Annotated in this window: 34 protein-coding genes and 1 pseudogene; 11 read left to right on the top strand and 24 right to left on the bottom strand. The window is 49.1% G+C overall.

Features of this window, described 5'->3' with window-relative positions; translation table 11 throughout:
• Positions 1-38: 38 nt before the first annotated feature.
• The 5 genes from ACYVGO_RS36205 to ACYVGO_RS36225 all read right to left on the bottom strand — a co-directional run bounded on the left by ACYVGO_RS36205 (position 39) and on the right by ACYVGO_RS36225 (position 10,480).
• A complete protein-coding gene (locus tag ACYVGO_RS36205; RefSeq protein WP_460973565.1) occupies positions 39-551 on the bottom strand; it encodes a hypothetical protein in 513 nt (170 codons plus the stop codon).
• Between the two features lie 126 nt (positions 552-677).
• A complete protein-coding gene (locus ACYVGO_RS36210; RefSeq protein ID WP_460973567.1) occupies positions 678-3,032 on the bottom strand; it encodes an ABC transporter permease in 2,355 nt (784 codons plus the stop codon).
• 321 nt (positions 3,033-3,353) lie between these two features.
• A complete protein-coding gene (locus ACYVGO_RS36215; protein WP_460973569.1) occupies positions 3,354-5,135 on the bottom strand; it encodes a purple acid phosphatase family protein in 1,782 nt (593 codons plus the stop codon).
• A 396-nt stretch (positions 5,136-5,531) separates the two neighbouring features.
• Entirely contained in the window at positions 5,532-7,955 is a 2,424-nt protein-coding gene (locus tag ACYVGO_RS36220) for an ABC transporter permease (RefSeq protein ID WP_460973571.1), read from the bottom strand.
• A gap of 98 nt (positions 7,956-8,053) precedes the next feature.
• Entirely contained in the window at positions 8,054-10,480 is a 2,427-nt protein-coding gene (locus ACYVGO_RS36225) for an ABC transporter permease (protein WP_460973573.1), read from the bottom strand.
• Positions 10,481-11,722: 1,242 nt separating this feature from the next.
• Between ACYVGO_RS36225 and ACYVGO_RS36230 the strand changes: the two genes are divergently transcribed.
• Positions 11,723-12,034 carry a hypothetical protein gene (locus tag ACYVGO_RS36230; RefSeq protein ID WP_460973575.1) on the top strand — a complete coding sequence of 104 codons (312 nt, stop codon included), beginning with the start codon at positions 11,723-11,725 and terminating at the stop codon, positions 12,032-12,034.
• A gap of 675 nt (positions 12,035-12,709) precedes the next feature.
• Here the strand turns inward: ACYVGO_RS36230 and ACYVGO_RS36235 are convergent.
• From ACYVGO_RS36235 to add, 5 genes are all read right to left on the bottom strand, one after another.
• Complete coding sequence (locus tag ACYVGO_RS36235) at positions 12,710-13,543, bottom strand: lysophospholipase (protein WP_460973577.1); 834 nt, start codon at positions 13,541-13,543, stop codon at positions 12,710-12,712.
• Positions 13,544-13,964: 421 nt separating this feature from the next.
• The gene (locus ACYVGO_RS36240; protein ID WP_460973579.1) at positions 13,965-16,616 is read right to left on the bottom strand and encodes an ABC transporter permease; all 2,652 of its coding nucleotides are present in this window, start codon (positions 16,614-16,616) and stop codon (positions 13,965-13,967) included.
• A gap of 3 nt (positions 16,617-16,619) precedes the next feature.
• Positions 16,620-16,946 carry a PadR family transcriptional regulator gene (locus ACYVGO_RS36245; RefSeq protein ID WP_460973581.1) on the bottom strand — a complete coding sequence of 109 codons (327 nt, stop codon included), beginning with the start codon at positions 16,944-16,946 and terminating at the stop codon, positions 16,620-16,622.
• A 463-nt stretch (positions 16,947-17,409) separates the two neighbouring features.
• Positions 17,410-18,120, bottom strand: a complete 711-nt coding sequence (locus ACYVGO_RS36250) for an HAD family hydrolase (protein ID WP_460973583.1) — start codon at positions 18,118-18,120, stop codon at positions 17,410-17,412.
• Between the two features lie 9 nt (positions 18,121-18,129).
• Complete coding sequence (gene add, locus ACYVGO_RS36255) at positions 18,130-19,146, bottom strand: adenosine deaminase (protein WP_460973585.1); 1,017 nt, start codon at positions 19,144-19,146, stop codon at positions 18,130-18,132.
• 180 nt (positions 19,147-19,326) lie between these two features.
• On the opposite strand from add, the gene ACYVGO_RS36260 reads away from it, so the two are divergent.
• Together ACYVGO_RS36260 and ACYVGO_RS36265 are read left to right on the top strand one after the other, a co-directional pair.
• Entirely contained in the window at positions 19,327-19,977 is a 651-nt protein-coding gene (locus tag ACYVGO_RS36260) for a Crp/Fnr family transcriptional regulator (protein WP_460973587.1), read from the top strand.
• Positions 19,978-20,121: 144 nt separating this feature from the next.
• Positions 20,122-21,150: a glycoside hydrolase family 43 protein gene (locus ACYVGO_RS36265; RefSeq protein ID WP_460973589.1), complete on the top strand. Its 1,029-nt coding sequence runs from the start codon at positions 20,122-20,124 to the stop codon at positions 21,148-21,150.
• A 142-nt stretch (positions 21,151-21,292) separates the two neighbouring features.
• Here ACYVGO_RS36265 and ACYVGO_RS36270 read toward each other — a convergent pair.
• From ACYVGO_RS36270 to ACYVGO_RS36290, 5 genes and pseudogenes are all read right to left on the bottom strand, one after another.
• Positions 21,293-21,589: pseudogene (locus ACYVGO_RS36270) on the bottom strand (ABC transporter permease); the annotation flags it as partial.
• 25 nt (positions 21,590-21,614) lie between these two features.
• Complete coding sequence (locus tag ACYVGO_RS36275; RefSeq protein ID WP_460973591.1) at positions 21,615-23,984, bottom strand: ABC transporter permease; 2,370 nt, start codon at positions 23,982-23,984, stop codon at positions 21,615-21,617.
• Positions 23,985-24,111: 127 nt separating this feature from the next.
• Positions 24,112-26,514 carry an ABC transporter permease gene (locus tag ACYVGO_RS36280; protein ID WP_460973593.1) on the bottom strand — a complete coding sequence of 801 codons (2,403 nt, stop codon included), beginning with the start codon at positions 26,512-26,514 and terminating at the stop codon, positions 24,112-24,114.
• 106 nt (positions 26,515-26,620) lie between these two features.
• Positions 26,621-29,041, bottom strand: coding sequence for an ABC transporter permease (locus tag ACYVGO_RS36285; protein WP_460973595.1), 2,421 nt, complete (start codon positions 29,039-29,041; stop codon positions 26,621-26,623).
• A 123-nt stretch (positions 29,042-29,164) separates the two neighbouring features.
• The gene (locus ACYVGO_RS36290; RefSeq protein WP_460973597.1) at positions 29,165-31,603 is read right to left on the bottom strand and encodes an ABC transporter permease; all 2,439 of its coding nucleotides are present in this window, start codon (positions 31,601-31,603) and stop codon (positions 29,165-29,167) included.
• Positions 31,604-31,697: 94 nt separating this feature from the next.
• On the opposite strand from ACYVGO_RS36290, the gene ACYVGO_RS36295 reads away from it, so the two are divergent.
• A complete protein-coding gene (locus ACYVGO_RS36295) occupies positions 31,698-31,895 on the top strand; it encodes a hypothetical protein (protein WP_460973599.1) in 198 nt (65 codons plus the stop codon).
• The gene (locus tag ACYVGO_RS36300; RefSeq protein ID WP_460973601.1) at positions 31,888-32,316 is read left to right on the top strand and encodes a putative toxin-antitoxin system toxin component, PIN family; all 429 of its coding nucleotides are present in this window, start codon (positions 31,888-31,890) and stop codon (positions 32,314-32,316) included. The genes ACYVGO_RS36295 and ACYVGO_RS36300 overlap by 8 nt, the downstream gene beginning before the upstream one ends.
• Here the strand turns inward: ACYVGO_RS36300 and ACYVGO_RS36305 are convergent.
• On the bottom strand, positions 32,302-34,719 hold the full coding sequence (locus tag ACYVGO_RS36305) for an ABC transporter permease (RefSeq protein WP_460973603.1): 2,418 nt from the start codon (positions 34,717-34,719) through the stop codon (positions 32,302-32,304). The two genes, ACYVGO_RS36300 and ACYVGO_RS36305, sit on opposite strands and share 15 nt — an antisense overlap.
• A gap of 42 nt (positions 34,720-34,761) precedes the next feature.
• Here ACYVGO_RS36305 and ACYVGO_RS36310 point away from each other — a divergent pair, with 42 nt between their 5' ends.
• Positions 34,762-35,208: a hypothetical protein gene (locus ACYVGO_RS36310; protein ID WP_460973605.1), complete on the top strand. Its 447-nt coding sequence runs from the start codon at positions 34,762-34,764 to the stop codon at positions 35,206-35,208.
• 320 nt (positions 35,209-35,528) lie between these two features.
• On the opposite strand, the gene ACYVGO_RS36315 is transcribed toward ACYVGO_RS36310, so the two are convergent.
• The 4 genes from ACYVGO_RS36315 to ACYVGO_RS36330 form a co-directional block, all read right to left on the bottom strand.
• A complete protein-coding gene (locus tag ACYVGO_RS36315; RefSeq protein ID WP_460973607.1) occupies positions 35,529-37,904 on the bottom strand; it encodes an ABC transporter permease in 2,376 nt (791 codons plus the stop codon).
• A 94-nt stretch (positions 37,905-37,998) separates the two neighbouring features.
• Positions 37,999-40,386, bottom strand: coding sequence for an ABC transporter permease (locus ACYVGO_RS36320; protein WP_460973609.1), 2,388 nt, complete (start codon positions 40,384-40,386; stop codon positions 37,999-38,001).
• Positions 40,387-40,505: 119 nt separating this feature from the next.
• On the bottom strand, positions 40,506-42,890 hold the full coding sequence (locus ACYVGO_RS36325) for an ABC transporter permease (RefSeq protein WP_460973611.1): 2,385 nt from the start codon (positions 42,888-42,890) through the stop codon (positions 40,506-40,508).
• 113 nt (positions 42,891-43,003) lie between these two features.
• Positions 43,004-43,681 (bottom strand): ABC transporter ATP-binding protein, encoded by a 678-nt coding sequence (locus ACYVGO_RS36330; RefSeq protein WP_111343606.1) that lies wholly within the window; start codon positions 43,679-43,681, stop codon positions 43,004-43,006.
• Positions 43,682-43,778: 97 nt separating this feature from the next.
• Here ACYVGO_RS36330 and ACYVGO_RS36335 point away from each other — a divergent pair, with 97 nt between their 5' ends.
• Positions 43,779-44,141 (top strand): four helix bundle protein, encoded by a 363-nt coding sequence (locus tag ACYVGO_RS36335; RefSeq protein ID WP_460973613.1) that lies wholly within the window; start codon positions 43,779-43,781, stop codon positions 44,139-44,141.
• A 98-nt stretch (positions 44,142-44,239) separates the two neighbouring features.
• Here ACYVGO_RS36335 and ACYVGO_RS36340 read toward each other — a convergent pair whose 3' ends face one another.
• Positions 44,240-45,487 carry an efflux RND transporter periplasmic adaptor subunit gene (locus ACYVGO_RS36340; RefSeq protein WP_142770994.1) on the bottom strand — a complete coding sequence of 416 codons (1,248 nt, stop codon included), beginning with the start codon at positions 45,485-45,487 and terminating at the stop codon, positions 44,240-44,242.
• A gap of 311 nt (positions 45,488-45,798) precedes the next feature.
• Positions 45,799-47,535 carry an ArnT family glycosyltransferase gene (locus tag ACYVGO_RS36345; RefSeq protein WP_460973616.1) on the bottom strand — a complete coding sequence of 579 codons (1,737 nt, stop codon included), beginning with the start codon at positions 47,533-47,535 and terminating at the stop codon, positions 45,799-45,801.
• Between the two features lie 221 nt (positions 47,536-47,756).
• Between ACYVGO_RS36345 and ACYVGO_RS36350 the strand changes: the two genes are divergently transcribed.
• Positions 47,757-49,145, top strand: a complete 1,389-nt coding sequence (locus tag ACYVGO_RS36350) for a sigma-54-dependent transcriptional regulator (RefSeq protein WP_460973618.1) — start codon at positions 47,757-47,759, stop codon at positions 49,143-49,145.
• Between the two features lie 9 nt (positions 49,146-49,154).
• Here the strand turns inward: ACYVGO_RS36350 and ACYVGO_RS36355 are convergent, their stop codons facing one another.
• Entirely contained in the window at positions 49,155-49,634 is a 480-nt protein-coding gene (locus ACYVGO_RS36355) for a hypothetical protein (protein ID WP_460973620.1), read from the bottom strand.
• A gap of 73 nt (positions 49,635-49,707) precedes the next feature.
• Positions 49,708-50,451: a lysophospholipid acyltransferase family protein gene (locus tag ACYVGO_RS36360; RefSeq protein WP_142770997.1), complete on the bottom strand. Its 744-nt coding sequence runs from the start codon at positions 50,449-50,451 to the stop codon at positions 49,708-49,710.
• Between the two features lie 190 nt (positions 50,452-50,641).
• Between ACYVGO_RS36360 and ACYVGO_RS36365 the strand changes: the two genes are divergently transcribed.
• The 3 genes from ACYVGO_RS36365 to ACYVGO_RS36375 all read left to right on the top strand — a co-directional run bounded on the left by ACYVGO_RS36365 (position 50,642) and on the right by ACYVGO_RS36375 (position 54,446).
• A complete protein-coding gene (locus ACYVGO_RS36365; protein WP_142770998.1) occupies positions 50,642-51,589 on the top strand; it encodes an acyl-ACP desaturase in 948 nt (315 codons plus the stop codon).
• Position 51,590: 1 nt separating this feature from the next.
• Positions 51,591-52,952, top strand: a complete 1,362-nt coding sequence (locus tag ACYVGO_RS36370) for a sensor histidine kinase (RefSeq protein ID WP_460973622.1) — start codon at positions 51,591-51,593, stop codon at positions 52,950-52,952.
• 264 nt (positions 52,953-53,216) lie between these two features.
• Positions 53,217-54,446: a hypothetical protein gene (locus ACYVGO_RS36375; RefSeq protein WP_460973624.1), complete on the top strand. Its 1,230-nt coding sequence runs from the start codon at positions 53,217-53,219 to the stop codon at positions 54,444-54,446.
• The last annotated feature ends 52 nt before the right edge of the window (positions 54,447-54,498 follow it).

The raw sequence follows: 54,498 nt of genomic DNA on the forward strand, positions 1-54,498 counted from the left end.
GTTCATGTCACAAAGATCTGAACTAGGACAAAATGCCACTATTTTAATGCGTTTAACCTGCCGCCAAAAAACAGAAATGGAAATTTACTAGTTAGGGGCTTTTCTTTAGTTAAGTTGGCACTGAATGGTAGAATCGATTTTAGGCGATCATAGTCCCAGCACAATAAAAACAAATTAGCCAATAGCATAAATGTTGCTGCACGAGTTCCTTCAAACCGGACTGAATAGGTGAGCACACAAATATTTAGGATAATGGGGAAGCTGCTGATCGCGCCAATAAGTGCAGTCCTGGGAATGAGTAACAGGAGGGCAACGATTACCTGGCCAACCCCAATAAATGTATAATAGTAGCCTGTATTCAGTAAAGCATCAAAATATTGGCCTAGGGGATGATTATGGGATAAGCCAGCCGCAAAGCGTTCCCCCGAAATTTTCACATAGCCTGAAATTACCCATGCAACAGCCAAAGCCAAACGACAAAAAATGGCAAAGTAGTGATACCATTTGTTGTCCTTTGCCTCATAGTAGTAATACTCGAGTTTATTCGGCATACTGAATTGTATCTGTTTTTTTATAGTTTGGGTATACTTTTGCCGCTAACTTCCAAATATGCAAAACTGTGCGGAGTTCTTTTCACATATTCGCGAAGCTTAGGAGGTATTTGCGTAAGTTTTAGCTTACTCACTTCGCAAACTCCTCACCGGGTTCATCAACGCGGCTCTTACACTCTGGAAACTTACCGTCAGCAACGCGATACCTATCGCTACGAAACCCGCTACGGCAAACATCCACCAGGCAATGTCAATTTTATAGGCGAAGTCGGCGAGCCATTGGGTCATGGCGTACCAGGCGAGGGGAGCGGCAATGACGATGGCGATCAGTACTAGTTTCAACACGTCTTTCGAGAGGAGTGTTACGATGCTGACGACACTCGCGCCCAGTACTTTGCGGACGCCGATTTCTTTGGTGCGTTGCTCGGCAGAGTAGGTCGCCAAACCGAATAAGCCGAGGCAGGAAACCAGTAGGGTGAGTAACGAAAACCCGTTGAACAGGGTGATCATGAGTTTATCTTTTCGGTATTGGGCATCAAAAGCCTCGTCCAGAAACGTGTACTCGAAAGGGAAGTTTGGGTAATGTTTTTGCCAGGCCGTCTGTATCAGTGGCAACTGTTCCGGCTTCATTTTCAGCGTCAGGTTGGCAGGGGGAGTGGTATTGAATACCAATACGACCGGCTCGATGGCTGTATGCAGGGAGTGATAGTTGAAGTTTCGGATTACGCCAATAACCTTGCCCTTGTGCATAAATCCTTCCATCGGTTGGCCAACGGCCTGTTTCCAGCCCGCCTGTTTAACAAAGGCTTCGTTCACCAGAAAAGCCCCGTTCTTATCGGATTCGGAACCCGCCGATAGGTTCCGGCCACTCGCCAGTTTCAGGTTCAGCAACGGCAAAAAGCGGTCATCAATGGACAGGTAATTGCTCATCACTTCCCGTTTTTTGCCCGCCGATTGAAAAATAGTCGTTGCTTTGGTTAGTATGGCATCGGGCTTAATTCCCGACCCTAGCGATGCGTCCCTGATTTCGGTCCGTTGCCGTAACTCATTGGCGAGGGCATAGCCGTAGGTTCTGGACAGTGAATCGTCGGGAAGGTGAACGGTGAGCACCTGCTCTTTCGTGAACCCCAGATCAACGTGTTGCATGTAATTCATCTGATTATGCGCCACCAATACACCAATAATCATACCCACCGCCAGCACAAACTGAAACACGGTTATCGCTTGCCGGAGTCCGAAACCCCGCCCCAAACCTCCCGATTGTTTCCGTAATACAGTTGCCGTGTTAAAGCCGGACAAGACAACCGCCGGGTAAAGTCCACCCAGCAAGGCGGTACTCCCTAAAGCGATACTTGCCATCAGCAAACCATCGGTCCAGGCTATAGCAAGCTGAATTTGCAGTAAGTCGTTGAAAAAAGGAATGGTGATTGCCAACAGGATGATCGCCAGAACGACCGCCAGTACACTCAACAGAAATGACTCAAACAAAAACTGACCAACCAACTGTTGCCGTAACGCCCCGCTGGCTTTTCGGATGCCCACTTCCTTCGCTCGCCCGGTGGCGCGGGCCGTCAACAGGTTGATATAATTGAGTAACGCAATGACCAGCACAAAACCAGCCAGAAACAGGAAGAGATAGCCGTATTGTTTATTGCCCTTCGGCATATCGGCCATTTTCCCCTGACTAAAATGTACATCTTTCAGAAATTCGGTCTGGAATACAACGGCGTAGCCCACGGCACCCACTTTTTTCAGTTCCGGCTGGATATAAGTTTTGCTGAGCACGGCCAGCTTCTTGTCAAAGGCGTTTAGGTTGGGGGATTGGCGAAACAGAAGGAACGTATACACCGGAAAATCATCGACTAGCCAGTCGGTGTAGGTCGAATAATCCTTAGCCAGCAACGCGCTGATCTTCATGTCGGCGTTGGACGGCAAATCGGCCATGACGCCCGTAATGCGATACAGTTTTTTGTTGCACAAAAATGTCTTACCCAGCACACTCGTGCGTCCGGCGTATTTCCGGGCAAAACTTTCGGTAACAACGGCGGTGTTGGGTTCGGTTAATGCCCGTGCCGGATTTCCCTCGATGAAGGGATAACTAAACACCGAGAAAACGGCCTGCTCTGCGTAATACACGTTGGGTTCATTCTGCAACTTCGTCCCATACCGAATGGGGGCCGACACCGGCTCGAATCGGGCGGCTGTTTCCACTTCCGGGTAATCCCGTTTCAATGCGCTGGCCAGCAGGATTGAGCAGGAGGCTACCGATATCGGCGCATCGGGTGTCGTAATCGTTGTCGTAACGCGAACAATGCGGTCGGCATTTTTATGAAAACTGTCGTAGGTGAATTCATGCTTCACGTACAGCACCATGAGTAAGCAGGCCGTCAGCCCAACGGCCAGGCCTCCGGCATTCAGGCCAGTATAGAGTTTATTCGTCCAGAGATGGCGACGAGCGATTTTGAGGTAGTTAGCGAGCATAGTTCACGTTTCTTACGTAGAGTGGTAAGGCGCGTGAAGGGTTGTTTTTCAGGTTGTTAAAAATAGTTAAGGCTGTTACTCCACAGATGCTATTGACTGGCAACAAAGCCAACCGTCAACGGGCTAAGGCTGTGATGTCGGCGGGGCCGCCCGCGCGGTACTAATAACCGACAGTTTAGGTTTTGAGAAACCTATAGATATGAACAGTAGGTTTTGAGAAACCTAAACTGTCAGATTTAAGAATCTGACACCACATCAATAGACCTCATTGAGCATAGTTTTCAACAGTCTCAACGAGAACACCACGTCAAAGCGGGGTTTTTACTTCGTAATTACCAGTTCGTCCCTAACCTTCCCGTCTTTATCGTAGACCGTATACGTAAGTTTTTTGCCTTGAATGTCCATCAATTGGTAGAAAGGGCCGTTTTTATACCGGAGTGCGGCATAAGGTTCGTCCGGCCAGATGGCATGTTCGCTGGGTATGCCGATGGAGATGGTATAAATCGTTCCCTGCGCGGGAGTAGCTACGTCTTTGCCGTTATAGGTAGGCTTGGAGCGCATGTAATAATGCACGTGCCCACTCATGACCATATCCACGTGATATTGATCGATCAGTGGCCCCCAGGCTTTCCGAATATCGGCGTAATCTTCTTCAAACGTGTAGGGCGGAAAATGGAAGAACATGAATTTCCAATCGGCTTTCGATTGCGAAAGTTGCTGCTTGATCCACGCGGTTTGTGCCTCAATAGGAGCCGTTGCATCGATCATCAAAAACAGCGCGTTTTTATACGTAAACGTGTAGGTCTGTTCATCGGGTACTTCGGGGTGCTTTGGTCCATTGTGCGGCAGGCTGAACATTTGCTGATACATCCAGGCCCCCAGGCCATCCTGACTGTCGTGATTACCGGGAATAGGCAGCAGCGGTTTGGATTGGAAGACGTTTCCCGAATACTGCCATAATTCGTCCCATTCATCCCGATGCAACCCCGTACTGACTAAATCTCCGGCTATCGAATAAAAGGCAATGTTGGGATGCCGGGTAAGCGTTTGTTGCGCCATCTCTCCCCATACGGGCGATTTATGCGTATCACCGAACCAGATGAACGAGAAGCCTTCCTTCGTGTTGGATTGCGTTTGGAAGGAAGCCACGGAAGACCAGCGGCCTTGGGTTGATCCTACCTGATAATCATAGGTTTTGCCGGGTTGTAGCCCCGTTAACTGCGTCGTAAACCGATGCGCGTACCGATCATTTTGCAGGAGCCGATCTTCCATTTTATACAGAACAGCCGCTTTGGTCAGGGTGTCATGGCTGCCCTTCAGCCAATATTTGGTAACGCCAGTCGGTACGGACGCGGAGGTTCGCCATTGAATGTCCTGGGTGGTGGCGGGGGTGCCACTCCAGGTGAGCAGGAGGTGATCGGGTTGGGTTGTGGCCGGAAATTTGGTTCGGCGGAAAGCGCCTATTAAATGGGCTTCCCGCGCTCTGCCGCGAATTGTCTGAAACAGGGTCTGGCCGCGTAGGGATTCAGGTACTTCGTTGAGTTTCAGGTCGCTCCAGTCGTGGTAGGTAAATGCCCCTTTTTGGAATTTGGTGAATGTTTGATGAGTGGGGAAAATAGGCGTGATGTGTAACGGATCACCGGCGTGCTGCGCCTTCACGCTGATGAAATAGACCGGCCGGTGTTTGTCAAATCCATTAATGCCTAACGAGACCACGCCTGCATCGAACGTCTTTTGCCAGACCTCATAGGTATATTCTTCATTTTTGACGACCAGTTCCGTCTTACGAAATCCACTGTCTTTCAGCCAAAACGGAAGAACTTTCTGCCCCTGATCCCGCATCAGCGAAACAACGACCGGAACATTGGCCCGGAACGTCCAGTATTGAGTTGCCAGTACCTTTTTCTCCTGATCTGTCAGGACAGAGAGCACAAAATTCTGCTGAATCGTATCGAGTTGTTGAGGTTGGTAGGTTTTATACAAACGGGTGACAACGCCATCCATCACCGCCTTGACACCCGGCTTGGGTTGGCGGCTATCATCAATCACAAACGCCGTTAGTAGTACGAGGAGCAGGAAAAGAAAAGAACCAGAAAATTTCATGTAGACAGCTAGTGGGGAGACTCGAACATGAGCTGTTTAAACTTTCTTAATTTCGTTAAAACTGAATCGGTTTTTTGTCATTCCGACGCAGGAGGAATCTCAAGCTTCCATCTTAGTCAAGCTTGAGATTCCTCCTGCGTCGGAATGACAAAAAAAACACGCTAATTCTAGCTAGAAAATGAAAGTTTAAATACGCTCCTGAATAGTACGCCCAGCCTCACCGCAAAGGCTATCTACCGGCTGTTAATTTTTTGTGATGCGATGGCGCGGATGGCGCAAGGCTCTGGCCTTGTGTCTACTATTCCCCGGCCTCTGGCCGGTGTGAAAGCTATTAATAATAAAGCGGCCAGAGGCCGGAGAATAATAGACACAAGACCAGAGCCTTGCGCCATCGCGCTACTCACTCCTTAAACTCTTCACTGGGTTCATCAAAGCCGCTTTTATGCTCTGGAAACTCACGGTTAACAGCGCGATGCCAACGGCCAGCAAACCTGCCAGGGCGAACATCCACCATTCGATGTCGATTTTGTAGGCGAAGTCGGCGAGCCATTTGTTCATGGCCCACCAGGCCATCGGGGATGCCAGAACGATGGCAACGAACACCAGTTTCAGGAAGTCTTTGGAGAGAAGCGCCACGATACTGGCGACCGACGCGCCCAGTACTTTACGCACACCGATTTCTTTGGTACGCTGCTCAGCCGAAAAGGTGGCTAAACCGAATAAACCCAAACAGGCAATGAAAATGGCGAGGCCCGAAAAAATGCTGAACAGGAGGCCATATTGCTTGTCGGCTTGATATTGCTTTCCATAGAATTCATCCAGAAAGAAATAATCCAGCGACGATTCCGGAAACAACGATCCCCAGATACTCTCCACCTGTCCCAGCAGATGCTGAGGATTATCTGCCCGGAATTTGATGGAATAAAAATTCGTTGGAATCCAGCTAAAGGCGGGGTCCATAAAGAGCATGATGGGCGTAAACGGCTGATGTAATGACTGTTGGTGATAATCTTTCACCACGCCGATAATTTCGCTGGCTTGATTCGGCGTTGTTTCTAAAGCTATTTTTTGCCCAATAGCCTGTTCAATAGACGTAAACCCAAAGTACTTAACCGCCGACTCGTTGAGCACCAGGGCCGTTGAATCGGCCGGGCGGGTCTTGTCGAAACCACGACCGGCTAATAGGCGTAACCCATAAGTCGGGATGAAGTCGAAATCGACTTTCAGCATTTCTACGAGCCGGTTGTCGGCGGGACTGGCTTCGAACCGGCGATTGGCCAGAAACTGCCCGACCTCTTTGCCCGGAACTGAGCCTGAACCTGTCACATTCGATACGCCCGCCAGTGCATTGATGCGTTTTTTTAACAGCTCAATTTTACCCGCATAATCAGGCGTGTTGACCGGCGATTTAATTACGACGACCTGATCGGTGAGCACGCCCGGCCGCTGGTTCATCATGTAAGCCGTCTGCCGATAAACAACCAATGTGCTGACGAGTAAAATCACCGAAATAACAAACTGAACCACAACCAGCGATTGCCGGAACGACCGCTCCCTGCCCGAGAATCGGAAGCGCCCTTTCAATACCGAAGCTGGCGATGCCCGTAACAATACCGTTACCGGATAAGCGCCTGTCAGGACGATTCCCAACAGCCACAGCGTCAGAAATCCGACAATCACCAATGGGTCGGCCCACACGCTCTGTGCCGGATGCAGGTGCAGTGAATCGGGGAGTAACTGTGCCGCAATAATCACCGTTGGCACGGCCAGTACCAGCGCAATGGTGTGAACCAGCATCGATTCGATCACAAACTGGAACAACAGCATTCGTCGCGATGAACCGATCATCCGCCGAACACCCGCTTCTTTGGCCCGATGCATTACCCGTGCCGTGGTCAGATTGCTGTAATTGACCCAGCTAATCAGCAGAATGACGAGCGCAATCACCGACAGAAAATCGACGGCGGTCCGGTTTCCTTTGATTTCAATTTCGTTCGGCGTAGCCGGGTTGAGGTGCAGATCGTGAAGGGGAACTAACTGGATGCCCCAGGTCACGTCCCGCATCGTCGACTCGGTTTTATAGTGCTCGGCGAGCGCCGGGAATTTGGCTTCTACCCGGCTGGGATCGGAGTGAGGTTTGAGTTGAACGAACGTATAACTGGAATGCTGATACCAAAAATGCCAGGTACGGGGCGGAGCCGTTTTGCCGGAAATCAGCATGCTAAACTGTATGGTCGAGTTGACGGGCAAATCCGCGAAAACGCCGGTAACCCGACAAGTCAGTTGCTGAGATCGGGTACTAATTTCCAGCGTTTTTCCCAGTGGATTCTGCGCGCCGAAATACTTGTGTGCCGCCGATTCGGACAGAACTACGGAATTGGGTTCGTTCAGAAACGTCCGGCGGTCGCCCTGCACCACGGGATAGTCGAAAAAGGTAAAGAAATTCGAATCGGCCAGGCAGACGTGCGATTCGCGAAACTTCTGATTTTCATAACGGACAACCCGTTCTGAATTTCGCCAGACGATGCGCGTAAAGCTTTCCACCTCCGGAAAATTCGCTTTCATGGCCGGCGCAAACCCGGTCGTGCTTGTTGCCCAGTGTTCGGATTTATGTCCCGCTCCATAAAACAGGGTTTCCACCCGATAAATGGATTTATCCTCGGCCACTACATCCTGGTCGTAACTCTGTTCGAATCGAACGTACTGAATCAACAGGCCGCAGGTGGCCAGGCCGAGTGCCAGACCTGTGATGTTAAGCAGGCTGTATAACCGCTGTTGACGAATTGATCGCCAGGCAATTTTGACGTAGTTTGATAGCATAGGGCGTTTGGCGTGGAGCAGGGTGCATGGAGCGGACCGTCGTTACGGCAGGGGCACCGGTCGATGTTGCCCCGCTCCATGCACCCTGCTCCACGCATCTACTCAGATCTTAAACTTTTCACCGGATTCATCAACGCGGCTTTGATGCTCTGAAAGCTCACGGTCAGCAAGGCAATTCCTACAGCTAAGATACCCGCTAGCGCGAACATCCACCACTCGATGTCAATTTTATAGGCAAAATCGCTGAGCCACTGGCTCATGGCGTACCAGGCAATAGGCGAGGCAATGATAATGGAGATGAAGACCAGTTTCAAAAAGTCTTTCGAGAGCAAGCCAATGATACTACCCACCGACGCACCTAATACTTTGCGCACCCCAATCTCTTTAGTGCGTTGCTCGGCCATGAACGCTGCCAACCCAAACAGGCCCAGGCAGGCAATGAGGATGGCGAGTGCGGCAAAGGTCAGGGCAATGGTGCCTACCCGTTGTTCGGCCCGGTACATTTCATCGAAACTGTCGTCCATGAACTGGTAGCTAAATGGCTGGCCTGGGGTGATCTGCTTCCATTTTGCTTCGATTTGTGATACCAGTGCTGGAAGATTTGTACTACTTACCCGAAAAGAAGCGGCTCCAGAATTTGAATCGAGCACCAGGGATAAGGCCCCGATATTTCGCCGAAGCGATTCGAAATGGAAGTTTTTGACAACGCCGATGATCGTGTACGTTTTCTGGGTTTTTCCCTGTGCATCGTCAAATCGCCACACACGCTTGCCAATAGGATCTTTGAAGCCTAATACCTTCACGGCGGCTTCATTCAGAATAATGCCCGACGAATCGGAGCCGAATGACCGGGCAAAGTCGCGCCCCTGAACAAGTTGCATGCCGAGGGTTTTTACGTAGTCGTAGTCAACTCCCCAGTTCTGCATATTAACACCTTTGTTCCTATTCGACTCCCCTTCGGCAAAGAAGGCGTTATCGTTTCGATTCGAGGGCGTTGGCAGGTATCCTGAAATACTACCACTGACCACGCCTGGCAAACGAAGCACTTCCTGCTTAAAGGTTTCGGCCTGCTTACCCATCGCATAAACGCCGTTGACGGTGAGGACTTGATCGCGTTTGAAACCTACATTCTTGGTCTGAATGTAGGTAATTTGCCGGTACACGATAATTGTCCCGACAATAAGTACCACGGACATCATGAACTGAAACACCACCAGCCCACTCCGTAAGCCAGCGCTTTTGAAACTCACGTTTATTTTGCCCTTAAGCACCGTTATCGGCTGAAAAGATGACAGGAAGAAGGCTGGATAGCTACCCGCCAGTAGCCCAACTACAATGGGTAAGGCCACTAACAGCGGCAGGTAATAAGGTGATACGAGCTGAACGATGCTCATCTCTTTCCCCGCAATTGTATTGAAGCCCGGTAAAGCTATGGCTACGATACTGATGGCGAGTACCATAGCCAGTACTGTAGTTAGTATTGATTCGGTCATGAACTGGCCAATGAGTTGCTGCCGTTCTGAGCCCATCACTTTTCGAACCCCCACTTCTTTTGCCCGATTTGCCGACCGTGCCGTGGCCAGATTCATGAAGTTGATGCAGGCAATCAGCAGGATGAACAAAGCCACCGCCGAGAAGATATAGACATACTGGATGTCGCCGTTGGGAGCCAGTTCGACTTGTTGTTTAGAATGCAGGTGAATATCCGTAAGCGGAATCAGCCAGTAACCTACGCTATTCCCCGCTTTGCGAAACTGATCCATGCTCGTGCCAATGAGTTGCATCGCTTGTGGGCCAACATACTTTTCGATAACGGTAGTAAAGTTTTTACTAAACACCTGGGCATCACTACCTGGTTTGAGTAAAATATAGGTGTGGTGATTATTGCTGAGCCACTGCCCCCAGGGATAATCATCGTTGAGCATGCTGAGGAAAAAATCACTTCGGAAATGCGAATTTTTGGGCATATCGCGCATAACCGCCGATACCTTGAAGGTTTTATTGTTGTCGAACACCATCGGCTGGCCCATCGGATTCTGATTGCCGAAGTGCCGTTTCGCTGCCGACTCGCTAATGACTACCGTATTGGGTTCGGACAATGCCCGTTTGGGATCACCCGAAATGAGAGGTAGGGTAAACACATCGAACAGGGTGGAATCGGCAAAGGTGATATTGTCTTCCCGCAGACTCGTTGGCTCACCCGTCCGCTTCACTAACCACGTTCCCCGCTGGTGCAGCCTGACAAACTGCTCGACCTGCGGATAATCTTTCTTGAGGGTTGGCCCCATTGGGTCAGGAGAAACGGCAAAGTGCATGTCGTTACCTCCGAACTTAATGTCGGACTGAACGCGGTAGATGCGGTCGGCTTTTTCGTTGTAGCGGTCAAAGCTCAGCTCGTCCAGCACGTAGAGCATGATGAGCAGGCAACAGGCCAGTCCAACGGCCAACCCAAAAATATTGATGAACGTAAAGCCCTGCTGTTTGCGGAGCGTCCGCCAGGCGATTTTAAGATAGTTCGTTAGCATAGTAGTAACACGTAATACTAGCATACCCCAAATGTTGTACCGGAAAGATAAAGCGCTTATTGCTAGGTGATTAGTTGGGGTATTTTATTGATACATGTCCGAAACTGGACAGGAAGCGGACAGCTACGGACAGGTTCTTTATGGATCAATGGCCTTGCTTGTTTTTCGGTGAAATCCACTCCCGGAACGTATGTTCTCGCTTGGCTACGCTGACCGGGCTGGCGTACCACCGGGCTGGCGTACCAGTGAGCTATTGTTTTAACGGCCTCTGGCCGGAGACTAGCAAATTGGGCGCAAATAAAAAAAGGTATATAAATCGTAACGACATCACTTTCGCTATATAATTTCAATCCTATTGACGTACAGTCGATTATGAGTGATGATAGTAGGATGCTCAAGTAGGTATGGCAACTGCGCCATCTCACATACTTGAGTCATTTGTCAATCTGAGACGTTGATTTGTGAGATGACAATTTGCAACTCCTATTGTCGAGCTTTAGGGGCGATAGAGAAATGGGATGTCTATCTCGTAAAAGCGGGTGTGGCTGCGACATAGCCTCCCTTTCGTACTATTCTAGGAGGTACGAAAATAAATCCATTGCACAACGGCCAAATAGTAGGTTTCAAGGCGATTCGGAGTCCTAAAAGCAGGTCGATTTTTCGTACTTTTCTTCTTAAAGTACGAAACGAGATAATAATGGTATGAGAACAAATAGACGTTCGTTTATAGAGTAACGTTATTAGATCTTTACTTCATGTCAGTATGAGCTTCCATCCATGCCAAAGCAAGATGCTGCTTTATAGTGATTTCCCCCGTTTTATATACATTCATATACATATATTATATAAATAAATATTAATGATTAATTATTGTAGTGTTATTGTCAGTTTCTAGTAAGCTGATGTTCACGTACTTCCTTGGGTATACACCAAATTCTGCATTTAATTTTATGCGGTAGACAATGATGAAGGCTATAGACTTCTCGTTGAGACAGCGCCAGCTCATTAACAGGGTAGAAGAGAAGTAATAAGAAGCACCATTGTATTTGGTTTCATTTGCATGCCTTTTTACTCAAGGCCGACTATACAAACTACTAAAGAGAGATCAGCTTTCTTTGGTGAAAAGGTATCATAACGGTTTAGTACAGTTCCAATATGTGTTTATCAGCTCTATCAGCCAAATAGTGTTTTTCCTTACGCTAAGGGGATTATTTCCACACAATTATGCACAAATACCTTTGTATGAATAATGAACAGAGTATACTAGTCATGGAATGGGTTCAGACTATTCAACAGTATGATGCTAACTATAGAAATATAGCCAGCCAAATTGAAGCGAATCAACTAATCTCACAACTTTCTAGTCATCACGTTGACGAGTTAAAGCCTAAAAATGATGAACTACTTGGTTTGTTGAAAGCTATGCACCAGACTCTCGTAAAGTTAGAGGATGAATTAAGCCGCCCAGATTCTGACCTAGATGACAAATACGAAAGGTTAAAAACACACATTAAAATTATCAACAATCTCAACGGCTATGTTGCTTGCTATTAAATCAGAGAGTTACAGGCTGAACCTATGATTCTGCCATTTGTCATGAAAACACCAATTTAAGGCTATTACTTTCGCTTGTAGCTTAGTTTTTTGACCAAAGAATCTCGGCAATAAGAGCCGTCATACTTAGCAACTTAAGCCGTAACCACGTCTAATTGATAAAATCATTTTACGCTCTTGATATATTCAGGTAGTTTCCTTGTTGTCCTACTGATCTTATTGCTCCTGTATCGAACATTTCGATTCAGCAAACGCTGTCCCGCTTGTGGTTATTCAGAACCGGATCGTATGCGCTGGAAAGGGATTATGAAACGTCTCCCTGTCAAAGCCTATCACTGTCCAGGTTGCCGACACAACTTCTATCTTATCGAAGATTTTACGAAAGCAACAGTAAGCCAACCTGACAATTCTATAAGTCCGAAGCTTGAATAAAAATCGAGTACATTTCGTACGTTGGGAAGTAAAGTACGAAAAATAGTAAGCTTACATCTCAGATAACCCTCCCGACTGAGACGAAGAGAGATTTGAGTGCTAGTAATTCGGGCATATTGTAAGATAGCCTGCTACTTATACTGTACAAGTCGTACTTTTTTACGAGATAGACAAACAACTATTATCTTGACTATCCTTACGTCAATGCCGATTTTTGTCGTTATCCAGCTATCGTCTTTTTTATCAGCTCACTTTTTCAGTTAACCAATCCAGTATATCGCCCATGACAATTTCTTTGTCAAGGTCATTAAGCAAGTCATGGAAGTGTCCTTCATAAAACTTTAATGTTTTGTCGGCCGATGACGCATGGTCATAGAAATACTGGCTTCCACTAGGTTTGGTTGCTTTGTCAGCCGTACCATGAAGAATCAGCAAGGGGAGTTGGATAGCAGCCATTTCTGTCTTGAGCCGCTCGTCCGCTAGCGATAACTGCTGCACGGTTTTGGTCGGCTGCACTTCATTGGCAATCAGTGGATCAGCGTTCATGAACTCAACGACAGCCTGATCGCGGGAAAAATCTTCATTGTTCAACCGCAGCACGTGGGCATGAGGAAACAGGTGGCTTAGTCCTCTCAGGACCGCAACGGCAAAATCAGGAGCCGGTACTTGGAAAGCGAAGCTTTCACAAATGAAACCCCTGAGCTTATGCTGATGCTCCAAGACATAGATGGAGGATAAAACGCCCCCTGCGCTATGACCCAGTAGGAAAGTTGGCAAGCCTGGATGGGTGGATTGGGCAATATCAACTAGCTTATCGAGTTCTTTGACAAACTGTTCATAGTCGGCAATGTAGTACCGTTCTCCATCGGAGTGGCCCCGGCCCGGAAAATCAATGGCATACACCTCAAAATCCTGAGCCGTCAACTGTTGGGCAGGCCATAGAAAATACCCACTATGCGAATTAAATCCGTGCGCAAAAACGAGGATCGCCTTAGGCGAATTGACGGCCTTCCAATGCTTGTAGGCCACGTTCAATCCCTCTTCTGAGAGAAAGGACTCTTGAGTAAGTGTTTGCATGGTTTTCTATCCTGATAAAAAGTAGATTGCCAAGAAGGCATATGGTCCTTCGATTCAGCCCGATAAAATTGGCAAGTAGTAGCTTACTCTTCTCAGTATAAATCGACTGAAAAACGGTACAATCAATGGTTTTTTTATCTAGAATTTTACTGAAATGAATATTCTCGTACTCAGTTGTCAGTGAGTTACGAGGACTTTCCCATACCATCTATTTAAAGTATAAACTGAAGTCTATGTTCATTACTCTGAGTGATTCTAATGAGTATGAGACAAAAGGTTATTCTTATAGAACGCTCCTTCTTGAGACGACAAGAATGGTGTAGGTCGGCTTCGAAAAGCGAGCGTTTGATGATACAGATAAAAACCTCACAAGCATCGATATATGATTGATGCTTGTGAGGTTTTAAGTAGATCCGTTGATTTACTCGCTACGTAAACTTTTTACTGGGTTCAGCAAGGCAGCCCGAATACTTTGAAAACTAATAGTCAGAAAGGCAATCGTAACCGATAGGACGGCAGCCGAGGCAAACACCCACCAACGAATTGGCGTCTGGTAAGCAAAATTCTCCAGCCACCGATGCATACCATACCAAGCTAGGGGAGAGGCTACCAGAAAAGCCAATACAACCAGTTTCAGGAAGTCTTTCGACAAGAGACTGACAATACTACCTGTCGAGGCCCCCAGCACTTTGCGTACTCCAATCTCCTTCGTTCTCTGGACTGTGGCATAGGAGGCCAGACCGAGTAAACCCAGACAAGAGATAAAAATGGCCAAGAGCGCGAAAGTCAGAAAAAGGGTTTGGAATCGTTCGTCGCTTCGGTACTGGCGGTCGAAAAACTCATCCATGAAGTAATAATCGAACGGACGATCAGGATTGTGTTGCCGCCATTGGGCTTTGATGGCTTCGACTACCCCGCGCATATTTCGCCCATCCAGTTTGACTGACAGTAAATCGCCATTCCACCAGTCGGTCACGCGGAACGTCAGAGGTTTAATGGTTTCCTGTAACGATTTGAAATGAAAATCTTTCAATACACCCACAATCCTCCCTGTCCGTCCCCATTGTTCGACTCGTTTGCCGATGGCAGCCTGCGCGGTGCTGTAGCCCAACACCTTTACCATTGCTTCGTTAATCATAAATGACTGCGAACTGTCCGCCGGGAAATCTCGGGAAAAGGCTCTTCCGGCCACCACTTTAAGGTCATATTGTGGAATGAAGTCAAAATCGATCCGGTACACATCCAGATTACCCCCCTGCATATCACCCGCATTATTCTCCATGAAGGAGGCCGCCTGCGAATTCTTTCCCCCCGGTACGCTAGAGGAAGCCGCCGTTGATTTAACGCCACTCAGCCCGCTTATAGACGCAGCGAAGGCATTCCGTTTCGAACCGTTTTGCGCTCTGATCACCAGCATCTGGTCCTTGGAAAAACCCAGCTCACGGGTACGCATAAAATCCACCTGCGAATAGATGACCATTGTGGCAATGATCAACACAGTAGCAATCGTGAATTGGCCGGTTACCAATCCCTTTCGTACCAAAACGCCTTTTGCATTGGCGATAAAACGACCTTTCAGTACAATCACTGGCTCAAAGGACGATAGAACCAGTGCAGGATACGTACCAGCCAGACATCCAATCGCCAAGGCAGCGATAGCCATCCCGCCCACAAACGGCAGATTGCTCAGGATGCCCGGACTAATCAGTTTGCCGGCAAGCGAATTGAACCCAGGAATCAGCAGAGTAGAAAGGATAAGGGCAACCAAGAAAGCAAGCATACATAATAGCACCGATTCGCCAATAAACTGCCGCGCCAGTAGCCCTTTAGCGGCACCTATCGCTTTTCGGACCCCGACCTCTTTTGCACGGTCGATCGATCGGGCTGTGGTCAGATTAATAAAATTGATACAGGCAATCAATAAAATAAACAGGCCAATTACCGAAAAGACCGTTACGTTGGCCCTACTCCCTGACTCCTCGGCACCTCGCTTGGAGTAGAGATACACGTCCCGTAACGGTTCCATAACCATCGTAATCCCCATCTTGTGTTCACGCATCATCTTGCCCGCATGACTTTCCAGAAACCGGGGAAATTTGTCGGCTAGTGCATCGGGGGTAGCGCCGGGTTTGAGCAACAGGAAGGAAAGCGTACCAAAATCACCCCATTCTTGCTCAATTCCTTTATTGAAATGCTGGGTGTAGGAAATCATGGATACAAACAAATCGCCCTTTATCTGGGAATTTGCGGGAATATCCTGCATAACTCCCGTAATTTTAACGGGAGTCCCCTCGTCGCCCAGGAGCAGTGTCTGGCCCATCGGATCCGAATCCCCGAAATATTTCCGGACTGTCTTTTCCGGAAGAACCACGCTCATCGGCTCGCTCAGCGCTGTTTTGGGATCACCTTCGAGCAGTTTGAAATCGAAGAGGCTAAAGAACGACGCATCGGCAAACACCGTTTTGTTTTCCTGAAATTTCAGATCGCCTTTTCGGACCAGTCGTTCCTTGACACTAAGGCGTGCGAAATTTTCGACTTCTGGAAATTCTCGTTTAAGATTAGGGGCAAACGCCCACGAACTGATGTCGTAATGAATGGTTTCGGATTCGGTTTTGAGATCCGTCGCCAGTCGATAAATACGGTCAGCCTTTGTGTGGAAAGCGTCGTAGGTTAGTTCAAAATGAACGTAGAGGGCAATCAGAAAGCAGGCCGTCATGGCTACACTGAGGCCCATTACGTTGATAAATGAAAACAGCTTATATTTCCACAGGTTGCGAAAAGCTATTTTGAGATGGCTATGTAGCATAGTAGTGCTTAGAAAGGATGGCGAGTAGGTAGTAGATGTCGTTGTTTGGATGCTGAACCGGCGCCTAATAAAGTAAGGACGACAAAAGCGAATCACTTCCCAGGCGTATAGCCGCCGAGCAGTAACTTCACCTCGTTCAGCCACTTGCTGGTCAAATTGTTCATGCAGATCGCCCAAGAGCTCTTCCCGTAAGTCGTCAGGACAGACGAGTCGTAGTAATCTGTCGGCCCAGGCAGGTGGCGAAGGTATAGGTTTGGGTTGCTGCATGGTTTACGATAAGGATAGGTTTGGTATAGAACCCCATAGATCGTTTCGCACCTGTCGCATCTCATCGAGCGTCCGTTTACCATAGGCTGTAATCGAAAACAGCCGCTTTCGACGCCCGCCCCGAGCGGTGGTGGCTCCGCCCAATTCTGATTGCACAAAGCCTTTTTCTTCCAGGCGGTACAAGGCCACATGGACCCCGCTGAGATTAATGGAACGGAGGGTCCGTTTCTTTAACTCCTCAGCGATATTGAGGCCATAAGCAGCCCCATTGAGGATGGCCACCGTTAATAGGACGAGTTCTTCAAATTCTCCCAGGTATGTTCTTCCCACAGTACGTTGTTCATAAATTTATTTTCTTATCATTTGCTAAACAAATCAGATGCCATAAATTTACACCTTTGATTATCAAAAGGTTGGCTTCTATTTCATTCGATTAGTTGTCCGAAAGCGTACAAGCCATGTCCGTTCCTGAACAGAATCAAGAGTGGCTAAGTAGCGGTAAGCCAAAAAAGCAGGAGAACGATCCGGTCGATTATCAGCAATTGAAGCAATAAACGGACTTACTTAGAAGAAATGAGTGATTAGGCAGAATCTGGTTTCACTTCGTGATTAGGATATGATGGATCAAGTTGGCTAGCTGCCTCTATATTGCCGATAGTAAATTATTTTCCAATAACGCTCCTCCCTGAAACGAAGAGACATTCATTTAGCTTCTTCGCAGGCTAGAGCGTTTTTAATAGACGCATTTTCTTTATTATCCAGCCAACACTAGCTGAAGTATATCCCCACAGATTTACAGCAGTTGCCTACCGTTGAGCAGAGCGATTAATTCGCTCATGTGTTCGATCTGTCCATAGCCATTACCGGCCACAGCGACCTGCTCGTGCAATGCTGTCGTATAAAAGGGTACGTAAATGGCGTGCGCACCGATATTCACGACCGGCAGCACGTCGGACTTAAGTGAGTTGCCGATCATTAGAAACTCGGCTGGCTGCAATCTGTAGCGTTTGAGTAGCTGCTGGTAAGTCAGCTCATTTTTTTCGCTAACAATCTCGACATGGTCGAAATAATGCCCGATACCCGAACGGGCCAGCTTGCTTTCCTGATCCAGCAGATCACCTTTGGTCAGTACCATCAATGGATAGGCTCCGCTGAGTTGGCGCAGGGTTTCCTCGACCCCATCGAGTAGATCAATTCGGTACCGGAGTAAATACTTGCCCTGGTCAATGAGTTGCTGAATTTCCCGGCCCAGCACCTGTCCCTCCGTTAGCAGAATGGCTACTTCGATCATCGATAAGATGAATCCTTTGGCTCCGTAGCCCATCAGGGCAATGTTTTGGCTCTGTACGGCAATTAGGGCTGCATCGAGCTGATCGGGGGTGCCGTATTGCGCTAAAAACGTTCGCAGGTCACGCTCAACGTCGTCGAACAGAGGCTGATTGGCCCACAGTGTATCGTCAGCATCGAAGGCAATCAGTTTAAGGTTTTCTTTAGCTATGTTCATAGTTTGGGCTTATTGGGCCGGTATCTGTTGGGGCGCCAACGCGTGGTATCGCTTTTGCAGTTGAAACAGCAGGTCCTGCTTTAATTGATTGGGGATAAAGGCCGCTAGCAGGGCCTGGCGATTGGTCGCGTAAAAATCAGCAATGTCCCAGCCAAACGTTTGTTGCATCTTTTGATACTCTTCACTCAAGCTAACGTTGACGATGGTTCGAGCATCGGTATTGAGGTTAAGTGCCACACCCGCCCGGTAGAGTTTGTCCACCGGATGCTGGGCATACGTATCGTACAGGTCGATCTGCACATTACAGGTTGGACAAACTTCGAGGTGAATCTGGTGCTTCTTCAGGTGCGCCACTAACTGGGGATCTTCAATGCTACGGACGCCATGGCCGATCCGACTGGGGCCAAAATATGCCAACGTTTCCCAGACACTCGATGGACCTTTCGCTTCCCCCGCGTGAGCCGTGCAGAAAAGACCGTGCTGTCTGGCATACTCAAATGCGTTCACATGCGCGGCAATGGGGAAGCCCGCTTCGTCGGCGGCAATGTCGAAGCCTGTTACGTGCGTGTCCTTAAACTGCTCGACCAGTCGCACCGTTTCCATACTTTGGGCTTCGGTATAGTGACGCAGGGTACAGAGTATCAGTCGGGCTTCGATGCCCGTTTCCCGCACGGCCTGCGCCGTAGCCGCTTCCGTATAATGAACCACCTCTTCCGGAGAAAGGCCTTTCTCCAGATGTTGAAGGGGGGCAAAGCGCAGTTCAGCATAGAGCACATGATCGGCCGCTAATTGCGTAAATAAATCCCGCACCACCAATTTCAGTTGCTCGGGTGTTTGCATCAACTCAATGCCCTTGGGAGCCCGTGTTAGAAAATCGGCCAAATTGTGGCACTTAGCCGGGGCAATGAACTCCTCCTGATATTGGGCTTCGGTAATGGTTGGGTCAATAGCGTTGACCACGTTGTAGCTTAGGGAGCAATCCAGATGCAGGTGCAGTTCAACTTTAGGTAAGGATTTAATGTCCATTTAAATTAAGAGATAAGTAGTGGCATATACTTCGTTACGGTATCAATCAAAAAATAGCGCATTGGGTCAGCCGGTAAAGCGATGATTCGGTTTAGAGGATCTAGTCCCCAAGGATTATCTTTACCTTTGTTGCCCACAATATAAGGGCCTGTCAAGGACATTTGACCCGTTGTAACTGGCGTGATAATTAAATACAATCCAGATTTATTGACTTACCTCAATCGGCTAGTTGCCGCCGACACGCATTCGTCATCAATTAGTCGGCGAACATTTACCAAGGGCCAGTTGCTGATTAGTCAGGGCGATTGTCCGCAGTGGGTTTACCTGCTCACCGGAGGGATCGTTAAGTGTTTCATCACCGAAGAAAACGGCCGAAGCTATGTGCTGGAATTTTTAGGCGAAGGTGAAATGCTGGGTGAACTGGAGCTTTTGACTGGGACGAATAATCTGTCTACCGTTGAAGCACTGACGGATGTTACGGCCTACCAGATTAGTCAGGACTTGTTTCACTCGTATCTGCTGGAGGAACCCCATTTTAATCGGCTCCTGCTCCAGGAACTGGCCCTGCGGCTAAGCCGTACAGCCCAACGAGCGTCCTACCAGCAAATTTTTCCAGTAGAGTATGCTATCCTGAAAGTACTTTTTCTGTTTACTGAGAGTCAGCCTTCCGTATCCAAACAAAATCTGGCAGACTACTTAGCGATTCCGGTCCGGAGCCTAAACCGAATACTAGCCCGCCTGAGTGCACAGAACCTGTTTACTGCTACGACCAAAACTGCCTTGACCGTCTCCAGGGAGAGGCTGACTGAACTTATCATAGCGTATCATTGAAACCGTATACGACAGATTGAATCAGACAGATCATAAAAATGACTGTCTCTTTTAACGCTCCTTTTCATAAGGATGGCAATAGTCCTTACTGGTGCGCCAGCCCGGTGGCAAAGTCAGGCGCGAACGTGAGTATCTTTACAACCTATGGAAACCTTACCCATTTTTCGTTTTTTACTAGTTCTATCTCTAGTCCTAAACAGTGGACTACTCCTGGCGCAGCCCAGAAAACAACCGGTGAAAAACTCCGCAGAACAAGCCGGTTTGTGGAAAGACACCGATGGGCATTTCATCAATGCGCATGGTGGCGGGATGCTTCAGCATAAGGGAACATACTACTGGTTTGGGGAAATCAAAAAAGGGAAACCATGGCTCGTTCCCGGCCAGAGTTGGGAATGTTATCGGGTTCCGGCGGGGGGGATTTCCTGCTATTCATCAAAAGACCTGAAAGCCTGGAAATACGAAGGAGTGGTTCTGCCAGCCACAACGAAAAACCGGCAAAGTGATTTAGATACCAGCAACGTCATCGAGCGTCCGAAGGTGATTTATAACCCAAAAACAGGCCAGTTCGTCATGTGGATGCACATCGACCACAAAGACTACAGCTATGCGCACGCGGGCGTAGCCGTAAGCGACAAACCGACCGGCCCATTTCGCTATGTGGGTAGCCTGAAACCCAATGGACACGATTCACGGGATATGACGGTCTTTCAGGATGATGATGGAAAAGCCTACCTGATTCACTCGTCCGAAAATAACAATACGCTGCACATCAATCTGTTATCGGACGATTACCTGAAACCAACCAATCGGTACATCCGCATTTTGGAAGGCAAACGACGTGAAGCCCCCGCGCTGGTTAAACAGGCCGGGAAGTACTACTTAATCACGTCAGACTGCACGGGCTGGAGCCCCAATCCGGCCTCGGTTGCCGTTGCCGATTCGCCGTTGGGGAAGTGGACAACTCAGGCGAATCCCTGCGTAGGCCCGAATGCTGAAACGACCTTCCAATCGCAAAGCACCTACATCGTTCCACTCGACCCGAAGCAAGGCAAGTTCCTGTTCATGGCCGATCGCTGGAACAAAACGAATCTTGAGGATTCTCGATATGTATGGTTACCGCTGGACATTAAGGCTGGAAAAGTAACAATACCCTGGCAAGCCAATAGGCTGTAGGTTAGCAAGTGGCTGGCGCGGGTATTTACCCCTGCCTTTTCATATAGCCAGCATTCGCTGGCACCTGAAAATCTAACTGTGCGTCAGTGAATACTGACGAAATTAAGAGGCACGAGTAAATACCCGCGCCAGCAGACCAATCCTACCCACTTCGCAAACTCTTCACCAGATTCATCAGCGCGGCTTTGATACTCTGGAAACTCACCGTCAATAGGGCAATCAGCACGGTTAGCACACCCGCCAGTGCGAACACCCACCAGCTAATCTTAATTTTGTACGCAAAGCCTGCCAGCCATTTAGTCATCACCCACCATGCCAGGGGCGAGGCAATGACCAGCGCCACCAACACCAGGATAACGAAGTCTTTCGATAATAAACCAACCAGGCTGGATACTGATGCGCCCAGCACTTTCCGAATGCCGATTTCCTTGGTTTTCTGTAATGACTAGTAATGACAGCTATACTTAGTCGTTGTTTTTAAGGACGTTTGATAGCTGGACATTTGCCATTTTCCAGCTCTGCGTGCCAACGGCGATGGCTGCCGTGATGAAAACGACCGTATTGGCCAGAAAGAACCACCCGATACCCGGCTGGAATGAACCCGTAAATTCCTGGGTGTTCTGGAGCAATAACTTGATGCCCAAAAAGCAAATTACGTTAGCGACGAGTCCGGCGATGGACAGTAAAAGCAGGAATTCGCGGTTGACCAGCAACACGATCTGGGCAATTGTTGCCCCCAGCATTTTTCGTACGCCCACCTCTTTCATCCGTCTGGAAAAATGCTGAGCCGCTAATCCATACAGCCCCATGCAGGCAATCAGCAATGCCAGTCCGGCCAGATAGCCAAAACCGTTGGACAGGTTTTGAAACGTGGTGTTAAAGCCATCGAACACATCTTTCTGGTAAAAATGAGAAGCGGTTGTATTCGGGAATTTAGCCTGCCAGATTTGTTCCAGATTCGCTACTACTTTGGGGCCGCTGCCTGGATCGAATCGAGCAACCAGGTAGCTAAACATAGGCGGCTGGGCAGCGAAAAAAATGACTGGGCGTGCCGCGCCAGAACCCATTAATTTGAAATCCTTGACGACTCCGGCAATCGTAACTAATTTTTTATCTACTCGTATCGACTTACCAACAGCGGCATCTTTCCAGTTGTGCTTCTGTACAAACGACTCATTGACAATGACCGATTCGGTGTTTTCGGCGACACGGTTGTTTTCGAAAAAATGGCCCGACGCCAGGTTGAGCCCCATTGCGTCAAAATAATCGGGGCCAACGTTGTACTGAAGCACGTTTTCCTGCACATCGCCCAGGTAGATTGTTGCCCGGCCTACTGATTCGCCAACGTGGTTTTCGGCACCGGCAATCGTCCTGATCGATGGGTTTCTGGCTAACTCATTTTTGACGATGGTAAACTGGGTGCTATCGGTCAGGCGAAGAACCAGGGTTTGATCGGGATTGTAGCCCCAGTCGAGGTTTTTCCACTGCACACCGGCACTCGTCAGGACAACCCCCAGAATAACCGACATAAATGCCAGCACGAACTGGGCGACAAGCAACGCCCGGCTGAACGTGTTTTTGGTGCCAAACTTCAGCTTCCCGGCCAGGACAGCAATGGGCCTGAAGGCGGAAACATACAAGGCTGGATACGCCCCCGACGCAATGGCCGTAAACGCTAACAGGCCAGCCAGAAAACCCCACAAAGGCAAGTTTTGACCAAAGGAGAGCGATATGCTCATGACCATCAGGTCATTAAACAGGGGAACCAGAAATGCGGTGGTGATAACCAATGCCAGCAACAGAGCCACAAAACAGAGCAGCAGGTTTTCGGTCATGAACTGGGCGATCAATTGCTGGCGTGTACCACCCATCACCTTGCGTACACCAATTTCTTTTAATCGCTGAGTTGCCGCTCCCAGCGAAATATTGACATAATTAAAACACGACAAGCCCATCATGATCAGGGCGATAGCCGAAAACAGGATCGTCGTGATTGGGTGGTTGGCTTCGGCCGGACGGCGGTTCACCTCGTAGGCATTCGGACCCGGATCGCGGAGGTTATCGAAGATGAACGATTTGATGGGATTCTCCCGGTTTCGGGAATTATACAACGCCACATATCGACCCATTTGCCCAGCCAGCGACTTTACATCGGTTTTTTCCTTAAGCTCAATGAACACGCCATAGATGTGAGAGGACCAATCCTGATTCTTCAGCGACGCGTGAACGGGGTGATAGCCGGTCAGCAGGTCGAAGGCAAAGCCGGTATTGTTCGGGAATTTCTCGGCTACGCCTTGAACGATGAACTGGTTGTGTTCCCGCTCAGCCGTAACGATGGACAGGGGTTGCCCGATTGGAATCTGGTTCGGGAAGTACTTCTCTGCCATTTCGCTGCTGAGAATAAGCGCATTCGGATCGGCCAGCGCTGCCGGGTTTCCGTACTTCAGCGGGAACGTGAACAGTTGGAAAAAGTTGGCATCCGCATAGGTAATCGTTTCATCGAACAGGTTTTCCTTACGAACAACCTGAACACCCTCACGCTGGACGCGAACTGCCTGTTTCACCTGAGGGAAATCAGTAGCCAAACCGGCAGCAATGGGAGCCGGGGCGTTACCGTATACCTGCGTTTCCTTGTTGACTTCCATCGTGTATTCCACCATGAAAATCCGATCGCCGTTAACGTGGAAATTATCCAGCGTCCAGAAGTTTTTCAGAATCAAAAAAACGGCGATACTACACGCAACGGCAATGGACAGTCCAACAATATTGATAAACGACGTTACCCGGTTAGTAACCAGATTCCGCCAGGCGAGAATGATGTAGTTTTTTAGCATAGTAAGGGGGAGAAAAGGGAGGAAGGAGGAGGGGAGGAAAGGCGGGCCGCCATCGCGGAAGAGTAGGATAAAAAGTGAACGTTCTAGTTCCTTCCTCCCTCTCCTCCTTCCTCCCTTTTCTCCCTCTTTATTCCGATTTTAAACTCTTCACCGGATTCATCAACGCGGCTTTGATACTCTGGAAACTCACCGTTAACAACGCTACACCGACAGCCAGCAGGCCCGCCAGGGCGAACATCCACCATTCAATGTCGATTTTATAGGCGAAGTCCTGCAACCACTGATTCATGCCGTACCAGGCGAGGGGTGAGGCAATCAGGATTGCAACGAATACAAGTTTCAGGAAGTCTTTGGAGAGCAGACCCACAATGCTGAATACCGAAGCCCCCAGCACTTTTCGAACGCCGATTTCTTTGGTACGTTGTTCGGCCGTGAAGGCGGCTAAGCCAAACAAGCCAAGACAGGCAATCAGGATGGCCAGGGCCGAGAACACGAATACGACCTGGGCGGTACGCTGTTCGGATCGGTATAACGTGTTCAGGAAATCATCCAGAAAGGTGAACTCAAAGGCCGAATCGGACATGTCTTTCTGGAAAACGCCTTCCAGTTGCCGCATGGTTTCGGGCAAATGAGCCGTCTTGGTTTTGACAAGCAGATACGGCCGCGACTCCGTATCGGCATTGTGAAACGCATACGCACCAATGGGCATGTGGAGCGATTCGAAATGGAAATCCTCAACAACGCCCACGATCTCGGCCCGGTCCCACCCGAACAGGTTATGCGCTTTCTGCCCAATCGCTTTTTGAGGTGTGTAGCCTAAATACTGAACCGACGTTTTATTCAGTACCACCTGTACCGTTGTGTCTTTGGGATCTTTTACGTCAGAAAAAGCGCGGCCTGCCAGCAGTTTTAAGCCCAGCACATTAATAAAGTCACTCCCGACCCGGTTCGTCCGAATGGCCATGCCATCGCTGGCGTTGCTGCTGTTCTTGTCTGATTTAGTGATCGTTCGGCCACTGCCACCATAGCCGGGGAAAGCCTGCGCCCGGCAAACATCGACAACATTACTCAGGCTTCGGTAGTCGTTCATCAGCGCGTCGATCTGCGTTTTGTCTTTTGCCGCCGAGGTCATGATGGCCAGCACCTGCGTGGGTTCATAGCCCAATTTCTGCGACTGAATAAACTGCAACTGCTGGTAGAAAATGAACGTACTCACCATCAGCACGACCGAGGCCGTGAACTGGATAACCACCAGCGACCGCCGGAATAAACCCGCCCCCGACTGGTTTCGGAAGGTGGTGCTGAGCAGGTATTTAGGCGAAAATGACGATAGGTAAAAGGCTGGATAAGAGCCTGCAATAAGGGTAATGAGCAACCCAATGAGCAGCAGGCCACCCACTACTTCGGGCGATACCAGGGACTGAAAGGGTAACTGCTTGCCCGTTAGCTGGTTGAATAAGGGTAAACTAAGCGATACTAAGACGATGGCCAGTACCAGCGCGATCGACATCATTAACCCTGTTTCGAGATAGAAACGGGTGATTAGTTGCCGCATCGTTGCGCCGACGGTTTTGATAACGCCCACCTCACGAAAACGAATCTGCGCCTTGGCCGTGGCTAGATTCATGTAGTTGATCGACGCAATCAGCAGGATGACAATGGCCAGAATCAGAAGAATTTTAACCTGCTGAAAATCGCCGATGCGGGTGGTATTGGCATTGGTAATATCCGCCGAATGCAGGTGAATGTCGGTGAGGGGTTGGAGGCCGAGCGTGAAATATTGATTGTCTTTGGGTACGTTTTTATTCAGAACAACCGCCATTTGCTGTTCCACCTGAGCGGGGTTAGCCTGCGGAGTGAGCAGTAGATAAGTTTCAAAACTGGCGTTGTCCCAGGTGGGATTCTTTGCCCAGCGCACACTGCTGAACGACCCGATCATGTCGGCATCCAGCGTCGATGTGCCGGGAAAGTTTGCGTAAACACCCGTCACTTCCAGCGTATCCTTGTTGTCGACATTCAGGATTTTACCGATTGGGTTTTCGGTGCCAAAATAGCGGTCGGCGGTTGCCTGACTGAGCACAACCTTACGTGGTCCATCGAGCGCTGTTTTGGGGTTTCCTTTCAATAAACCAATATCGAACACATCGAACAGGCTATTGTCGGCCCAGTAGAAGTTCTTCTCAGCAAATTTCTTCTCGCCTGAGTTCACGAAAGCGGTCTGCCCGTAATTATGGCGGAGTAGCCGTACCTGCTGCGCTACAGTCGGGATGTCGGCTTTCAGCGCCGGTCCAACGGCATTGGGCGAGTTGGCCCATTTCATTGTTTTTCCATCGAAGGAAACCGTTGCTTTGACCCGGTAAATCCGGTCGGCATTCGTATGGTATTTGTCGAACTGAAGTTCGTCTTTTACATACAACATCAGCAGCAGGGCCACGGCCAGGCCCGTTGCCAGGCCAACTAAATTCAGGAACGTAAACAGGCGGTTTTTCAAAAGCCCCCGCCAGGCGATTTTGAGGTAGTTTGTTAACATAAGAATTGGGGGAAGAAGGAGGAGAGGGAAGAAGGGGAGGAGGGGGACGAGAGGGAAAATAGGTTTTTGTTGTTTTCCTTTCCTCCCTTTCTTCCCCCTCATCCCTTTACTCCATTTTTAAACTTTTAACTGGATTCATCAAAGCTGCTTTTACGGACTGGAATGAGACGGTTAGGAGTGTGATCAGGGCGGCCAGGACAATTGTTAGCCCGAACATCCAGACTTGAATCTGGATGCGGTAGACATAATCCCGTAGCCAGGCATTCATGAGCCACCACCCGAGGGGAGCAGCGAGCAGAAAACCCAGCAGAACCAATCGACCAAATTCCCGGCCAAACAGCCAGACAACCTGAAAGGCACTAGCGCCCAGCACTTTGCGTACACCAATTTCTTTGCTCTTGGTCTCGACCATAAACGAGACTAAGCCATACATGCCCAGGCAACCAATCAGAATGGCGATTAGCGAAAATACCTGCGTTAGGGCGAGCATGATCCGGTCACCCCGGTAAAATTCGTCCAGAATAGTGTCAACAAACTGGTAGCTAAAGACCTTTTCCGGGAAGAAATCGCTGTACGTGGCTTCGACTGTTTTCAGCGTTTTAGGTAAGTCGGTGACGCTTACTTTCACCGCAACCATATGGCTTTGGGCCAGGTCGTTGACGATGACAACGGGTTTTACACTGTTTCGCAACGAATTGGTGTAAAAGTCATTGACCACGCCCACAATCGTTTTGTCGGTATCCCAGATTCGAAACCGCTTGCCCAGCACATCGCCGGGCGACAGTTTGCCCAATCGCTTAACGACCGTTTCGTTCACGATCACCTCCTGAGAAGTGCTATCGGTTGGACGGAAATTGCGACCGGCCAACAGTTTCATGCCAAATAGGGGCAGGTAATTAGGATCGCCGATTTTCGACTGGACATCAAATCCTTCGGGCTTTGTTCGGGTGTCATACACGAATGGAAACTGATTGATGTTGCCCGATGCTGGCGGTTGATTGCCCAGGGCCACATCCTGAACGCCCGAAATCTGAAGCAGTTGTTGCCGGAACGTTTCCTGTTTCAGCGGGTCGTTCTGAGCTGATTTGGCGTTCGGTAAATCGACAAGCACAATGCCGTCGCTCACGAAACCAAGATCGGCCTGCCGGACGTGGCGCAGTTGGGTCATCACCACAACAACGCCAATAGTGAACAGTTGCGTCATGAAAAACTGAACCACCACCAGGCCCCTGCGTACCGAAAAGCCACCAACGGCCTGCGTCGTTAGTCGACCCCGCAGGGCGGTGATTGGATTGAAGCCCGCCATCATCAGCGCCGGATAAAAACCAGCCAGCAGAATAACGAACACCACGCCCAGAATCATCATGGCCAGCGGTTTCGGATTCAACAAATCCGTCAGTACCATCGTGGCGTTGAATACTGACATGGCCTTGTTCATGGCCGGAAGGCCCAGATTGGAAAAAAACAGCGCGACGACCACAGCGACCAGCGTAATGATAGCCGTTTCGGTCATAAACTGACTAAACAACTGCCAGCGGGAACTGCCCATCACTTTCCGGACACCCACTTCTTTGGATCGTTTCAGCGCATGGGCCGTGGCCATATTGATGAAGTTGATACAGGCTGATATTACCAGAAACAACCCAACCAGCGTCATGGCGAACAAAATCGTTTTGTTCATCCGACCACCATATTGTGTGTTGAAATGAACATCGCTGAGTGGTTGAAGGGTAAAGTCGTAAACCTTCTGATCATCGGCCTGATAATACTTTTTTCGGATAGCCGGGAACGCGCTGGCTAATCGGTCGGCGGGCATATCGGGTGGTAAAACGACGTAACACATCGCTTCACTGTTCACGTCGTTCCAGGCCTGTAATGACTCCTTCGCGTTGGCCAGACTGGCAATGGTGCTGTAGGAAATAAAAGCTTCATAGGTGAGGTTCGTATTGCCAGGATGATCTTTCAAGACACCCGTTACCGTCAGATCTGCCTGGTTATCGAAGCGCAGCGTTTTGCCAATTGGGTTGGCTGTGCCGAAATATTTATGCGCGTATTTCTTCGTCAGCACTACCGAATTTGGGGCCGATAAGGTCGACTGTGGATCACCGATCAGCCAGTCGTAATCGAACACGCTGAACAGTTGCGGCTCGGCGAAACAGAAGGTCTTGCTTTCATCGAATTTTTCCAGAAAACCACCTTTGGGATTGGGGACGCTAACAATCCGCCCATGCAGGCGTTCCACTCGGGCCACCTGTTCCAGAAACGGATAATCCCGTCGTAAAACTTCTCCCAGCGGTTTTGGCGTTCCGCGCGAGAACCGCACATCGTCGTGCCTGATCTGGGTGACAACGCGGTAAATACGGTCGGCTTTCGCGTGATAGTCATCGAAACTGAGGTGAAACTGTGTGGTCAGGTAAATAAGAATCCCACAAGTCAGCCCAACCGATAACCCCAGGATGTTGAGCAGGCTATAGGTTCGATACCGAACCAGATTCCGCCAGGCGATTTTAACGTAGTTTGTTAGCATAGAAGAAAGGGAGGAGGGGGAGAAAAGGGAGGAAGGGGAGTAAAGGGAAGAGAGGGCGGTATACAAGGAGTTGCTATCGTTTTCCCTTTACTCCCTCTCCTCCTTCCTCCCTTTTCTCCCTCTTTACTCCGATTTTAAACTTTTCACCGGATTCATCAACGCGGCTTTGATACTTTGAAAACTCACGGTCAATAGCGCAATGCTCACTGCCAGCAGACCGGCTACGGCGAACATCCACCATTCCATGTCAATCTTGTAGGCAAAATCCTGTAACCATTGGCTCATGATGTACCAGGCTACGGGAGCGGCAATGACAATAGCGATTAAGACCAGTTTCAGGAAGTCTTTCGAGAGCAGCGCAACCAGACTTGGAATGGATGCGCCCAGCACTTTTCGAACGCCGATCTCCTTGGTACGCAGCCGGATGACATATATGGCCAATCCCAGCAAACCCATGCAGGCAATGAAAATGGCCAGCATCGCAAACAGACCAAAGATTCGCTGGGCTACCTGTTCCGATTTGTATAAATCACTCCAGTCGGTGGCGAGGTAGGAATAGTGAAAGGGTTGATCGGGGAGGTAACGTTTCCAGAGGCTCTCCATCTGACCGACTATGGCTTCCGGTTCATCGGTACGTACCCGCACTACGAGTTGATTGTCTAGTTTTTTGAATAGACGGTCGTTCAGAACAAATAGGGGGCTAATGCGCTGGTGTAATGAGCCAAAGTGAAAATTGCGAACGATGCCCACTACCGTGTATGTAACGGGTTTTCCATTCGGCTGCACAAGGTTGTCGGGACTGGTTATCTGCTTCCCGATGGGATCTGTCAGGCCAATCTGCCGGGCGGCTTCCTCGTTTAAAATAACCGACAGCGAATCATCGAACTGGCGACTAAACGGACGTCCGGCCAGCATGCTCATTTGCATCGTTTGCAGGTATTGCTCATCCACCACACAGCCTTTTCCCGTAACGGTTTCGTTCTCGCCATTTTTACGGAACGTAATGCCGAAAAAGCCATCTTCGCCGGGCGTATTTGTGGTGCCCCCCACGCCGGTTACGCCCGATAATTTAGCCACTTCCGCCTTAAAGGCTTCGGTGTTGTTGCCCAGAAAAAAAGCACCTTTGAGCTTCACAACCGATTCTTTCGTGAAGCCCAGTTCTTTTTGCTGGATGAAATTCAACTGGCTGAATACGACGATGGTACTGACAATCAGGAGCACCGATATGGCAAACTGGAACACCACCAGGCCGTTTCGTAACAGATGCCCCTGGCGAGTCGAACTGAATTTGCCTTTCAGGACTTTGATCGGCTCGAAGGCCGATAACACCCCCGCCGGATAACTGCCTGCCAGCAAACCTACCGCAATAGCTCCGCCCACCAATAGCGGCAGCGTTTCCCATCGAACCAGCGAGGTTAACGTAAGCGATTTGCTGGCTAATGTATTGAACGGGGTGAGTAAACTAGCTACCAAAAAAGCAGCCACGCCTAAACTGAACAGGCTCAGCAGGACCGATTCGGTCAGGAATTGAGCGGCCAGCTGCTGCGTCGTCGAGCCGAGCGATTTTCGGATACCCACTTCACGCGCTCGCTCCGACGACCGGGCGGTGGCTAAGTTCATGAAGTTGATGCAGGCAATCAGCAATACGAAACCTGCGATGATGGAAAAAATAGAGACCAGCGACCGACTCCCATTGGGTTGAAGTTCGGCTTCGAGATGTGAGTCGAGGTGAATGCTGGGAAGGGGCTGGAGAAAATAGAAATACCCATTTCCGGCTTTAAGATAATCGCGATAAGAAACACCGAACGTGCGCTCGACCTCACCGGCTGCGTACTTTTCGACTACGGCCGGGAGCTTGGCTTCGACCGTTTCGGGCTGTGTGTTCGGGCGTAAAAGCAGGTATGTATAAGCCGAAAACCCAATGTGATTGACTTGCTCGGCTTGCGGAAACCCTCGCGTAGATGACAGGAAGTTATAGGTAAAATGAGCATTGTGCGACGGATCGGCGCAGATGCCCGTTACTTCCAGTTTCGGCCCCTGCACAATCTCCAGCATCTTGCCAATGGGATTTGTCTGGCCGAACAACCGTTTAGCCGTGCTTTCGGTCAGGACAACCGTATTCGGTCGACTCAGCACCTGATTGGGATTGCCGTGCAGAAGGGGTGTCTGAAACACTTGAAAAAAGGTTGAGTCGACCACCATAAAGTCCTTCTCTTCAACCGTTCGGCCATTCAGTTTAACGAGTACTGGCGCATTGGTGCCCGCCGAAAAAATGCGGGTTACCTGCTCTATCTCCGGTATTTCCTTCTTAACCGATTGGGCATACGACGGCGGAATGAGCGCGTACTTAGTGCTACGGCCGGGGTATTTCCGCTCGAGCGCCATCCGATAAACACGCGCTCCGTTTGGCCAGTGCTGGTCATAACTCAACTCATCGGAAACGTACATCACAATGAGCAGGCAGCACGCCATACCAATGGCTAACCCGGCCACGTTAATGCCCGTATTAACCTTGTGCTTCGCCAGATTCCGCAGGGCGATTTTGAGATAGTTTCGTAGCATGGAGCGTTTGGTTTAATGAGAAGGCTAGGACGGCCTGTCTCAAATTTCTTATATTTGTTAAGTACATTACAGCGATGTCATTAACAGCGCATTCATGGAAACTCAAAAACTTAATTTGCTCCAACTGGAGTTATTAAAAGTGTACTCATTTGAGCCTAGTGAGGAAGATTTGCTGGCCATTCGTAAAATGCTTGCTCAATACTTTTCCGATAAGCTAATTACTAAAGTACAGCAGGCTGTTGAACAGCAGAGTCTTACAGAAAAAGACCTCGAAAGTTGGTTAAATGAATAAACTTCGTCTCGTGCTTGATACCAATATTTTCATGGTATCGCTTGCTCCTAATTATAAATTCCACTGGATATACCTGGCTATTTTACAAGACAAATTCGAGCTGGCTTTATCCAATGAAATTCTACCGGAATATCACGAACAAATAGTTCGACGATACGGCGTTGAACGCACCGAAGCCTCTCTTGATTTTTTGTTGCTGCTCCCAAATGTTATTCGACAAGACCCCTCATTTCTCTGGCAATTAGTCGAAAATGATAAAGACGATAACAAGTTTGTCGACTGCTACCTCGCTAGCCAATCGGATCATATTATTAGCAACGACAAACATTTACACCAACTGAAAGGACTTGATTTCCCTCCTGTCTCTATTCTTCGTTATGAAGAGTTTGAAGAACAATATAAGGCTTTATTCGCTTCGTAAACTCTTCACCGGATTCATCAACGCGGCTCGCACACTCTGAAAGCTCACCGTTACCAGCGCAATGAGAATGGCCAATGAGCCCGCTAACGCGAATACCCACCATTCGATGTCAATTTTGTAGGCGAAATCGGATAGCCATTTATCCATAGCGTACCAGGCAATGGGCGAGGCAATGACAATGGCGGCTACAACCAATTTCAGGAAGTCTTTGGAAAGTAAGGCCACAATGCTCGGAACGCTGGCCCCCAACACCTTCCGAACGCCGATTTCCTTCGTCCGCTGCTGAATCGCGATCAGAGCAATGGAAAACAGACCCATGCACGATAGTAAAATGGCAATGCCAGCCGCCGACGAGAATATAGTAGCCAATCGCTGTTCCTTTCTGTACCAGCGTTCGGTGTTTGCATCCAGAAACGACCCAATGAATTCCTGCTTCGGCGCAATCGTTTTCCAGACGCTTTTAACCGTTTCCATAGCACCCGTCAGGTTTTGCGGATTCACCCGAACCAGAATGTAGCTTATTGGCCAATTCGACTGCATTTGCAGCGTAATGGGTTTGGCTTCCTGATGCAATGAATACAGGTTAAAATCCGATACAACGCCCACGATCTGGTATTCTTTGTTGTCGGGTTTGATGAACTTACCTACCGGATTGGCTTCGCCCAGTGCTTTGGCCATGCTTTGCGTAATGAGTACCGATGAACTTGAATCCGTACTGAACGCTGGGCTGAAGTCGCGGCCTTGCAGGAGTTTGATGCCCATCGTTTTCAGATAGTCCGTATCTATTCGCAGCCAATCGCAGGTAATGTCGCGTTTGTCATATTGGAAGCCGAACATCATCCGCGACGAACTGCCGTCTAACCCAGCGCCGATGTTAACGCCCGAACCCGATACGGCTGTGATGTTAGGTTGGTTTGCCAGTCGGTCGCGCATTGCTTTCAGCGTTTCCGCTCCATTCAACTCATTACCGACCGGGATACTGATTACCTGTTCCTTGTCCAGTCCCATCGGTTTCTGTTGCAGGTAACTAATCTGCTGGCGCACAATTAGCGTGCACACAATGAGCAGGCAGGCAATGGTAAACTGCGTGACGATGAGTGAATTGCGTAATAAACCTGGACGACTCATCTTCACTTTTCCTTTCAGCACTTCCACGGCGTTGAAGCGCGTCACGAACCAGGATGGATAACCACCCGCTACCAGTGTAATGAGCAGAAAGCCCAGTGCTGTCACCAGGAGAACAACAGGCTTCATGAAGTCCGATAAGGCCAGATAACTTCGGAACAGGCGATTGAATGTAGGCAACGTTACGTAGGCGAGGCCCAGGCCGATGAGCAGTGCAACAAAACACAGTAGCAGTGTTTCGCCCCAGATTTGACCGAATAGTTGGGCCCGTTTCGCGCCCAGCGATTTCCGGACACCTACTTCCCGCGCCCGCGAGAGCGACTGCGCAATGGTCAGGTTGATGAAATTGATGCAGGCAATCGCCAGAATAAACAAACCAACGAGTAACAGCGTGTACACGTAGGCCCGACTGATACCTCCGCCATGCGTGGTAACCGTATCGAAATGCACATCGCGCAGGGGCTCCAGAAGCAGGCTTCGCTGGAAGCCCAGTTCATTTTTAGGATAGCCCTGTTTCTGCCGTTCTTTGATGTCCTTCGCGAAATATTTATTCATGAACGCCTGCGTCCGCCGTTGTAGCGTTTGCGGGTCCGTACCAGCTTTCACCTTTACATATACATCGTGGTTGCCATGATCCCAGCGGGTTTTAAACTCCTGATAGTCCCTGGCATTTTCACTACGGATCAGCGCATCAAAATCAATGGATGAGTTTTTAGGCGCATTACTCACCACGCCCGTCACGGTAAATGCCTGCCAGGCATCGCCCATGCGGAGTTGGAGTGGCTTTCCAATTGGGTCTTCCTTCCCAAAAATATCCTTGGCCATGTTCTCGCTGATGACAATATCGCTCAGGCTGTTCATGGCCGTGTTTGCGTTGCCTTTTTGGAGCGGGAAGCTGAACATGTTCAGAAAGTCAGCATCGGCCATGCGGACATCCTTGTTGTAGGTCTGGTTATTCCGACGGACACTAGCGCTCCGGTCAAACCAGCGCGTAACGCCTTCGATCTCCGGGAACTCGGCTTTGAGCGAAGGTGAAATTGGGTAAGGCATGGTGGCGCCTTTATCAACGGTGCCATCGCGGTTTGTCGACAGGAAGTTGAGCCGGAAAATACGGTCGGCGTTGGTGTGGAAGTTATCGTACGATAATTCGAACGTAGCTGTCAGGAATAACAGCACACAGGTACCGAAGGCGACCGACAATCCCACGATGTTAATCAGCGTGTGTGTACGGTTTTTCCAGAGCGTTCGGAAGGCGATTTTCAGGTAGTTGCGAAGCATGATATTTTAGTTACTTTTGGTCAAAATCAGAGTTTTAAAAGCATGAGTTACACAAATCCAGTTTCACTTAAAAACCTTGTTCTGGAAGATGAGATGGGAGTTAACGCCCCCATTATTCATCAAAGCGTTATTGCTCGGCTGACGGCAGGGTTGTATCCACTCTACCGGTCAGGACAGATTTCATTTGAGCCTCTTCCGGAGACCATGCTTACGGAAGGTTATAGTACACCCGTTCTTGATTTACTCCTCTATGATCATTCATCTGAGCAGGCAAAAGTTATTGTTGAAGTTTGCCAAAATACGGGTCTGAAACACGACATTGGTAAAATCATTCGGCTGATTGACAGTGCTGAGTTCGGCATCCAGGAAGGATTCGTCTTCAACTATAAAACCCAACAATGGTACAGGTATCGCTTTGGCGATGGTGGCCTGACGACCGAATCCTCCTTTTCTGACATTCTACAACTGGATTTAAATACATTTTTATGATTTTACGTACATACGGGCTTATTGATTTGAACTAATTAACCGCCGTTTTGCTAGTCTTCAGAACCCCCACCCCCTGAAGGGGGCTTAGTTCGCTGGGGAGAAAAGCCCCCTTCAGGGGGTGGGGGGGGTGAAAGCCCAAAAAGGATAAGTTTTATTTATGCGGTTATTTAATGCAAATCAAATTAGCCCGTGTTTTATTTCAAATTTCAAAGCAAAACAGGCTAAAGCCCGTAGATACATAAAATGGCTTGCTCGCTGAAGGCGCTAGGCCACCAGCGAGCAGAGAAAAGCAAAAGCTACTTCATCCCGTTTAAGATCATTTATTCACTTTTTAAGCTCGTTACCGGATTCACCATGGCCGCTTTAATGCTCTGATAACTAACGGTTAAAAAGGCAATGGTGATGGCTAGTACTCCTGCCACAGCAAAAATCCACCACGCCAAATCTGTTTGATAGGCGAACGTGCCGAGCCATTCACTGACCGCCCACCAGGCCAACGGAGAGGCCAGGACAATGGCAATCAGGACTAGCTTCAAAAAGTCAGTCGAGAGCAGGCCAATGATGTTTGGTATGCTGGCACCCAATACTTTCCGCACCCCGATTTCCTTGGTACGCTGCTCGGCGGTGAACGCGGCCAGCGCAAACAGGCCCAGGCACGAAATCAGAATAGCGAGTATCCCGAAGTAATTGACGAGCGTATTCACCTGCTGCTCACTGCGGTACATTTTCTCATATTCTTCATCCATGAAATGGTACGTAAAGGGGTAGTTCGGGTTGAACTCCTTCGATAACTGCTCCAGATCGGCAATAGCCTGCTGGGTTTGTCCAGGGCGGGTTTTTACCAGTAAGTAACTCGTATTGGCTGAGTTGAAAACCAGAATGAGTGGGCTAATTGCCTGATGGAGTGAGTTCAAATGGAAATCTTTCATCAGCCCGATAATCTGACCTTTACCCATCCAGAATTCCACTTCTTTACCAACCGGATCTTTCATGCCCATCAGTTTAGCCGCGCTTTCATTGATAAGATACCGGGCCGAATCCGCCGGGCTATCCATCCGAAAATCACGTCCTGCCACCAGCTTGATATTCATGGTTCGGGTGAAGTCGCTCCCAACGGCCATCACCGAAACACTCGTACCCAGATTAGGATCTTTTCCCGGCCATTTCAAATCGCCGGATGTGCTCTGAATATTGACCGGTAACGACATGGTTGTTGTGGCCGACGCAATGGAGGGTTTCCGCATCACTTCCTGCCGAAAAACGTCTACTTTTTTGGGTTGGGCAATTTCACCTTCCAGCGGTACATACACCACATCCTCCCGGTCGAGGCCGAGATTTTTGGTGCGCAGGTAGTTCATCTGCTTGCCTACCACCAGCATGCCGACAATCAGGAAAATCGAGAGCGAAAACTGGAACACCACCAGCGTCCGCCGAAACAGCGCCGGGCCCGAACCGAATTGCAGGCGACCTTTCAGGATTTTAATCGGTTGAAGTGAGGACAGGAACAAGGCCGGATAGCTGCCCGACAAAAAGCCGGTAACCAGCACCAAAACCAGAATGATAGCCCACAGCATTGGCTCGGCGAGGTTGAGCGTTAATTGCTTCCCGAATACCTCATTGAAAGTGGGCAGTACAGACCAAACCAGTCCTAAAGCCAGTACAACAGCCACCAGACTCGTCAGCACCGATTCGCTCAAAAACTGGCCAATTAAGGATGAACGTAGTGCCCCAACCACTTTCCGAACCCCCACTTCCTTCGCCCGATTCGCTGAACGAGCGGTGGCCAGGTTCATAAAGTTGATACAGGCAATCAGCAGGATAAACAGCGCCACGATGGAGAATATTCGGACGTATTCGATGCGCCCGCCAACGCTTTTTCCGTTTTTGTATTCAGCGTACAGATGCAGATCGGTAATGGGTTGTAGCGTTGGTAAGCCCGTCTCGAAGTTTTTACCCGCAAAGCGCGGATAAATGTGTTTCATGGCAGCCTCGGCCTGCGCTACGGTTGTATTCGGCTTTAGGCGGACATAGGTATAGAACGAGTTATTCCCCCAGGTTTTCATCCAGTCCTGCTCCTGTACTTTCCAGTTTACGAGCCAGTCGAATTGCAGGCTGGAGTTTTTGGGTAAGTCTTCAATAACGGCCCCAACCACGTAGAATTTGTCGTTGTCGAGTTGTATGGTTTTGCCCATAGCTAACCCTGCCGGAAAATATTTCTCCGCTACTTTTCGGGTAATGACAATCTGGTTCGTTTGGGCCAGCGCAGTTTTTGGGTTGCCGTAAATGGCGGGTAGGTCGAATACGCCGAAGAAGTCATCGGTGGCATAATGCCCTTTTTCTTTAGCTGCTTTTTCGCCTGTTGTCTGATTGCCAACGGGTTTGATCAACAACTCAGGGCCGTAGTTGATTTTGGTGACAGCAGCTACTGCCGGTATATCTTTCGCAATGGCTTCCTGCAACGGGCCGGGCGTAACGGAGTTGGTGACTAGCTCGCCATTGTAAGGAAAGTTGACCCGAACGTACATAATACGCTCGGCATCGGGTAGAAACCGGTCGTAGCTGAGTTCATCTTTTACCCATAAGCCAATGAGTAAACTACACGCCATGCCCAGCGCCAGGCCAAGTACGTTGATGCCCGAATAGAGTTTGTTCTTCAGCAAACTCCGAACCGCGATTTTGAGATAGTTTCGTAACATAGGAAAAGGAGGAGGAAAGGGAAGAGGGGGAGGAAAGGGAAGAGAGGGGAAATAATCTTTTGTTGTTTTCCTTTCCTCCCCTTCGTCCCTCCCCTCATTCAGTTTTTAAACTCGTTACCGGATTCATTAACGCTGCTTTTATACTCTGGTAGCTTACGGTTAGGAAAGCAATCAGCAGAGCTAGTGCACCTGCCAGACCGAAAATCCACCAGCTTAGTTCGGTTTGGTAGGCGAACGTACCCAGCCATTTGTTGACCGCCCACCATGCTAGTGGCGATGCGAGCACCAAGGCAATCAACACTAGTCGCAGGAAGTCGGTCGATAGCAGGGTAACAATACTGGCGACCGATGCACCTAAGACTTTCCGAACGCCAATTTCTTTCGTTCGCTGCTCAGCCGTAAAGGCGGCCAATGCAAATAAGCCCAGACACGAAATCAGGATAGCCAATATGCCGAAATAATTGACAAGTGTGCTGATTTGCTGTTCGGCCTTGTACAGCTTCTCGAAGGCTTCGTCCAAGAAATGATACGTGAACGGGTAGGTCGGATTGAACTGTTTGCTAGCCAGCTCCAGATCGGCAATGGCCTGTTGGGTTTTGCCCGCCTGCGTTTTCACAAGCAGGTATCTTGTATTTTCGGGATAGAAAACCACGACTAAGGGTGTAATCGCCTGGTGCAGTGAGCTTAGATGGAAATCCTTCATCAAGCCCACTATCTGCCCTTTACCCCGCCAAAACGTAATTTCTTTACCAACTGGGGCTTTTAGCCCCATTAGTTTAGCGGCTGTTTCGTTGATCAGGTAATTCGAGGAGTCGGCTAAACTGCCTGCTCGAAAATCTCGCCCGCCAAGCAGTTTGATATTCGTTGTTCGAATAAAATCGCTCCCTACCGACATGGCCGATACACTAACCAAGCGCTTGGGGTCTTTGCCGGGCCAGCTCAGGTCAGTTGAATTACTCCGCACATCGATGGGTAGCCGATTCGTCAAGGTTGCCGAGGTCACAGACGGATTGCGTAAAATCGCCTGCCGATAGGGTTCCATTGTTTGTGGCTGAGCCAGCGCTCCTTCCAACGGTATATACACCACATTTTCCCGGTCGAGGCCTAGGTTTTTAGTGCGGAGGTAATTCATCTGCTTACCCACCACCAGCATGCCGACAATCAGGAAAATCGAGAGCGAAAACTGAAACACCACCAACGTCCGCCGGAACAAAGCAGGGCCAGCACCAAATTGCAACCGTGACGACGGACCGCTACCTTTCAGTATTTTAATAGGTTGCAGCGCCGACAGAAACAGCGCCGGATAGCTCCCCGATAAAAAGCCGGTAACTAGTACCAGGCCAGCAATGATAAACCAAAGGGTTGAGTTGGTTAGGTCAAGTGTCAACTGCTTTTCAAACAGGGCATTGAATGTTGGTAAGATGGCGGAGACAAAACTCAGTGCCAGCACTACGGCTAATAGACTCGTGAGGATCGACTCGCTCAGAAACTGCCCAATCAGCGACGAACGTCCTGCACCCACTACTTTCCGAACCCCCACTTCCTTCGCCCGAACCGACGAACGTGCCGTAGCTAAGTTCATGAAATTGATGCAGGCAATCAGCAGGATAAACAGCGCGATGATGGAAAATATACGAACGTACTCAATCTGACCGCCAACCACTTTCCCGTTTTTATACTCCGAATAGAGGTGCATGTCTGCCATGGGATGCAGAATGGGAGCCTCGTGATTATTGAACTTGGCGTAGCGTGGGAAAATGCCTTTCAGAAGTGCCTCGGTTTGAGCCACGGTTATGCCAGACTTCAGGCGTGCGTAGATGAGCACGGAGTTTGTGCCCCACTCATTCATCCACGGCTCCTCATAATTTTTGAAGTTTGTCAGCCAGTCGAATTGAAGCGTCGAGTTGCTGGGTAAATTTTCAAGTACAGCCCCAACGGTGTAGTTTTTCTGGTTGTCGATCTGGAGCGTTTTGCCCAGGGCGACTTCGTTTGGAAAATATTTCTCGGCCAGTCGGCGCGAAATAATGATCTGGTTAAGCTGGCCTAACGCGACTTTGGGATTGCCATAAAGTGCAGGCAAGTCAAATACATCAAAGAAATCGGACGACGCATACTCTCCCTGTTCCTTCGCCGATTTCTCGGTGCTGGAACCATTGATCGCTTTTACCAGAATCGGCCCACTATCATTGAGTTTAGTTATGGCTGCTACGCCCGGTACATCTCGCTCAATGGCCTCTTTCAGCGGGCCGGGGGTATACATAGCCGTTTCGACCGGGCCACCGTTGAACGCATAATTGACCCGTACGTTATAAATGTTTTCAACGCCGGGCAGGAAACGATCATAACTCAGTTCATCGTGTACCCACAACCCGACGAGTAACGCACACGCCATGCCCAGCGCCAGACCAAAAACGTTGATTGACGAATAGAATTTGTTCTTCAACAAACTCCGAATAGCGATTTTGGCGTAGTTGGTTAGCATAGGAGGGAGGAGGGGGAGTAAAGGGAAGAGAGGGAGGAGGGGAAGAGAGGGAGAAAAGGAAATAACGCTCATGTTGTTTTGTCCTTTTCTCCCTCTCCTCCCTTTTCTCCTTCCTCCCCTTATTCAGTTTTTAAACTTGTTACCGGATTCATTAACGCGGCTTTAATGCTTTGGTAACTTACGGTTAGTAGGGCAATGCCTACCGCCAGTAATCCGGCCAGGACAAACATCCACCATTCCATATCAATTTTGTAGGCAAAATCCTGTAGCCATTGACTCATCAGCCACCAGGCAACGGGTGTGGCAACCAGTATGCCGACCAGAACTAGCTTTAGGAAATCTGTTGAGAGTAGCGTAATAATGCCGGTAATGGATGCGCCCAGTACCTTGCGCACCCCAATTTCTTTGGTGCGCTGCTCGGCCGTGAAGGCGGCTAAACCAAATAGGCCCAGACAACAAACGATAATAGCGACTCCAGCGAAGAAACTAAACAACTGGCCGGTGCGCTGCTCGGTGCGGTACATCCGGTTATAGGTTTCATCCAGAAAAGTGTATTCAAATACATTGCCGGGCGAGTCTTTTTTCCAGAGCCGTTCGGCAGCCGCAATGGCCTGGGATGCCTGTTGACCCGTTGTTTTGACGTGCATGATGCCATTGTCGCCTGGAATGCTGAACAGCAACATGGGTTGGATTTGGGAGCGGATCGATGCCGTCGTAAAATCGTTTACAACGCCAATAATATGACCTTCTGTCTGGTGAAACTTGAAGCGCTTGCCAATTGGATTGGTGATACCCGCCTGCTTTACCGCTGTTTCGTTCAGGATGAAACTCGTGGAGTCGGCTTTAGTGCCCGTAAAATTTTTGCCCAGACTTAGTTTGATGCCATAGGCTGGAATGAAATCGTGGCTGATACCGAGCTGATTAACAATGAATGAGCGATCTGGTGCTTTACCATCCCAATCGGTATCGCCGGTGCTGCCACCACCACCAACCAGTCCTCCAGTAGCCGTAACTACAGCACGGATGCTACTCTCTTTTTCGAGTTCGCGCTTGTATTGCTGAGCCTTATTACCCGCATAAAACACGAAGGTATGCTCCTTGTTAAAGCCCGGATCTCGTTCCCGTATATAGCGCAACTGTTCGCCAATGACCAACGTGCCTACGATGAGGCCAGTTGCCAGCGCAAATTGGGTAACGACGAGTACTTTGCGTAATCCTGCCTGCCCTGTTTGGGCACCTCGTCCGCGCAACGAACGAAGTGGATTAAAGGACGACATCATGATGGCCGGATACAACCCCGCCAAGCCTACCGTAAGTGTCAATGTGCCGATCAACAAGCCCCAAACTTCTGGATTGAGCAACGAGAAACCGAGCGTTTTTCCTGTCAGATCGAGGTAATACGGCATCATCAGTTGGATCAACACGATAGCGGCCAGCAACGCAATACCCATTGTCAGTAACGATTCAACGAGCAACTGAACTAACAACTGCTGCGATTCGGCCCCGATCACTTTCCGGACACCTACTTCGCGCGCGCGCTTGGTTGCCCGGGCGGTGGTCAGATTGATATAGTTGATACAGCCAATACTCAACAACAGCAAGGCAATTAACCCCAGCATCCGAACCTGCTGCATGCCGGTATCCTTGCCGTTAGGTTCGTAAAAGTGGGTTTTCGTAAATGCCTGAAGCTGGTAATCAGATGAGGAGTCGCCCGGTTTGGTATTACGGGCTATAGCCTGAAGCGCGGTTAGTTTTTTACCGATGGCGGTAGGCTCAATTGCGGGGCTCAGTTTCAGGAATGTCTGAAAATAGTAATTGCCCCAGTCATCGTCCAGGCGCTTCCAGTCTCCATTCCCGCCGAAGGTCCGTTTTTTCAGACTCATCGGAAAGAATACCTTGGCTCGAATCGATGAATTGTCGGGCATATTGGCCAATACGGCGCTCACCGTAAAGACCCGGTTACTATCCAGAACCGTTAGCTTTTTTCCAACGGCTTCTGGCGTACCAAAGAATTTTTCCGCCATTTCCTCGGTCATAACTACCGAGTTTGGCGATGGGAACGGTTTTGTAACGTCTCCACTCCGTACGGCAAAACCCGTAAACAGATTCAGGAAATTTTCGTCAACGTAAGCCACATCATCGTACTGCTCCGAAAACGTTTTGACCCCCGCGCGCTCGTTAACCCGAAATGTACGAAAGTCGTAGAGGGTTGCTACGCGAACAACCTGTTCAACGCCAGGAACTTTGCTGGCGGCAGCAACGGCAATCGGAGCGGGAGTGCCCGACCAGAAGTTTTCGTCGGCACCTTTCCCAAAATGAGCATTGACCCGATAAATCCGATCCGCATCGGCGTGGAATCGATCGAAGCTCAGCTCGTCTTTCACCCACCAGAACAGCAATACGCTCACCGCCAGCACAACCGCCAGACCACCGATGTTTAAAACGGAATAGCCGCCACCGGAGCGAATGTTTCGCCAGGCTATTTTGAGATAGTTACTGAACATGGTTGAGGAAAGGGGAAAAGGGAGGAGAGGGACGAAGGGGAGGAAAGGGCGAAAATAAGCTTTTGTGGTTTTCCCTTCCTCCCTCTCCTCCTTCCTTCCTTTCCTCCCTGATTTTACACGTGGAAGTTCTCCGTTACTACTTTACCATCGAATAGGTTCACAATACGGTGCGCGAAACCCGCATCGTAGGGTGAGTGCGTTACCATGATGATGGTGGTTCCCTCGTCGTTCAGTTCGCCGAGGAGTTTCATGACTTCCTCGCCGTTTTTCGAGTCGAGGTTACCGGTCGGTTCATCGGCCAGGATCAGCTTTGGTTTGGCAACAACCGCCCGGGCAATGGCCGTCCGTTGCTGCTGACCACCCGACAGTTGCTGTGGGAAGTGATTCCGACGGTGCATGATGCTCATCCGCTCCAGGGCTTCCTCTACGCGCTTTTTACGCTCATCGGGCGGAGTTTTCAGATACAGCAAAGGCAGCTCGACGTTTTCATAAACGGTCAGTTCGTCGATCAGGTTAAAGCTCTGGAATACGAATCCGATAGAGCCTTTACGCAGTTGTGCCCGTTGACGCTCAGTCATTTTGGCCACTTCGGTGCCGTAGAAATTATATTGCCCGTCGCTGGGGTTATCGAGCAGGCCCAGTATGTTGAGCAGTGTCGACTTACCACAGCCCGATGGGCCCATGATAGCTACAAATTCCCCGTCTTTTACATCCATATTGATGCCATTGAGAGCGGTGGTTTCTACTTCTTCGGTTGCGAAGAGTTTCTGAAGGTCAATTGTTTGGATCATTGTTGTAGGGGAGAAAAGGGAGGAGGGGGAAGAAGGGGAGGAAAGGGACTGGAAGTCCATACATTTACGCCGTACTTCTCCTAAACTCCTATATTTTATGGCTAAAGTTGAAAAGTTTGAAGATCTCTTAGTTTGGCAAAAGGGATTAACGCAGGCAATTGATCTATACAAATTACTGGCAGATTGTAAAGACTACGGCCTGCGTGACCAGATGCAACGATCGTCGGTTTCTGTTCCATCAAATATTGCCGAAGGCTTTGAACGACACACTAACAAGGAGTTTATTCGGTTTCTACGCATTGCAAAAGGCTCGAATGGTGAGTTAAGAACACAAATTCATCTGGCAATAGGAATCGGAATTATAACATCAGAAACGGGTAATGATCTGCTTACAAAGAGTCGAATCATTTCTTCGATGTTGCAAAATTTGATTAAGGCAAGAGAAGAAAAGTTTACGTAAAGGGGAGGAAGGAGGAGAGGGACGAGGGGGAGGAAAGGATGCTAATGTGCGTATTTTATTCCCTTTCCTCCCTCTTGTCCCACTCCTCCCTTTTCTCCCTAAAACTCCAGTACTTCGTTATCACCAAAATTTTCGTAAGAACTCGTAATAACTTGCTCACCAGGTTCCAGTCCGGTCAGGACTTCGTAAAACTCAGGGTTTTTGCGGCCAAGGGTGATCGGACGTTTCACGGCGCGTTTGCCTGATTTATCCACTACGTATACCCAGTTACCACCGGTGTCGGAGAAGAAACCACCTACGGGCAGCAGCGTCGCTTTGGCGGCTTTACCTAACTCCAGCTGAATCGGCGATGACTGACCCCGCTTGATCCCTTCGGGCGTTCCCTTCGGAAAGATCATGTCCACTTCAAACCGACCGCTTTTTACCTCTGGATAGACGCGGCTAATCTCCAGATCGTGCATTTTCCCGTTGAATTCAAAAGAGCCTTTCAGTCCTGAAAACACCCGGCTGATGTAGTGTTCATCGATACCGACGCGCATTTTGAAACCATTCAGGTCATCAATCTGGCCGATGTTCTGGCCTCGGTTGATGTTTGAGCCAACTTCTACATCGATGCTGGATAACTGACCCGAAACCGGGGCTTTAACAACCAGATTATCCAGTGTCTGTTGCCAAAGAGCCACATTTTTCTGTGTACGTTGCAAGGTGCCTTCCAATTGTTTGATCTGGAACTTTGCATTCTCCTCCTGGTACTTCTGGGTTTCGATCTCAATGGTACGCTGACCAGTTAGCCGTTCATAAGCGCGTTTGGCTTTCAGATAATCTTCTTCCGAAACGACTTTGTCCTTGTACAGCTTAGCCTGCCGATCGTAGGAGTCCTTTGCCTGATCGATCTGAGCATCGAGATCGGCTAACGTTTTTCGGAGGGTAAAGCGCTCTACCTGAAGGCGTTGGCGGGTAGTTTGTAAGTCGTTGACAAGTCGGTTGGCTTCGGTCTCTGACTGGAGGAAGCTTAGTTTCAGGCTCTGGTTTTCGAGTTTCAGGAGTACTTCTCCTTTCTTAACCATGTTACCCCCTTCAATTAGTTTCTGCGTTACATAACCCCCTTCAATAGCATCGAGCCGGATCGTTTTTAGTGGTTGTACAACGCCGGTTACGGCAATAAAATCTTCGAAAGGCCCTGTTGATACAGCGGAGACGGTTATTTTATCTTTTTCAACGTTCAACTTCGACCGACGGTCGGCAAAGAAGAGTGTGTAAGCTAATAAGCCTAGAACCACCGCACCGCCCCCGAAGATAGCTAGGCGTTGGACAGTCCAAAATCGTTTAGGTAAGACGCGATCCATTTAAGTTAAAGAGTGAATGAGGGAAAGTGTGAAAGACCGGGCTGGCGTTCCAGCGAATACCGGCCCGGACCTCATTCGTTATAATGACCTGTGCCAATGTCATGCCAGTTGAGGCCTGTTGCTGATTATCAAGTATTTAATTGGCTGGTATTGTGAAGTGCTGTCCGCTTTCGGACGCAATTTGTCCGCTTTTGAGGTTTGGCGTAATGGTGGAGTATGTGTAGTAGGTGAAATGAGTGGATTGGGTGAAATGAGTATAGTAAATGTAGTAGAACTTACTGCACTTACTTTCACCTACTTCACTCACTCCACTACTTCCCCTGCTTCACCACTACGAGTACATAAGGCAGCAGCGTTTGCGAGCGGGTTGCCGGATTGAGGAAATCATATGTCAACTGGCTGACGTGGAAATACGGGAAGATGGCCAGCCGATGAACACTAAAGCCGTGCGTCGTGAGCGAATCAACATATTCTGCGGTTGTAAACACCGTTTTTGGCCCCGATTGTACCAGCGTTCTTAGTGTAGAATCGGTGCGTGCGTACACCGTAGGCCCTTTTGCATAAAATTCATACGACCAAAAACTGCCCCCACCCACGCCCGTTCCGGGCTCATACAATATCGTCGGGTGATTGGCTAGGGCTGGTTGCGTATTGGCATAGTCGGCCGTTGCCATGCCCGCCTGATAGCGCAAAAAAGTTGGGTACAAAAACAGATTCAGTGAACCCGCTACAACAACCATCACGCCCACCATTCGGCCCATCAGCGACAGCATATCGTTCTGCCGAAAAAGTACGAACAGGAGAACCGTAAGCGTCAATAGCCAGCCCAGCGCTGTACCAAGTCCGGCCGGTTGGACGAGCCATAAAAGAGCCGCCATAACGACAATCAGCAAAAAGCCGATTACTGTTTGTGCAATTGTCCATTTGCGCAGGTTAACGGATTGAAGACCTACTAAAAACTGCGCTGTCAGCACCGCGTAGAATGGGAAAACGATATTCAGGTAGTGCGGTAATTGAAAGCCGGAGAATGAAAACAAAAGGAACGTAGCCAGGCCAGAACCCAGCGACATGTATTCGGGCTGGAACGCTGGTCCAATCCGGCGCTTAACCAAATCGATCAGTCGCCTGCCGATGCTTATGTAGAGCGGTAACGACCAGGGAATAAAGGCCCATAGCAGCGTGTGCACGAAGAAAAACTTGTCGCCCTCGCCTTTAATTGGCCCGGTGTTGAAGAACCGCCCAAACTGGCTATCCCAAAAGAAAAACCGAATTCCCGATACGCCCGTTTGACCAAAGATGACTTTCTCTGGATGTAGGTCAAATTGCTGGTATAGGCAATAGATTTCAGGAATTGTAAAGGCGAAGGATAGGACAATGGCTACATACCAACGTAGTTTGAGAAGCTCCCGCCAGTGGCCGGTCAACAACCAGTGCAGTACTAAACCCGCACCAATCGGAATAAGTACAAAAACGCCCTTGGTCATGAGGGCGCAGCCCGTCAGGAAGGAGCCAATTAGCAGATGTGCCCAATTTTTAGATATGCCATTTTTTGAAGAAATGGCATATCCGTCACCTAGAAACACCCGGTAAAAATGATAAACTGGCCCAATAATGAGCGGCATCAAATAAGGTTCGGCCCGTACATCGCTATTGGACAGAACGCCGTGAAATGCCGTGAGCAGTACCAGAGAAGCTACCTGAGCGGTTAGTTTTGAATAGGTCAGTCTGGTGAAGTGGTACGTATACACCACGCTGCCTAAGAAAAACAACAAGGCTGGAAACTTATAGGCAAACGTATTGATACCGAAAATTCGGTAACTTAGTGCAATAACCCAGAATGGGAAATGAGGCTTGTCGAGCCAATCGGTGCCAACGGCGTAGAGGTTTACAAAATCGCCGGTTTGCGCCATTTGTTTGGCGATGCAGGCATATAAAGCGCCGTCGAGTTCCATCACGGGTGGAAACAGGCCGGTCGCATTCAGAAATACGCCAACGGCCACGAGGGCATAAAACCAGCGGTCGGTAAGAGGAGAAGACGTGTCAGTCATTAGGTGGTCATTGGGTGTCATGGGTGGTCATTTATTGTCATTAACTTGTTGTGTACTGGTCGACAACAACGAATGACCACCCAATGACAACAATGACCATATAATGACAATAAATGACCGTTCAACGACTTTTATTGGGTCAAAGTACGTAAGAAAACCGTAATTCGTTCTTGAATCGAGCGTAGCGTGCAACAAATCGTCTAACTCGTTATCTTTAGTGTATGCAAGATGCAAAACTCTTACTCGTCGACGATGATCCCGACGTACTGCTGGCAGCCCGGTTGCTGCTCAAGCGTCACGTTGCTTCGGTAGATATCGAAAAGAATCCTGAAAAACTGCCGTTCCTGCTTAATAATAATCGCTATGATGCGATTGTGCTGGATATGAATTTTCAGCGCGATGTGAGTAGCGGCCGTGAGGGCTTTGCCTGGCTCGACCGTATTTTAGACATTGATCCCAAGGCGCGAGTCGTATTGTTTACTGCCTATGGCGATGTTGAAATGGCGGTGCGAGCTATTAAAGCGGGGGCCGTTGACTTCGTGCTGAAACCCTGGCAGAATGATAAATTCCTGGAAACCATTCGCGGAGCCATTAGCAAAGCGGGTGGGAGCCAGCAGGCAGAGGATGCCGGTAAGGCAGACAGTTCATCATCGCCAGCCAAGAAAGCAACCAAACAAACGAATATTATTGGGTCTGCCATGCGGCCCGTTCTGGATACCGTAGAACAAGTAGCCCCAACAGATGCCAATGTCCTGATTCTTGGCGAAAATGGTACGGGTAAAGATCTGGTTGCGCGTGCTATTCATGACCAGTCGCACCGGCGCGATAAGCCGTTTGTCAGCGTTGATGTAGGCGCTTTGACAGAAAGCTTATTTGAAAGTGAAGTATTTGGCCACGTAAAAGGCGCCTTTACCGATGCCCGCGACGACCGGGCTGGTCGGTTTGAAGAAGCCAACGGCGGTACGATTTTCCTGGATGAAATTGGTAACCTGAGTCCTGCCCAGCAGGCTCGTTTGCTAACGGTTCTGCAACAGCGACAGGTAACCCGTGTTGGCTCGAACAAAGCCCGGCCCATTGATGTGCGGCTCATTTGCGCGACCAACGCCGATCTGAATGAGCGGGTGGCCGAACGAGCGTTCCGGCAGGATTTGCTGTATAGAATCAATACGATTGAATTGCATCTGCCCGCCCTGCGTGAACGCCCGTCTGATATTGGGCCACTGGCCGAGCATTTCCTGAAAAAATACGCAAAGCAATATAACCGCTCGATTTCGGGGCTGAGTCCCGCTTTATTGGCTGAAATGAAACAGTATCGGTGGCCGGGCAATGTTCGGGAGTTGCAGCACGCTGTTGAACGGGCAGTTATTCTATCTCGGCCCGATGTGCCGGGAGCCACTCAAGGGACTTTGTTGGAACCGACGAATTTTATCTTCAAAAACGGGTCGGCATCGGTATCGCCAGTAAATGAAACACTGCAACTGGAAGACATGGAGCGGCAATTGATTCAACAGGCTATGCAAAAGCATCGGGGCAGCATTACCGATGTTGCCAGAGAGCTGGGCTTATCAAGGCAGGCGTTGTATAGAAGACTGGAGAAATTTGGGTTGTAATTTTGCTGTCTATTTAATACGATCTAGCAGAAGAGTCAAGATTTGCTGTTGAGTTTGGGATACTTGCTCAAATTTTTGATTCACCTGTAAGAAGCCTTCTCTCATTTCTGTTCGTAGATCATCGATTTGATTTTGCTGTTGGTCGAAGCGTTGATCCATCTGGATTTGTTGTTGATCAAATCGCTGGTCAATTTGATTTTGTTGTTGATCAAAACGCTCGTCAATCCGTACAAATCGATGGTCGACTTGATCAAAACGTTCGTCGACCCGCACAAATCGACGGTCAACTTGCTCAAAGCGTTGACGCATTTCAATGGTCAAATCAGCGACTCTTCGAGCCGCTATTTGGGCATTAGCATCTGCACGAGTAGCTATTACGAGGATCTGCCCATTTGATTCGATCAAACGGTCAGTTTTCTGAGCTACATCAGCTAATACAGGTTCAATTTGATCGAGTCCGGTCCGGCGTTCCGGTTTATCAGGGGGCATTCGACAATCCGTTTTTGTAAATAAACGAATATTCTTTTAATACTTACAAAAAGGGGGCAAATTCTATTCAAATTTAAATGTGGCCTAACTCGCTGGCGATGGCTGCACGAGATTGCTGAACAACCTCATCGGGTGTTCGCCCGGCAGGTTCTATTCCGGGAAGTACTTGCCACGACATTTTTGAAAACGAGGTGAGTGGGAACAAGCCTTTGGGATTAAAATGTCCCGTTCCCCGAATGGCAATGGGTACCACAAGCGCATTGGGTGCTCGTTTTAACAATGTTGCCACGCCACCTGTTACAAAAGGACGCATCTCACCGGTTGCAGATCGTGTCCGGGTTCCTTCCGGGAAAATCATTGCCGATAAATTGTGCTGCTGAATGAGTTTACCCAATCGGGCAATCTCGACAATGGCCTGTTTGGGATCTTTACGGTCAATGAGGGCAGCTCCGCTTTTCCGTAGGTTATACGACACTCCCGGTATGCCATGCGCCAGTTCGACTTTAGACACAAAGGTGGGTGTATGCCGACGCAGAAACCAGATAATCGGCGAAATGTCGAACATACTCTGGTGGTTCGCCACGAAAATAATTGGCCGATCGGTGGGCAGGTTGGGTTGTTGATGAAAACGAATGGTGCTGCCTGTTAAGTACCAACCATACGCAATACTCGCGTTCATCCAGTCAACGGTTTTTTTGTGGGCAGGTCGGCCAAATAAATTAAAGGCAACGACCTGAGCCACATGGAAAATACATAATACGAACCCAAAATAAAGCAGGTAAACACAGCTTAAGAGGTAATCAAGAAGTTTTTTCATACAGGCGACACGTGTCAGCGCAGCAACTTGTTTACCCCAAAATTAAGCATGAGTCGCGTATAGTCAGGAAGAAAAACGAATGTGAACCTAAAACATCGACTCTTTTAGCCGAACTTTGTAGTTATAAGGTAAATTGAACCGTTTCGTTGTTACTTGTTATATGATTTTATCTGGCACACGTTTGGATGTTATGCGATTCGTCGGCGAAAAAATCGACGCTTCTGTTGATGAATTTCTTAAGCCTATCGAGACTAATTGGCAACCGTCCGATTTGCTGCCCGATTCGACTAAAGAGTCATTTCTGGACGATATAAAACTGCTTCGCGAAAGCACCCGCGAGCTTTCATACGATTACGTAGCGGTACTGGTTGGCGATACCATTACCGAAGAAGCCCTGCCCACCTATGAATCATGGCTGATGGATATGGAGGGGATTGAGCAGGGGAATCCGGCCGGTTGGACGCGCTGGATTCGGAGCTGGACGGCCGAAGAAAACCGCCACGGCGACTTACTCAACAAATTCCTCTACCTATCGGGACGAGTCAACATGCGGGCGATGGAAGTATCTACGCAGTACCTCATTGCCGATGGGTTCGACATTGGAACGGGTAAAGATCCGTACCGGAACTTCATTTACACCTCGTTTCAGGAATTGGCGACCAACGTATCGCACCGCCGGACGGCTACGCTGGCTAAACAGGCCGGTTGCAACCAGTTGTCGAAAATTTGCGGAGTAATCGCTTCCGACGAAATGCGCCACGCCAAAGCCTACAAAGACTTTGTCCGGCAGATTTTTGAGGTCGATCCTTCCGAAATGATGCTGGCGTTTGAGGATATGATGCGGAAGAAAATTGTGATGCCCGCTCACTTCCTGCGTGAGTCGGGAGTGAAAATTGGGCAGACATTCAGCCATTTTTCGGATGCGGCTCAGCGTCTGGGCGTTTATACGACCTACGACTATATCGAGATCGCTGAATCCCTGCTGGTCGACTGGAAGATCGATACAATTACTGATCTGAACGATGCCGGTCAGCGCGCCCGCGATTATGTGATGGCCTTGCCTGGTCGGTTGCGTCGGATAGCGGAACGGACTAAAGTGCCTACGCTGGAGTACCCGTTTAGCTGGATTTCGGCTTAGTATGAACCGATTCGTTCTTGGCATAGGTTGGCGCATCCTCGGCATTGTTGTCCTGACTAGTGCCATAACGTACTTTCGGTTACAGGAAGTAAATGGCTTAATGCTGTTTCCATTAGCCATTTTACATATAGTTCTAACGGTCAATCTGTATCGCTACGTCACCAGCCTGAATCGTAAACTGACCCGGTTTCTGGAATCGGTGCGTTACTCCGATTTTGCCGTATCGTTTCGGGCCGATAACAATCTGGGGCCTTCCTTTTACGAACTGAATGACCAGTTCAATGAAGTGCTGGATGCGTTCCGGCAGGCGCGGGCCGAGAAAGAAGCTAACCTGCATTATGTCAACACGATTGTTCAGCACGTCAGCGTTGGCCTGCTGACATTCGATGTTGCCGGGCAGGTGGAGTTAGTGAACCAGTCGGCGTTGCGGTTATTGGGTATCTACCGGCTGCGGACGCTCAACGACCTGAACGCAACAAACCCTGAATTGAGCGAGTTGCTGATGTCGGCCAAATCATCGCCCACACCGGTTTCGTATCAGACCGGTACCGATGGGGAGCTATCGGTACGTTGTACGGCCGTACGACTGCGGGGGCGGCTGGTAACGGTGGTGTCGCTGCAAAACATTCGCTCGGAGTTGCAACAGCGGGAACTGGATGCCTGGCAAAACCTGACGAAGGTGCTACGCCACGAGATCATGAACTCCATCACCCCAATTGTATCGCTGGCGGGTACGATGCGCGATATTGTTGAAACCGATTTGTTGCCCTTTGCCTTACCAAGTGACAATGAGTTCAACGCGATACCCTCTGTCGTCGGTGAATCCATCAATGACCTGCGCGACGCCCTGACAACCATTGAGCAACGGGGAGCGGGTATCATGCAATTTGTTGACGCCTACCGGAATTTCACCACCATTCCACAGCCGATTTTTGCCGATGTGCCCGTTGAGCCGCTGTTGCGAACGGTTGTGCAGTTGGCTCAGGCGAATGCCCCCCAGTGTCAGATTGCCTGCACGGTTGGGTCACCCAATCTGGCCATTCGTGCCGATGCCTCCCAAATTGAAATGGTGCTCCTGAACTTAGTAAAAAACGCAGTCGAGAGCGTCGAAAAAGGGATTACGCCTGTAATTGGCATTCATGCGGAAGCGTTAGGGCCGCACGTAGTTATTCGCGTGACCGACAATGGGCCGGGTATTGAACCGGAAGCATTAGAGCAGATTTTTATCCCCTTCTACACGACCAAAAAAACCGGCTCCGGCATTGGCCTGAGTTTATCCCGCCAAATCATGCAGCTCCACAACGGCCAACTCACCGCCGATTCCCACCCCGGCGCAGGCAGCACGTTTAACCTGACGTTCTGAAAATTTCGTTATACGTACAAATTGCCTTATCTGACGGACGAGTAGCAAGCGTTATTCCAATGGCTTAACCGAAACGGCTGGCGCGTGGAGCAGGAGTGGGTGAGGAATAAGTTGGCCTGTCTATAAAGAATTCGATTTAAACCACTAAGTGGTAATAAATATTGTATTTGTACAATGATATAAAGCTTTATTTTAACTTCAATAAAGGCTATACGGAAAATGTAATATATTTTTGCTATATATGCACTTTACCTATATTTAAGCGTGAGTGCAAATTTTAATCTCCTTACAGAACTTCAACGGAACCGAACTTATCGGTTGCTATACCCCGGTTATAGAGCGGGTATGGTTATTATGTGGCTATATGACCGTTTAAATAAGGGGCTTTTTCCAGATAAAACTTTTCGAGAAGAAGACATTAATCGCGCTTTTCAGGAACTTTTTGAGCCGGTCAGGCAGCAGCGTGAGTATTACGCTGACATGATTAGCTATCTCAGCGAATACTTTCTACGATATGACGATCAATTGCAAGTTTTTTCATTGAAAGCATATGCAATTGACTTCTGTAAACGCGCCCATGATGTTCTTTGGGAAAACTTCAATCCCACAAAGATTGAGACCATCTGTCGCAATCTAAAGAAGAGCCTTGGAGACGCCAATAACGAGCCGACACTACGGGATTGGTTAATATCAACATTCGCGGCCTTTCAGCCAGAGTTAAAGAATCAAATCGACTTTTTGGAGAGGCAGATCCAAGAATCAGTTGAGGAATTACGTCGACATGCTAATCAACCAGATAGTTCGGTTCGGCAAGCGCTTGAACAGGTTGTGTTTCGTTTGGGTAAAATCAAAGAGCAGAACAAAGAGTTGACAGCCGCCTTTGACGAAATTGACGATATTAAAGGGTTGCTTGACACAAATTTAGCCAAAGGTCAGCCAGCAGATATACGTGACGAAATAGCTAACGTATTCTCCTTCTTTTCAGAGATGCTTTATGCTTTACACGTTGTTGACCGTCGGATTGACCGTATTCAACCCAAGCTACGCCAACTATTTGGTACATTAGATCGGCCATTATTTAACAGTCGGGTTGAACGATTTATACGAGCCTTACTGCATAAGAGCGAAGTTAAATCAGATGCAACTGGCCAGAAATTATTGATGCTTCCAATGGATTTATTGCCTCCAGTTGTATACATATATACGCCTAACTTTACCATTATTGAGCGTAGAGGATTACCGACCCGAGCAAAACGTATGCCTACTGTTGTTTCAGATCCGGTCAAAAGGCAGCAAGCTTTTGCTCAGTTACGTAATCGTCTTAGTGAGCAGGAAATAATTGACAAATGGATAGCTTTATTTGAGCAAGAAGTGGCACAGCACGTATCTGTTGACTTCACGCCATTCTTCTTTCGTATTTTGGATGATCCACTCTCCAACTTTAATGTAGCTGCGCGCATAGCATACGCAGTTTTTAAACAGTATGCAGGTTAAACGCATTTAAATCTTGAGTAGCATCCTAATTAGGTATTGATCATCCCATCCC

Source organism: Spirosoma migulaei, assembly GCF_054776855.1.

Coding starts and splice junctions, on each gene's coding strand:
- ACYVGO_RS36355 (WP_460973620.1), bottom strand. CDS start 49,634: ATGCCCCCTGATAAACCGGAACGCCGGACCGGACTCGATCAAATTGAA.
- ACYVGO_RS36330 (WP_111343606.1), bottom strand. CDS start 43,681: ATGATCCAAACAATTGACCTTCAGAAACTCTTCGCAACCGAAGAAGTA.
- ACYVGO_RS36295 (WP_460973599.1), top strand. CDS start 31,698: ATGGAAACTCAAAAACTTAATTTGCTCCAACTGGAGTTATTAAAAGTG.
- ACYVGO_RS36250 (WP_460973583.1), bottom strand. CDS start 18,120: ATGAACATAGCTAAAGAAAACCTTAAACTGATTGCCTTCGATGCTGAC.
- ACYVGO_RS36350 (WP_460973618.1), top strand. CDS start 47,757: ATGCAAGATGCAAAACTCTTACTCGTCGACGATGATCCCGACGTACTG.
- ACYVGO_RS36220 (WP_460973571.1), bottom strand. CDS start 7,955: ATGCTATCAAACTACGTCAAAATTGCCTGGCGATCAATTCGTCAACAG.
- ACYVGO_RS36285 (WP_460973595.1), bottom strand. CDS start 29,041: ATGCTAACAAACTACGTTAAAATCGCCTGGCGGAATCTGGTTCGGTAT.
- add (WP_460973585.1), bottom strand. CDS start 19,146: ATGGACATTAAATCCTTACCTAAAGTTGAACTGCACCTGCATCTGGAT.
- ACYVGO_RS36240 (WP_460973579.1), bottom strand. CDS start 16,616: ATGCAGCAACCCAAACCTATACCTTCGCCACCTGCCTGGGCCGACAGA.
- ACYVGO_RS36340 (WP_142770994.1), bottom strand. CDS start 45,487: ATGGATCGCGTCTTACCTAAACGATTTTGGACTGTCCAACGCCTAGCT.
- ACYVGO_RS36275 (WP_460973591.1), bottom strand. CDS start 23,984: ATGCTAAAAAACTACATCATTCTCGCCTGGCGGAATCTGGTTACTAAC.
- ACYVGO_RS36370 (WP_460973622.1), top strand. CDS start 51,591: ATGAACCGATTCGTTCTTGGCATAGGTTGGCGCATCCTCGGCATTGTT.
- ACYVGO_RS36360 (WP_142770997.1), bottom strand. CDS start 50,451: ATGAAAAAACTTCTTGATTACCTCTTAAGCTGTGTTTACCTGCTTTAT.
- ACYVGO_RS36210 (WP_460973567.1), bottom strand. CDS start 3,032: ATGCTCGCTAACTACCTCAAAATCGCTCGTCGCCATCTCTGGACGAAT.
- ACYVGO_RS36225 (WP_460973573.1), bottom strand. CDS start 10,480: ATGCTAACGAACTATCTTAAAATCGCCTGGCGGACGCTCCGCAAACAG.
- ACYVGO_RS36365 (WP_142770998.1), top strand. CDS start 50,642: ATGCGATTCGTCGGCGAAAAAATCGACGCTTCTGTTGATGAATTTCTT.
- ACYVGO_RS36315 (WP_460973607.1), bottom strand. CDS start 37,904: ATGTTACGAAACTATCTCAAAATCGCGGTTCGGAGTTTGCTGAAGAAC.
- ACYVGO_RS36335 (WP_460973613.1), top strand. CDS start 43,779: ATGGCTAAAGTTGAAAAGTTTGAAGATCTCTTAGTTTGGCAAAAGGGA.
- ACYVGO_RS36290 (WP_460973597.1), bottom strand. CDS start 31,603: ATGCTACGAAACTATCTCAAAATCGCCCTGCGGAATCTGGCGAAGCAC.
- ACYVGO_RS36345 (WP_460973616.1), bottom strand. CDS start 47,535: ATGACTGACACGTCTTCTCCTCTTACCGACCGCTGGTTTTATGCCCTC.
- ACYVGO_RS36230 (WP_460973575.1), top strand. CDS start 11,723: ATGAATAATGAACAGAGTATACTAGTCATGGAATGGGTTCAGACTATT.
- ACYVGO_RS36305 (WP_460973603.1), bottom strand. CDS start 34,719: ATGCTTCGCAACTACCTGAAAATCGCCTTCCGAACGCTCTGGAAAAAC.
- ACYVGO_RS36280 (WP_460973593.1), bottom strand. CDS start 26,514: ATGTTAACAAACTACCTCAAAATCGCCTGGCGGGGGCTTTTGAAAAAC.
- ACYVGO_RS36205 (WP_460973565.1), bottom strand. CDS start 551: ATGCCGAATAAACTCGAGTATTACTACTATGAGGCAAAGGACAACAAA.
- ACYVGO_RS36320 (WP_460973609.1), bottom strand. CDS start 40,386: ATGCTAACCAACTACGCCAAAATCGCTATTCGGAGTTTGTTGAAGAAC.
- ACYVGO_RS36235 (WP_460973577.1), bottom strand. CDS start 13,543: ATGCAAACACTTACTCAAGAGTCCTTTCTCTCAGAAGAGGGATTGAAC.
- ACYVGO_RS36265 (WP_460973589.1), top strand. CDS start 20,122: ATGGAAACCTTACCCATTTTTCGTTTTTTACTAGTTCTATCTCTAGTC.
- ACYVGO_RS36215 (WP_460973569.1), bottom strand. CDS start 5,135: ATGAAATTTTCTGGTTCTTTTCTTTTCCTGCTCCTCGTACTACTAACG.
- ACYVGO_RS36310 (WP_460973605.1), top strand. CDS start 34,762: ATGAGTTACACAAATCCAGTTTCACTTAAAAACCTTGTTCTGGAAGAT.
- ACYVGO_RS36300 (WP_460973601.1), top strand. CDS start 31,888: ATGAATAAACTTCGTCTCGTGCTTGATACCAATATTTTCATGGTATCG.
- ACYVGO_RS36325 (WP_460973611.1), bottom strand. CDS start 42,890: ATGTTCAGTAACTATCTCAAAATAGCCTGGCGAAACATTCGCTCCGGT.